47 protein-coding genes and 1 riboswitch (1 of these 48 only partly in view) are annotated in these 57,671 nt (G+C 42.3%); of the genes, 13 read left to right on the top strand and 34 right to left on the bottom strand.

Annotation, left to right across the window (positions count from 1 at the left end):
- Positions 1–42 precede the first annotated feature (42 nt).
- From QR40_RS25040 to QR40_RS25020, 5 genes are all read right to left on the bottom strand, one after another.
- Positions 43–708, bottom strand: coding sequence for an HD domain-containing protein (locus tag QR40_RS25040; protein WP_044297283.1), 666 nt, complete (start codon positions 706–708; stop codon positions 43–45).
- Positions 709–1,088: 380 nt separating this feature from the next.
- Positions 1,089–3,158: a beta-galactosidase gene (locus QR40_RS25035; protein ID WP_044297282.1), complete on the bottom strand. Its 2,070-nt coding sequence runs from the start codon at positions 3,156–3,158 to the stop codon at positions 1,089–1,091.
- A gap of 113 nt (positions 3,159–3,271) precedes the next feature.
- Positions 3,272–4,483 (bottom strand): helix-turn-helix domain-containing protein, encoded by a 1,212-nt coding sequence (locus QR40_RS25030; protein WP_044297281.1) that lies wholly within the window; start codon positions 4,481–4,483, stop codon positions 3,272–3,274.
- 36 nt (positions 4,484–4,519) lie between these two features.
- On the bottom strand, positions 4,520–5,281 hold the full coding sequence (locus QR40_RS25025) for an N-acetyltransferase (protein ID WP_044297280.1): 762 nt from the start codon (positions 5,279–5,281) through the stop codon (positions 4,520–4,522).
- Between the two features lie 131 nt (positions 5,282–5,412).
- Positions 5,413–6,663, bottom strand: coding sequence for a competence protein CoiA family protein (locus QR40_RS25020; RefSeq protein WP_044297279.1), 1,251 nt, complete (start codon positions 6,661–6,663; stop codon positions 5,413–5,415).
- Between the two features lie 348 nt (positions 6,664–7,011).
- On the opposite strand from QR40_RS25020, the gene QR40_RS25015 reads away from it, so the two are divergent.
- Positions 7,012–7,602: a TetR/AcrR family transcriptional regulator gene (locus tag QR40_RS25015; protein WP_044297278.1), complete on the top strand. Its 591-nt coding sequence runs from the start codon at positions 7,012–7,014 to the stop codon at positions 7,600–7,602.
- 72 nt (positions 7,603–7,674) lie between these two features.
- Positions 7,675–8,442 (top strand): nucleoside phosphorylase, encoded by a 768-nt coding sequence (locus QR40_RS25010; protein WP_044297277.1) that lies wholly within the window; start codon positions 7,675–7,677, stop codon positions 8,440–8,442.
- A gap of 59 nt (positions 8,443–8,501) precedes the next feature.
- Here QR40_RS25010 and QR40_RS25005 read toward each other — a convergent pair whose 3' ends face one another.
- Complete coding sequence (locus QR40_RS25005; protein ID WP_044297276.1) at positions 8,502–9,404, bottom strand: GNAT family N-acetyltransferase; 903 nt, start codon at positions 9,402–9,404, stop codon at positions 8,502–8,504.
- 162 nt (positions 9,405–9,566) lie between these two features.
- Here QR40_RS25005 and QR40_RS25000 point away from each other — a divergent pair, with 162 nt between their 5' ends.
- Entirely contained in the window at positions 9,567–10,079 is a 513-nt protein-coding gene (locus QR40_RS25000; RefSeq protein WP_052431049.1) for a GNAT family N-acetyltransferase, read from the top strand.
- 49 nt (positions 10,080–10,128) lie between these two features.
- Here QR40_RS25000 and QR40_RS24995 read toward each other — a convergent pair whose 3' ends face one another.
- Entirely contained in the window at positions 10,129–12,171 is a 2,043-nt protein-coding gene (locus QR40_RS24995) for a HelD family protein (RefSeq protein WP_044297275.1), read from the bottom strand.
- 175 nt (positions 12,172–12,346) lie between these two features.
- On the opposite strand from QR40_RS24995, the gene QR40_RS24990 reads away from it, so the two are divergent.
- Positions 12,347–12,982, top strand: a complete 636-nt coding sequence (locus tag QR40_RS24990) for a superoxide dismutase (protein ID WP_027294911.1) — start codon at positions 12,347–12,349, stop codon at positions 12,980–12,982.
- A gap of 85 nt (positions 12,983–13,067) precedes the next feature.
- On the opposite strand, the gene QR40_RS24985 is transcribed toward QR40_RS24990, so the two are convergent.
- From QR40_RS24985 to QR40_RS24955, 9 genes are all read right to left on the bottom strand, one after another.
- Positions 13,068–15,719 (bottom strand): calcium-translocating P-type ATPase, PMCA-type, encoded by a 2,652-nt coding sequence (locus tag QR40_RS24985; protein ID WP_044297274.1) that lies wholly within the window; start codon positions 15,717–15,719, stop codon positions 13,068–13,070.
- A gap of 279 nt (positions 15,720–15,998) precedes the next feature.
- Entirely contained in the window at positions 15,999–16,124 is a 126-nt protein-coding gene (locus QR40_RS32715; protein WP_274595934.1) for a hypothetical protein, read from the bottom strand.
- Positions 16,125–16,154: 30 nt separating this feature from the next.
- Positions 16,155–17,519: an MFS transporter gene (locus QR40_RS24980; protein ID WP_044297272.1), complete on the bottom strand. Its 1,365-nt coding sequence runs from the start codon at positions 17,517–17,519 to the stop codon at positions 16,155–16,157.
- 39 nt (positions 17,520–17,558) lie between these two features.
- Positions 17,559–18,728 (bottom strand): iron-containing alcohol dehydrogenase, encoded by a 1,170-nt coding sequence (locus tag QR40_RS24975; protein WP_044297270.1) that lies wholly within the window; start codon positions 18,726–18,728, stop codon positions 17,559–17,561.
- Positions 18,729–18,761: 33 nt separating this feature from the next.
- On the bottom strand, positions 18,762–18,845 hold the full coding sequence (locus QR40_RS33870) for a DUF6783 domain-containing protein (protein WP_465231374.1): 84 nt from the start codon (positions 18,843–18,845) through the stop codon (positions 18,762–18,764).
- A 7-nt stretch (positions 18,846–18,852) separates the two neighbouring features.
- Positions 18,853–19,041, bottom strand: a complete 189-nt coding sequence (locus QR40_RS24970) for a hypothetical protein (protein ID WP_044297267.1) — start codon at positions 19,039–19,041, stop codon at positions 18,853–18,855.
- 15 nt (positions 19,042–19,056) lie between these two features.
- On the bottom strand, positions 19,057–20,232 hold the full coding sequence (locus QR40_RS24965; RefSeq protein WP_044297266.1) for a uroporphyrinogen decarboxylase family protein: 1,176 nt from the start codon (positions 20,230–20,232) through the stop codon (positions 19,057–19,059).
- 17 nt (positions 20,233–20,249) lie between these two features.
- Positions 20,250–20,894, bottom strand: a complete 645-nt coding sequence (locus tag QR40_RS24960) for a cobalamin B12-binding domain-containing protein (protein WP_027294917.1) — start codon at positions 20,892–20,894, stop codon at positions 20,250–20,252.
- 220 nt (positions 20,895–21,114) lie between these two features.
- Positions 21,115–22,170 carry a threonine aldolase family protein gene (locus tag QR40_RS24955; protein WP_052377867.1) on the bottom strand — a complete coding sequence of 352 codons (1,056 nt, stop codon included), beginning with the start codon at positions 22,168–22,170 and terminating at the stop codon, positions 21,115–21,117.
- A 235-nt stretch (positions 22,171–22,405) separates the two neighbouring features.
- Between QR40_RS24955 and QR40_RS24950 the strand changes: the two genes are divergently transcribed.
- Positions 22,406–23,779, top strand: coding sequence for an MFS transporter (locus QR40_RS24950; RefSeq protein WP_044297265.1), 1,374 nt, complete (start codon positions 22,406–22,408; stop codon positions 23,777–23,779).
- 12 nt (positions 23,780–23,791) lie between these two features.
- On the top strand, positions 23,792–24,598 hold the full coding sequence (locus QR40_RS24945) for a methyltetrahydrofolate cobalamin methyltransferase (protein WP_044297264.1): 807 nt from the start codon (positions 23,792–23,794) through the stop codon (positions 24,596–24,598).
- Between the two features lie 38 nt (positions 24,599–24,636).
- On the opposite strand, the gene QR40_RS24940 is transcribed toward QR40_RS24945, so the two are convergent.
- Together QR40_RS24940 and QR40_RS24935 are read right to left on the bottom strand one after the other, a co-directional pair.
- Positions 24,637–25,335 carry a GntR family transcriptional regulator gene (locus tag QR40_RS24940; protein WP_044297263.1) on the bottom strand — a complete coding sequence of 233 codons (699 nt, stop codon included), beginning with the start codon at positions 25,333–25,335 and terminating at the stop codon, positions 24,637–24,639.
- A gap of 3 nt (positions 25,336–25,338) precedes the next feature.
- Positions 25,339–25,995 (bottom strand): cobalamin B12-binding domain-containing protein, encoded by a 657-nt coding sequence (locus QR40_RS24935; RefSeq protein WP_160295872.1) that lies wholly within the window; start codon positions 25,993–25,995, stop codon positions 25,339–25,341.
- A 282-nt stretch (positions 25,996–26,277) separates the two neighbouring features.
- Here QR40_RS24935 and QR40_RS24930 point away from each other — a divergent pair, with 282 nt between their 5' ends.
- The gene (locus tag QR40_RS24930) at positions 26,278–28,005 is read left to right on the top strand and encodes an IS1634 family transposase (RefSeq protein WP_044297261.1); all 1,728 of its coding nucleotides are present in this window, start codon (positions 26,278–26,280) and stop codon (positions 28,003–28,005) included.
- A gap of 231 nt (positions 28,006–28,236) precedes the next feature.
- Entirely contained in the window at positions 28,237–28,905 is a 669-nt protein-coding gene (locus tag QR40_RS24925; protein ID WP_027294923.1) for a DUF1638 domain-containing protein, read from the top strand.
- Here the strand turns inward: QR40_RS24925 and lpdA are convergent, their stop codons facing one another.
- The 10 genes from lpdA to QR40_RS24875 form a co-directional block, all read right to left on the bottom strand.
- Positions 28,906–30,267, bottom strand: coding sequence for a dihydrolipoyl dehydrogenase (gene lpdA, locus QR40_RS24920; RefSeq protein WP_044297310.1), 1,362 nt, complete (start codon positions 30,265–30,267; stop codon positions 28,906–28,908).
- Between the two features lie 44 nt (positions 30,268–30,311).
- Positions 30,312–31,811: an aminomethyl-transferring glycine dehydrogenase subunit GcvPB gene (gcvPB, locus tag QR40_RS24915; protein WP_044297260.1), complete on the bottom strand. Its 1,500-nt coding sequence runs from the start codon at positions 31,809–31,811 to the stop codon at positions 30,312–30,314.
- Complete coding sequence (gcvPA, locus tag QR40_RS24910; RefSeq protein ID WP_044297259.1) at positions 31,811–33,127, bottom strand: aminomethyl-transferring glycine dehydrogenase subunit GcvPA; 1,317 nt, start codon at positions 33,125–33,127, stop codon at positions 31,811–31,813. Before gcvPA ends, gcvPB begins: the two co-directional genes overlap by 1 nt.
- 26 nt (positions 33,128–33,153) lie before the next feature.
- A complete protein-coding gene (gene gcvH, locus QR40_RS24905; RefSeq protein WP_027294927.1) occupies positions 33,154–33,531 on the bottom strand; it encodes a glycine cleavage system protein GcvH in 378 nt (125 codons plus the stop codon).
- A 48-nt stretch (positions 33,532–33,579) separates the two neighbouring features.
- Positions 33,580–34,686 (bottom strand): glycine cleavage system aminomethyltransferase GcvT, encoded by a 1,107-nt coding sequence (gcvT, locus tag QR40_RS24900; RefSeq protein WP_044297258.1) that lies wholly within the window; start codon positions 34,684–34,686, stop codon positions 33,580–33,582.
- Positions 34,687–34,887: 201 nt separating this feature from the next.
- Positions 34,888–34,970: riboswitch (glycine riboswitch) on the bottom strand.
- A gap of 119 nt (positions 34,971–35,089) precedes the next feature.
- A complete protein-coding gene (locus tag QR40_RS24895) occupies positions 35,090–36,157 on the bottom strand; it encodes a uroporphyrinogen decarboxylase family protein (protein ID WP_044297257.1) in 1,068 nt (355 codons plus the stop codon).
- 30 nt (positions 36,158–36,187) lie between these two features.
- Positions 36,188–37,285, bottom strand: coding sequence for a uroporphyrinogen decarboxylase family protein (locus QR40_RS24890; protein WP_044297256.1), 1,098 nt, complete (start codon positions 37,283–37,285; stop codon positions 36,188–36,190).
- A 71-nt stretch (positions 37,286–37,356) separates the two neighbouring features.
- Positions 37,357–38,208: a carbohydrate ABC transporter permease gene (locus QR40_RS24885; protein ID WP_027294931.1), complete on the bottom strand. Its 852-nt coding sequence runs from the start codon at positions 38,206–38,208 to the stop codon at positions 37,357–37,359.
- A gap of 2 nt (positions 38,209–38,210) precedes the next feature.
- Positions 38,211–39,092, bottom strand: a complete 882-nt coding sequence (locus tag QR40_RS24880; RefSeq protein WP_027294932.1) for a carbohydrate ABC transporter permease — start codon at positions 39,090–39,092, stop codon at positions 38,211–38,213.
- Positions 39,093–39,177: 85 nt separating this feature from the next.
- Entirely contained in the window at positions 39,178–40,548 is a 1,371-nt protein-coding gene (locus QR40_RS24875) for an ABC transporter substrate-binding protein (protein WP_044297255.1), read from the bottom strand.
- A 464-nt stretch (positions 40,549–41,012) separates the two neighbouring features.
- On the opposite strand from QR40_RS24875, the gene QR40_RS24870 reads away from it, so the two are divergent.
- Positions 41,013–42,746 carry a sensor histidine kinase gene (locus tag QR40_RS24870; RefSeq protein WP_044297254.1) on the top strand — a complete coding sequence of 578 codons (1,734 nt, stop codon included), beginning with the start codon at positions 41,013–41,015 and terminating at the stop codon, positions 42,744–42,746.
- 1 nt (position 42,747) lies between these two features.
- Entirely contained in the window at positions 42,748–44,271 is a 1,524-nt protein-coding gene (locus QR40_RS24865; RefSeq protein WP_044297252.1) for a response regulator transcription factor, read from the top strand.
- Between the two features lie 252 nt (positions 44,272–44,523).
- Here the strand turns inward: QR40_RS24865 and QR40_RS24860 are convergent, their stop codons facing one another.
- The 3 genes from QR40_RS24860 to QR40_RS32710 form a co-directional block, all read right to left on the bottom strand.
- Positions 44,524–45,561 carry a uroporphyrinogen decarboxylase family protein gene (locus tag QR40_RS24860; protein WP_081999045.1) on the bottom strand — a complete coding sequence of 346 codons (1,038 nt, stop codon included), beginning with the start codon at positions 45,559–45,561 and terminating at the stop codon, positions 44,524–44,526.
- Positions 45,558–46,691 (bottom strand): uroporphyrinogen decarboxylase family protein, encoded by a 1,134-nt coding sequence (locus QR40_RS24855; protein ID WP_044297249.1) that lies wholly within the window; start codon positions 46,689–46,691, stop codon positions 45,558–45,560. The genes QR40_RS24860 and QR40_RS24855 overlap by 4 nt, the downstream gene beginning before the upstream one ends.
- Positions 46,692–47,748: 1,057 nt before the next feature.
- Positions 47,749–47,871 (bottom strand): hypothetical protein, encoded by a 123-nt coding sequence (locus QR40_RS32710; protein ID WP_255348098.1) that lies wholly within the window; start codon positions 47,869–47,871, stop codon positions 47,749–47,751.
- 163 nt (positions 47,872–48,034) lie between these two features.
- On the opposite strand from QR40_RS32710, the gene QR40_RS24850 reads away from it, so the two are divergent.
- Positions 48,035–49,033: a LacI family DNA-binding transcriptional regulator gene (locus QR40_RS24850; RefSeq protein ID WP_044297248.1), complete on the top strand. Its 999-nt coding sequence runs from the start codon at positions 48,035–48,037 to the stop codon at positions 49,031–49,033.
- A 137-nt stretch (positions 49,034–49,170) separates the two neighbouring features.
- On the opposite strand, the gene QR40_RS24845 is transcribed toward QR40_RS24850, so the two are convergent.
- A complete protein-coding gene (locus QR40_RS24845) occupies positions 49,171–50,958 on the bottom strand; it encodes an extracellular solute-binding protein (RefSeq protein WP_044297247.1) in 1,788 nt (595 codons plus the stop codon).
- Positions 50,959–51,082: 124 nt separating this feature from the next.
- On the opposite strand from QR40_RS24845, the gene QR40_RS24840 reads away from it, so the two are divergent.
- On the top strand, positions 51,083–52,891 hold the full coding sequence (locus QR40_RS24840; protein ID WP_044297246.1) for a sensor histidine kinase: 1,809 nt from the start codon (positions 51,083–51,085) through the stop codon (positions 52,889–52,891).
- Positions 52,892–53,213: 322 nt separating this feature from the next.
- Positions 53,214–53,300: a putative holin-like toxin gene (locus QR40_RS32360; RefSeq protein WP_255348127.1), complete on the top strand. Its 87-nt coding sequence runs from the start codon at positions 53,214–53,216 to the stop codon at positions 53,298–53,300.
- Between the two features lie 133 nt (positions 53,301–53,433).
- On the opposite strand, the gene QR40_RS24835 is transcribed toward QR40_RS32360, so the two are convergent.
- Positions 53,434–55,860: a glycoside hydrolase family 31 protein gene (locus QR40_RS24835; protein WP_152614279.1), complete on the bottom strand. Its 2,427-nt coding sequence runs from the start codon at positions 55,858–55,860 to the stop codon at positions 53,434–53,436.
- An 87-nt stretch (positions 55,861–55,947) separates the two neighbouring features.
- Positions 55,948–57,671 carry the 3' portion of a beta-galactosidase gene (locus QR40_RS24830; protein WP_044297245.1) on the bottom strand. The gene runs 292 nt beyond the window's last position, so the window shows 1,724 of its 2,016 coding nt (coding positions 293–2,016); its start codon lies beyond the right edge, outside the window — the gene reads right to left on this strand; it ends in the stop codon at positions 55,948–55,950.

Raw genomic sequence — 57,671 nt, 5'->3', positions numbered from 1 at the left:
TCATTTTCTTATCTCTTGTATATGACCTCTCACATTTGCTGTTTAACAGACTTTATGACCATTCGCTGTCAGCTTAAACTTCGACCCCAGCATTTCGGCTGCACGCTTGCACATCAGCATCCGCTGCAAAAAGATTTCAAAATAATCCATAATTGAACAAATACTTTCATCCAGTTCCACACTTAGCTGGATTGTCTTTGTCTCAGTCTGAATGGTCAGTTCTGAAGTAACTGCTGCATAGTTTACCCGGTCGTGTTTATCAAAACTTTCTTTCACTGCATTTCTCACACGGTTCCTTCTAACATCTGTCTTATCAGCCAATATGACAGCAGCTGATACTGCATCTACTGCCGTTCCTGTCTTCTCATCATGCTGCCCTATGGCACTGACAATCGTAGCTGCATCTTCCGGCGGAATATCGTACTGGCGAAGCAGTGTAAATGCCATAATTGCACCGCTGTGGGCATGGTCATTCCGATTGATACTGTTGCCGATATCATGCATATAACCGGCAATCTTAGCAAGTTCAATGTCCTTTTTGCTATAACCCAGTTCTTTTAAAATTCTTCCGGCGATCTGCGCTACCTTTACTGCATGACTCAGAGAATGCTCCGTATATCCCAGCACACCCAGATTGTCATTTCCCTTTTTTATATATGCTCCTATTTCTTCTGATTCCTTGATTTTCTTATAGGTAATCTGCTCCATATATCTCCTTTGTTAATAGTACAGTATTGCGTAAATAACTGCGGATACCTGATATCCGCACATGTTATCTGCAGGATCCTGCACCCATTTCACTGCAGCCGCTTCCAGTATCTGCCGTTAACTGTGCTTTCGGGATAACACGCTGCACTATGTATCATAGCAGTACAGATTTTCTTTCTCTATCCGGGCTTGGTTAAGAATATGTAAAATATATGTAATGTTACTGATTCTTTTATTACTTAACATTATCTCCAGTTTTCTCTTCGGCAAACCATCAAATACCTGATAAGTTTGTATATTCTTAGCCTTCTGCCCTGCCTTAACGCAAAAAAATATGCTATGCATATTATCGTTGATAATAGCAAAGCATATTTTAGAATTTAGTCTTTGGAGCCCTCTTCTACAATTGCTGCCCCCCAGGGTTTCAGATTAATTATCTCTCCCGGTTCCACAGAATTATGATTTAACAATTCTACCCCCTTGGGATGACTGTATTCTACCGTTCTTTCTTCCGGTGAATAATTAAAATAATAACGGATTTCTTTTCCCTGCTGGTTTATCCCGCTTCGGATTATAATAGGAAATGCTACTTGTTGATCCGCTGTCCACAGGCCTGCATTTTGATACGTATATTTAATAATATTTTTCAATACTTCCGCTGATGTCATACATCCAATATAAACTGCAGTCCCTTTTCCGTATCCATTAACCGTAACAGCTGCGTATTCATTCCATGCCGCATGCTCGTAAGATGCAAGCACTTTTGCGGTATCCGTTTTTAATAATTCCATAAACCCATTCACTTCCAGATTGGTTTGCTGATTTAATTTGTCTTCCGACATTACGTTCTCCAGCATGTCATTATCCGGCATATTATTTTTCAACCGCACATTTTTCGGAAAGGTAAATTGACTGTAATTTACGCCCAGACATTTACTGAGAATCCCAGGCTGCTGTTCAGTGCGTACTTTTACGTTCTCATCTGTAAAACCGCTCTTAAACGTAGTGACCAGATGGCCGCCCTGGTCCACAAAGGAATTGATCCTCTCTAAAAGAACTGACGGTGCACTGTAAAGTGCCGGAACGATCAGTACCTGATACTGCTCCAGATTATCGGATTCCGGAAATATGAAGTCACACTCTATATTGCTTTGATACAGTACATCATAGATCCAGCGAACCACATCATTATAATAAAGCTTTGGCGCCGTGGATGCTCCCATATCAATCGGGAACCATTTCAGTGCTGTCAGGGATTCATTACTTACCAGTATTGCCGTCTTATTCCGCTTCTTTAAATTTACCAGCTTTGTCCCAATCCTTTTTAGCTCATTGCCTATAATTCCCGCTTCCTGATAGGTTGCATTTTCCTTAAAATCATGACTGAGCAACCCTTTCCAGTAAGTCTCCATTGAATTATGAATGGAGTGCCAATGCCAGTACATCACTGCATTTGCACCGCTGGCGAGGTGGCTGTAAGCCTGGAGCCTCAGCTGCCCGGGATAGGGCACCCAGCATGGAAATCCCTGAGCTTCGGTCTCCAGCACCAGATAATTATCCTGTTTAAGAGATCTGGTAGAATCCCCGCCAAAAGCAATTTCTGCACCGGTCAGATCGTCCTGGGTAGGATGGTAAATATCGGTTCCTGCCACGCTCAGGCATTTCGCTGCCTGATAATGATTTACATCGGGCTGTACCCCATAGGAATACCCTCTCCATTCAAAATCAAAGTTTTGTGTAACAAACTGATTTTCTCTTTTATACTCTGCAACAATTTGCGACTGCCATTCCAGAAATTCCACCACAAGAGACCTCTGGAATTTCTCAAACTCCGCTCCCAGGCTTCCATTAATTGTGCCTCTGACATCCGGAAAGTCTTCCCAGGCATTAATACGGTTACTCCAATAATCCAGACCAAATGCCTGGTTCATAGCTTTCAGATCATTGTGAAATTTATTTCTTAAATACTTTACAAACCGCTCCTGTACATTTTTTCCGGCAGTTCCATAATACTTGGTTTCATTGTCCAATTGATAGCCAATCACGCATTTGCGCTTTGCAGTACACTCCATCAGCTTACGGATAATACGTTCGGAATAAAAGAGATAGACCGGGTTGGTAATATCCATAATCTGTCGTGGTCCATACATTCCTTTACCTTTAACAGTAGTTGCCAGTACATCCGGATAAGCTTTTACCATCCAGGTCGGCACTGCATAGGTGGGGGTGCCAATGATTACAGATATGCCGGCTGCTTCCATAGCATCCATCACCCGCTCCACATGGGTAAAATCAAAAACGCCGTCCTGGGGTTCACAAGTACTCCAGGTAGATTCGGCAATCCTGACCACATTAATTCCCGCCTGCTTCATCATTTTAATATCCTGATCCAGCCGTTCCACGGGCATATACTCATCATAATAAGCCGCTCCATAAAGTATCTGATCCATAAAGAAAACCTCCTGTATAATATCATTTTCTGATATTTTACCAGACTGCATTTACAATATATATCACAAATCTTGTATAAATACTATTAATCTTATATTTACACGCCTGAAATCTACTTTTGCAAGCAAATGTCATTCCCCATAACTGCAAATCTCTTTCGATACTCCCCCGGAGTCATCCCGGTAACTTCCTTAAAAACCTTCCCGAAATGGCTTTGGGAATGAAATGCAAAGTAATACCCGATTTCTTTGGCTGAATAATCGGTATAACGCAGCAGATTTTCACTTAGTTGAATCCGATTCTGCATAATATAACGCTGCAGGGTGATTCCCTCCGTCCGGTGAAATAAATCCGAGAGGTAATCTGCATGAATTCCCAATTCCATTGCCATATCCTGCACACTGATTTTCACATGCATATTTCTAAAAATGTAATCTTTTGCACGTTCTACCAAAGGATTGATGTCTCCTTTTTGCTTCACTTCCCACACCTGGAAGGCAAAATTGTACTCTGCCTTTCGCATCAGGGCACCTATTTCCATTACGCTCCCCATATCTTCTATTTTCTGAATGTAACCATCAACCATGGTAAATGCAAGCTCCGGAAGTATGCCCCCCTCAATTGCAGCTCTGGATGCAAGTGTAATGACACAGATTGCCAGATTTTTTGCCTGTCGCAGCTCGCTTCTGGCAAGTTTGCCCACTTTGCCGGGATAAGTTTCCGACAGGCTCTTTTCCAGCATCATGCAGTCTCCCTTTCGAATGCTGTCCATTTCCCGTACTTCCTGACTGTATGGGTTATGGGCAACTGCCCTCTCCTGCCGGTCAAATATTTCATCTGATATTTGTTTTGTGGAACCAGCCAGGCTTTCTTCTTTTAATCCATTCCTCTGCCAAAGCTCATAACGGGAAATTTCCTGATTATTTAATAAACCGTTTAACATTAAAATGCCCGCACCAAATGTCTCCATATCCACTTCACCCACACGATAAGCTTCTTCGTGATTCATTTTGTGCTTTCTTGCCAGGCTGCGGCTCACATCTCTTCCGGCACGGCCTGTGCAGACCGGTCCTGCCACGTAGGCATTATCACGGGAATCCCAGACGATTCCATATAAAATCTGACACGGCTCCTGAATAATTAAGGGTATGCCTGTCTGCTCTCTCTTCCGTAATTCCATCCGAAATGAGCTATCGCTGACCAGAGGATCCTCATGATCCTCCATGCCGCCATAGCTCATTATTATCATACCATTTTTATCCATAACACGAATCGGTGCATGTATCATAGTTACCAGCTGACTGCAGGTATATTCTACTGACATTCCTTTTCCTCCTGTGATGCAGCAGTTGCTCTGTTATTATAACATACCGTGGTCTTCTAAAAATTTCAAAAACTTTTTTTCACTCAGTATCTCGTTTGTGACAAATTTTCCCTCATGGAAAAAGCTGTATGTCGTAAATGGAGAGGGTGCATTTTGAGCCTGCTGTGTTGTTTCTATTTTACACAGTTTGACATCGGTACCGTGCTCTCTTGCTATTTTCTGAATGAAAGGTGCATATTTATCCGTATGAGGACATTGATTGGTATAGTAGAGCACCATGCCCTTTTCATCTGTCTCTCCTGCCTTTGCGCATTCCTTAAACCCGGGAACCGGTACATTTTCTTTTAATGGTAAATATAAAAGCTCATAATACGGTGCTGCAGTATCGGCAGTCAAAAACCCTTTGTACTTTAAATACTTGGGGTCGGATAAAAAAGGCATTTTCTTCTTTGCTGATAATACCGTTACACCATTCATTTTCTTTTCCCGTGCTTCTTGGATACAGGATTCCAACAGTTGATCAGCATACCCCTGTCCTTTGAACTGACCGGATACCCAAAAGCAGTTAATATGCAGATAATTGGGAGCTTCCATCGGTAACCACGCTTTTTCAGCCGGAATATATTCTATAAAGACTTTTCCTCTTTCATTTAGTTTACGAAATACCAAACCATCTGCAAATCGTTCCTTCATCCATGCTTTCTTAGATGATACGCAGGTTTCCCCTTTTTTATCTGAAATTGCACAGCAGATATGCTCCTTATCAATATTTTCTATATTTACCGTTATTAATCCCATCGCCCTGTCTCCTTTACCTGATACATTTATTTGTGGTGTCTTGTCGTTTTCTTGTTTTATAACTATAGTTTACGACACAGAATATGACAACTGTGTGTCATATTATAAATTATCACCACAGACTTTTAAACTCAGCCTCTCTTATAGCAATGCCAGGAATATATTTTCAATTCGGAATTTATTTTTTCTATGGCTTTTGATATGAGCAGCTCCTGTTTTTTTCTATCCTGGATATTCTGCAGTTTCAAATTCAGACTTTCCAGATAGGACTTCCGGTTTGTACTTGCTTTTGGCAGCATGGCTTCGTTCCCTTTTAACTGGGGCAGATCCCAGGATTCTCCAATCGCCGTCATTCTTACTGTCAAAGGTCCTTCTTTAGAAGTCAGACTGCGCCTGTGGAGCTTATCATCCAGCGTACCCTGTCTGGGCGTTCCATCCTTTTCAAAGTTTTTTCCGCCGTCCCTTCTGATTTCTCTTTCCTTCACCGCTTCCATATGCAGCCTTTTATATTCCCGATTGACTTCAATTACTTCTCCTGATTTTTGAACTATTTTCTGTACGCTCTCTTTTTCTGCTTCCCGCTCCCGGTAAGGATTTTTATCAAATATTCCGGAGTCAGCATTATACTGATACGCCCTTTTCTTACTTTTTAAAATTTCTTCCACATCTTCTATAAATTGGTTTTTACAGGTTTCAAATGGGCAGTTTATTTTACCCGACGGATCTATGGTTATCTCTTCCAGTTTAAAAGATTTTGTAAATACCCTTTCTGACTGATTAAAAGGTATGGTACAACGCTGCTTCAGCCGAATCTCCTGATCTTCCATATCCAGCAGCAAAATAATTCCCTGATTAGAATAGATCAGATATTCAAACGTTGCCAGCACATCATCTGCATATTTTTTCCCATTTAAAAACCAGAGATCCATAATTCCCTCTTCTTTATAATACGCATGTTTCTTTTCCCACAATTCCAGTTTTACATCCTGTCCTGCATATTCCAATACCATTTTCATATTCCCATCTTTTATAAATATATCCGATATATATTTACCGCCCTGACGGCTGCATGTAATCTCTGCATTGGGAAAACTTCTCTTCGCTGCCTGAAACAGCAGCCGCCTAGCCAGCAGATGCCGGCTCCCCTGCCCATTGGTGCGGACGGGACAATTCGCATTTTCATGGTGCCGGAAATAAGGTTCCACTTTATTCCCCGCACATAAAACCAGGTATTCTCCGCAGTCCGGACATACAAACTCATTGTTCTGGCTTGCTTTTCTCATTTTCAGCCTGGTTTCTTCATAATAATTTCCCTGGGCATCTTTTAACTCATAGACACACCACAGCTCGTTTTTATAGCAGGCATTTTCCTGTGTTATCATAACGTTCCTCCTCACAAACAATCTCCGGTAATAAATGCTGCGGTTTTGAAAATATATAAAAATATTCTTACTTTCTAATTTAGCACACCACTCCCGCAATATCAATAAACCTGAATATTTTTATGACTTATTTTTTATATATTTTGTGTCGTATATCTCCCTATATTTTATTTCTGATATTCCTCTTGACATTGCGACACACGTGTCTTATAATTCTTTTAAGAGACACATGTGTCGCATTATTAAATTCATAATAACCAAAGATTGATCTAATGATAAAGAAAATCGCTTTTACACTACTAATTTAGGAACAGCACAAGCCGGCTTGCGCTATTCAGGGGGTAAAAAATGAATAGAAGAGGAACCGAAACCCGCAGACTAATTCTCAAGAAATCATATCCGCTTTTTGCGGAAAAGGGTTTTAAAGAGGTCACCATGAAAGATATCTGTGAATGTACAGGACTCAGCCGCGGCGGGCTATACCGCCACTACGACAGTACGTCCCAGATATTTGCTGAAATATTGGAAGAACTATTAAAACGCCAGGAAGATGAATTTTCAGAAAAAATCAAGAAGAAGGAATCTGCAATCTGTATTCTTAACGACGTTCTGGAACGTTACCGCCTGGAAATGTTGGATTCCGGTAATTCGCTAAGTGTAGCCATCTACGAATTTTACAGCCTTCCCCAGTCAGAACATATTCCAAATGCCCTGTTGGAACAATATCTGCTGTCTAAAGAAATGTGGAGCAGATTAATCCAATATGGGATAGAGCAGCAGGAATTCAAACAGGTGGATATTCCGGCTGTATTTGATCTGATTGTATTTTCTTATCAGGGTGTACGAATGTACAGCCGTCTTATGCCCCTTGACAAAGATATTCCGGACCGCATTGTAAGACAGATCAAAGAATTGCTTCTGCCGCCTGAAGGCGCATGATACAAAACAAATTCAAAACAACTTTAAAACAACCTAAAAACTATTTCATTTCACTGAATAAGGAGGATTATTATGGCAGCAATTTTGGAAAAATTTGATTCATCCAGGACCGCATTTATCAATCCCTGTGATTTTATAAAACCCATAGAGCATTTTCCCGGGATCTGTATCTCCACTTTTTCTAATGATATTATCGAGAAGTTTGCCTCAAGAGATGGGGTGGAGGTAATTGCCCATCTGTACTCAGCTAACGGAACACTGCCCGTATATAAGACCAGTTATGGCGGCGTGGATATTGCGTTCTATCTTTCCAGAGTTGGTGCTCCCGCCTGCGTTGCAGGCTTTGAAGAAATAGTCGCCATGGGTGCGCAGAAATTTGTATTATTCGGGTGCTGCGGTGTCCTGGATGATACTGCCGTAGGATCTAAACTCATCGTTCCTACTTCTGCTGTCCGTGACGAAGGCACCAGCTATCACTATGCTCCGGCTTCCTTTGAGCTGTCTGCTGAACGATGGACAACTGATGTACTGACCTCTTGTCTGGATAGATTCGGATGCTCCTATGTAAAAGGAAAAATCTGGACCACAGATGCCATATACAGAGAAACACCGGACCGCATTGCCCAGAGAAGAAAAAATGGCTGCATCGGTGTGGAAATGGAATATGCCTCCATGCTGGCTGTTTCACAATTCCGAAATATCCCTTTCATTCAATTTTTATATGGGGCGGATAACCTGGATTCCGATTGCTGGGAACCGCGGGATCTGGAACTCTATGGCCTGTCAAATGCTGAAAAATACATGGCACTTGCATTTGAATGCGGCCTTGCACTTGTCTGAAAATTGCTTTCTGACACGCTCTTGCACTGTAACACTGCCGATACAGCTTCTATACACTCTCAGGTATGTGATAATACCGGAAACATACATTTTTTCTCCCGGAAAAATTCCGCATCTTTTCCTTTACCGAATAATAAGGTCTCTTCCTCCTTTACTTCATCAATCCTAAATCCCTCTTTGTCCTCTGGCGTAAACATTAGCTTAACCTGTGTAATGGTTTCATTCGCCAGCATCTCTATAACCTGTGATAATGATACTTTTTTCTGACAAAATACTTCCGCCAGAATCAGCGTATCATCCTGATACTCTGCAAAGACAAGCGTATCCGCCTCTTCTATATAGTAAAGCTGCTCTCCATAAAACATCATTGCATAAAACATGTACAGTTCTACGTTGTTAACCATTGTCAGGCTGGAGAATGGATTTTCCAACTCCATATATTTCATTGCCAGCACTTTGTCTTTAGCCCTGTTCAGATCCAGCTTCCTTATATTTATCGGATTCTTATTTTGCTGACCTCTCATGATTTCTTTTGAATAATAGTACTGTGTTATTTTCTCAAATCCATATTTGGGATAAAAATCTAAAACGGTATCATTTGCAAATAGATAGATCAGATCAAATCTGTCCCTGTACTCTTTTAGTACTTTTTCCATTATTAGCTTTGCAAATCCCTGTCCTCTGTATTTCTTTGCCGTCATTACCGTTCCCAGCTGGAGGTAAGTCTTACGCTGGCCAAATACATTCAATTCCATAATATTTGCCGAGATATTAGCTGCTATTTCCCCCTCACACATAACCACATACGGCACATGCTGTTTCTTCCAGAAGCCCTCCTGATACCATTTTTCAAACTGAAATCCAAAAACAGATTCGGTCAGGCTGTTATAGGCACTGCGCATATTAGCATCCTGAGGGTCGACAATTTTTATTTCCCATCTCTTTTCTATTGGTATACTCACTTTATACTCCTCCTGTTATCCATACGAATTCTATATTTGTAATAATTTTGTTTTATTATACCTTATAATCATCGCCGGGACATCCATTATTGTATAAATTGTTCTTTTTCTTTTATGCATTCATTGTTATAATAAGCAAAAAAGAACTGTTAAGGAGATAACATGGAGATACGAAATACTGCAACTGATATCAGGCCCGACAAGGGGCTATCAATCGAATGGGATCATATTAAATTGCTGGAATATAACCGGAATCTGCAAAAAGATCTTCTCCAATTCCTGGAGAATTGTATGCCCGAATCAGGAAGAACTTTTGAACCCCTGGGAAGGCACCAGGCAGTAAATGATATTCCAAATTCTTATGATGCTTTCTGGTATATGACAGATGGAAGTCAGATTATAGGCACCGTTGCTGTTAAAAGTCTTTCTCCCGATACCTGCGAACTGAAAATGATGTATTTGTACAGCGCCTGCCAGGGAAAGGGCTTAGGCCAGAAGCTTTTAACTCACGCGATCCGCTATTCTGCTGCGCAGGGGTATAGGAAGATGTTTCTGGATACAACACAGGAAAGCCGATCTGCTATATCCCTATACCAAAAAAACGGATTCCATGAAATTTCCCGTTATAATAATAATCCTTATGCTGATGTATTTATGTTGAAAGATCTGTGCTAATCAGTTCACATTAACCAGTACTACAGTGAACAATTCCAGCTTGAATTGTTCACTGTAGCACTAATTTTGTAAATGAACCCTGGCATGTAAAATCCAGCTTATGCATCGCTCTTGTACATGCCACATACAAGAGGTTTCGATCCCACTCCATTCTGTAGTTCTCCCAATTGGCAAAGGGTACTGTCACCTGGTCGAATTCTAATCCTTTTGATACGGGAATAGTGGTGACGGTTACTCCGTTTTCAAACTTCGTACTGTTCAAATCTAAATAATGCACTTCACAGTCAGAAGCAAGTTCTTCATATAATAAGGCTGCCTGTGTCTGTGTTTTGCATAATATTCCCATAGAGCCATAACCTTTTTTATAAAACTCATCAATCTTCGTTTTTATAATGGCTATTTCTTCCTCCAGGTTCTGACAGCAGCTAATCGTCGGCTGATCTCCGTGTCTCTCAAATGCCTCTATCTTCTGATTATTTTTAATCCGTCTGGAAAATGCAATAATTTCATAAGTAGAACGATAGCTTTTATTCAGCTCTATAAAATCTGCATTTTTATACAATCTGCAGAAAATCTCACGGGAACACATATTGGAAGGCACCAGTGACTGTCCAAAATCACCCAGTATTGTTTTTTTACAACGAAACAACCGATTGATCACTGCATATTGTACCGGGGTATAGTCCTGCATTTCATCAATTACCACATGCTGAACAAACGAGTATTCACCAATCCCTTCTATTGATGATTTCAAATACAGATAAGGATAAACATCCTCCCATTCCAGAGTATCTTTCTGCTTCATCGAAAACCAGCTTTCTTTTTGAATATATTTATAAAAATCTGCATAAAGAGAAAGTGTACTGTCGGCCAAAAACATAGATCTGAGCTTTTTCCCAATCTCATTCTGACTGGGCAAATTATCCCACCCTAAGTTTTTCGATTTAAATACCTCCCATATATCCTCTGCTATCTGCTTAAACCGTTCCATTACCGGAAGATAGCTGCAGGCATGACAGCGGTCAGCAATGTATTCTCTGGAAATAAAAAATTCCCCAAATCTGCAGTCTTTTATTTCAAAATACCTGTCAACGGCGTAGCGCAGATATTTATCCAGAAGAGCCAGCATTTCCTCTGAACCCTTAAAATTCAGTCTCTTTACATCCTCTGCGTTCTCATTCTCTATCTCTATCCACGATATATTTTTCGTAAAATTGATCTTCCCGTTTAATTCCTCTGCAGCTATCTCTGCAAAACTTAGTTCCATGATAGGTTCTTCCCCTAACTCCGGAAGAACATTAGAGATATAATCTGCAAATACTTTGTTTGGAGAAATAATCACAACATTTGAAGCAGACAGTCTTTCCTTATTTCGATAAAGCAAATACGCTACACGATGCAGGGCAATTGAAGTTTTCCCACAGCCTGCAACTCCCTGGATAATTAATACTTCCGCCTTTTCATTACGAATAATCCGGTTTTGTTCTTTTTGAATTGTTGCGATGATATTTTTCATTTTTTCATCAGAGGTACTGCTTAACTCTCTTTGCAAAATATCATCGTCTATATTCATCGTGCTTTCCAGGACATATTCCATTTCTCCTTTTCGAATCTTAAACTGGCGCCTACAGGTAATTTCTCCTTCTATGTTACCTATGGGCGCCTCGTAAGATGCTTTTCCCAGCTCATATTCATAATACATATTTGAAATGGGGGCACGCCAGTCAAAAATAAGCATCTGATTCCTATCATCGGTAAACGCATATTTTCCAATATAGATCTGCTCCGGTTCATCATCCCCCTGGTAAAGAAAATTTATTTTGGCAAAATACGGTGAATCCATCAGCTGTCCAATTCTCCTTCTTTTATCCAGTGATAAATTACCTGCCCCTTCTATCTGGTTGATAGACCGCTGATTTGAGAACTTTTCCATAGAATCCAGTTCGTTCCAATATTCCGCCAGATATCGTTTTGATTTCCGGTAATCGTCTTCACATTTAGTGACATCCTCATTGGCTTTATCAAAGGCACTTTTCAATTGTTTTTGTGTAAATTCAAGATGGCTTTGTTCTTGTGGAAAAGGTTCATTCATATTGATTCCTCCTTAGGTGTAATCATTTACTGGGAGACCATATTATACCGCTGATCAAATGTCTGGTGGTATAGTGGAGGGTTTCAGGGCATCTGTATTACTTAGAGCGTGTTTTCTTGTTATGTATTTTATCCTGCAACATATAATAGAAGAAAAAGAAAAGGAACAGATACCTTTGAGTGAACACTATCCTTTTGTAAATTACCCACTGCCATACAGCTATAATGCACTGGAGCCTTATATTGATGAAAAAACCATGCACCTTCACCATGACCGCCATCTTCAGACTTACGTGGACAATCTGAATGCTATTTTAAAGGCTAATCCCCAGCTGCAAAATATGACATTGGAACAGCTTATTCTGTATGCCCCTACTCTTCCGGCTAATATCAGAACTCCTCTGCTTAACAACGCAGGAGGTGTCTATAATCATCGTTTTTATTTTGATAATATGACCAGCCCCGGCATCGACAGGCCTTTAGGGATATTTGCTTTTTATATCAACCAGGCTTTTGGAAGCTTTCAGAATTTTGAAGACCAGATGGCTGCGGCTGCCCTGTCGGTCTTTGGATCCGGATATGCCTGGCTGGTTGCAGATCATGATGGAACACTAAAGATTATTACTACTTCCAATCAGGATACCCCCCTCTCCATGAATCTGCATCCTCTGCTCAACCTGGATGTATGGGAACATGCCTACTATCTAAAGCACTATAACAACCGGCCTGCCTATATCCACAACTGGTTTCATGTAGTGAACTGGAAAACAGTAAGCCAGAATTATCTTGCTTTTATTAATGGTTATACCTGATTAAGAAACAAATGGGATAATGCAGGAAATACATTTTCCGTCATTATCCCAGCTCTTAAGGCCCTTTTATATCTTTTTCTTCTGACTATCTATTTCTCATCAACACTCTTTTCATTAATTTTGCAATTTCCGATACCAGGATTACACTGAACGCCACTACAATAATTTTGCACCACATCAGAAAATCTAACGGAACCGTACCAAAGAAGGCACCTCCAATCTGTGTGATGATTACCTGAAGTGCAAAGGTCAATGCAAAAACTCCAAGCATCAGCCTGTTAGATGCCAGATTACAGAAGATACTGGTATCGGAAAGCTCACGGCTGTTGAATGCATTGAACAGTTGAAAAACAACAAACAGCGTAAACAGTATGGTAGGCAGTTCTCTTTCCGCACCTCCCATAAAATTAAACCAGTGCTGAGCCATAAATACAATTGAAATATATAGCCCGTTTATAACAATTCTTGACATCATACTTTTGGTAACTATGCTGCTATTCCGCCTGGTTGGCTGTTGTTTCATCAAATCTCCCCGGATGGGTTCCAATCCCAGGGTAAGCGCCGGCGGTCCATCCATGATTATATTAATCCATAACAGCTGCAGTGCTGAAAACGGAGCGGCAAAACCTGCAATAATAGAAGCCAGAACTACAACTACACTGGATAAGTTAACGGTAAGCTGAAATTGAATAAAACGCTGGAAATTCTCATATATCCCTCTTCCCCACTGAACAGCTTTTACAATCGTTGAAAAGCTGTCATCCAGGAGTACAATATCACTTGCTTCTTTCGATACTTCTGTTCCCGATATTCCCATTGCAATTCCAACATCGGCATTTTTAATCGCAGGTGCGTCATTAATCCCGTCTCCGGTAACCGCCACCACATCACCTCTGGATTTTAAAGCTTTTACTACACGCATTTTAATCGTTGGCGTACTTCTGGCTATCACCCGTATTCTGGGCAGTGTTTCTGCCAGCTGCTCTTCGGTCAGACTCTCTAACACTTTCGCTTCTACGGCTATATGGTCATCATCCAACAACTGCAGTTCCTTCGCAATGGCAGATGCTGTAATAATATTGTCACCTGTCAGCATTTTTACATCAATTCCCGCTTTACGGCATTTGTCCACCGCATTACAGACATCCTTTCTGAGCGGATCCGTAATTGCCGAAAATCCATCGAAATGCAGTCCATCTTCCAGAGACTTGCGCTCCTTTTCAAAATCCACAATCAGATCCCCATGACTTTTATGGGCAAAAGCAATTACCCGAAAAGCCTTGCTTTCATACTCAAACATCTTTTCTTGTGCTTTTTCTTTTTCCTCCTTCGATAATGCGCACATTTCCAGGATCTTCTCCGGGCTTCCTTTGGAATAAATATGATATCCCTTGGCATTATGAAGAACAGTCGTCATATTCTTTGTTTCTGAAGAAAAGGGAAATACATAAGCTGCCTGAAAACTGTTTCGTATATTTTTGTAATTGCCTACTGCCTTATTTGCAGCAACCAGCAGGGCACACTCTGTGGGATTTCCAATAAAGTGGTTCTCTCCATCTGCATACCGGATATCCGCCGTACTGTTCATGCAGAAATTGCGGATCAGATGAACATCCTTTACCTGATCCGGATACACCATATTCATATCCTGACAGACTTTTGTGACTGTCATACGGTTCTCCGTCAGCGTTCCTGTTTTATCAGAACAGATTACATTGATGCAGCCAACGGTCTCGCAGGCTATCATTTTTTTTACCAATGCATTCTGTTTGGACATTTTTATAATGTTTATGGAAAGGGATACCGCAACAATGGTAGGCAGTCCTTCCGGCACTGCGGCAACAATCAGTACAATACTTGTAATAAAAGCTTCGGAAATGGTCTCCCATGATGCCGTCCCATGAAAAGTAAATAATAAAACCTGGAGTAAAAATACCACTGCTGCTGCCGCAGCTCCCAAAATCGTAATTTTTTTACCAAGTACCGCTAATTTTTCCTGTAACGGAGTACTTGTTTTATCCTCAGAAGAAAGTTCCGCGGCAATCTTACCAAATTCAGTATGGTCGCCAACTCCGGTCGCTACCATCTTACCGGTACCGCTGGTAATAAAGCAGCCTGAATAAACCATATTCACCCTTTCCGCCACTGGAGTCTTTTCATCCTCAATTATTGCGGTCTCATCCTTTTGTGCCGGAAGGCTCTCTCCGGTAAGCGCAGATTCATCCGCCTGAAGAGAATTGCACTCCAGTAAACGTCCATCTGCCGGAATCCTGTCACCCGTTGCCAGACATATGATGTCACCAGCTGCAATCTCCTTCTGACAGACCATCGCCACTTCCCCATTTCGGATAACCTTTACCATGGTATCGTCTGTTATTTTACTCAGCTCTTCAAATGCCCTGGCACTTCGTCCTTCCATAATCACTGTGATTACTACCGATAAAGCAATTGCTGCAAAAATACCAACGCACTCCAGATAATCCGCCTCTCCCCCGGTCACAGCTCTTGAAATATTCACGCCCAGCGTAATAAATCCAGCCAGAATCAGCATGATAATCATTGGTTCTCTTGCCGCTTCCCAGATTCTCCTTCCTAAAGAAACCGGTTTTTCTTTCTTCAGGATATTGGCACCGTTTTTTCTCCGGCTTTCTTCTGCCTGTTTTGATGTGAGTCCTTTGTCAACATCACTTTGAAAATACTGCACCACTTTGTCTTTCGGCTCCAGATAATATTTCATATCCTTTTTCCTCCTTTTTGTTTTGCAATCAAAAAGACCCAGGTACAGCACTTAAGCTATACATGGGTCAAAAAAAGGCGCATGTATAGTATAAGTCCTATACATGAGTCTCATTATTTAAGGCAAGCCAGACCAAATGGTCAGTATGTTGACTTGACACGTACCTTGCGATACGCCAACTACTCCCTCACGGGTATTTTCAATTGATGCTATTCTATCATTAAGGTTTTGGGTTGTCAATTACTTTTTGTAATGGACAACCTCTCAATTTATGTCCGTTTATGAATAAAAACCATTTGGACTTACAGAATGAAGGGTGATGCTCCTGATCTGGAAGTATACAGCCAGAGTGATGATCTGGAAATCCGGGTTGCCGTACAGGTTAAATAAAAAATGCCGATCCATGGAATATTCTCCTGCGGATCGGCATTTTCATTACATATTACTTCCCAGTTTACCGTGTATTTCTTCCATCTTCTTCTCCGATAATGGATAAGCTATCACGAGAATTGCTGCAGCCAGCAGCATTAGTCCGGGTATCAGAAGAATTATATTCTGAAGGCTCACCAGCTGTGATCCCTCCAGCGCAGCCCCGGCAACGTATCCCATACTGGACAACAGCCAGTTGACCATACCGCTTGATATGGCAATACCAAGTTGAATGGGGAATACATACAGAGACATAATAAATCCGGTTGCATTCAGACCTGTTTTCGCCTGATAATACAGGGAGGAATTTACAAACTGAATCGGACCTGCACATGCATTTAATGACATACCAAAATAAATAAGTACAAAGCCGACACCAAACATAGTGACGCTCGGCGGCATAAAGCGCGGCAGCAGTGCTCCCACTGTATAAAATACCAGTGCCACGATACCAGCGTTCTTAGAACCTGCCTTTTTAATAATAACCGGTGCGATAAGGCTGGACCCAAGCGCTACGACAGAAGCGATAGTCATGGTAACTGTAATTGCACTGAAATCATTTAATATGTACTGATAATAATAAGCAAATGTAGATATGAAAATCATAAATGCCGTAAACTTTAACGTTTCAGATAAAAGCATAAATATTAACGGTGGATTTTTAATAACACAATCCAGCATCTGTTTTGCAGACATTTTAGATTTTTTCACTTCATCGGGAACTTTTCCTTTTACATCATAGATGTCATGTTTTTTTCCTGACCATGCCGTTGCCAGATAGCCAAGTGCCGCCAGTATGGCAATCAGAATCGCTGTATACTGATATCCTTTTGCCTGATTCTCTCCGCCGATCAATAATACGAGGGGCAAAAATGTGGCTGAAAATAATATTTTGGCAATATCCTGGTACTGGGACCGGCGTGTAGACAGCCTCCTTTGCTGGGACGGATCTTTACTGATCACATTCATCAGGGACATCTGTGCATTTCCGCACAAACTGCTTGCTCCTGAAGAAATCGTATATGCCAGCGAGTAAAATATCGCCAGGAATATTCCAGACCCGGAAAATTTAGTGAACGACAAAATTGTAAATACCAGTGATAATGGAACTCCGATAAAGATCCACATCCGGTACTTTCCAAATCTGGAATGCCCGTTTTGAACCATCGCACCCAGAAGCGGTACAATAATTACAAACAACAGACGTACGACGAAGCTGGCCGTTCCAAATACATCGGTTGGAACCAGGGCTATATCCGTCACATAATAATTAAAATAGCTGTTTACCAGGCTATAATACAGACTGGCGGTCAGAGTACCAACGGCAAATGCGCTGACGGTCAATTCGGGTAATCGTTTTTCATTACTCATCTTGAGATCCTCCTCTCAATTCTACAGAACGTATACGTTCTACAAAGCCAATTTTAAAATCTGGTAAATATCCTCTTCCTGTAAAGGAAATGCCATTCCTACTGCCGAAGTTCCTATCATTGCTTTCTCCGCCATGGTTCGCAGGTTTTCATCCCCGATTCCCGCTTCGCTTAAACGGGTCGGCAGATTCATTTCCCTATAAAACTCTTCTAACTTTTTAATCCCTCTTTTTATGGTCCACTCTTTTCTAGGAGCGGCATATGCTACGTCAAAAACCCGTTGTGCAAACTGTACAAACCTGTCCGGATCTCTTTTCCAGACATACTTTATCCATGCGGGGAATATGATGGCAAGTCCTGCACCGTGGGCAATATCATAGATACCGCTGATTTCATGTTCAATATTATGGCTGCCCCAGTCTCCCAGCCGGCCTGCCATAAGCATTCCATTGTTCGTAATATTAGCCGCCTGGTAAAGCTCTGCACGAATATCATAATTATCCGGATATTCCAGTGACAGCGGTCCAAAGTGGATAACCGTTTTCATGGCAGCCTCTAAAAGCCGGTCTGTTAAATCCACATTATCTGTATTTGTAAAATAAGCCTCCATCAGATGTGCAAGTATATCTACCGTTCCACAAGCAGTCTGATATGGAGGAAGGGAATAGCTCATTTCCGGATTCAGCATGGCAAACCTGGGAATGATGTAGTCAGAAAACAGACTGCGCTTCAAACCTGTTTCTTCATTTGTTAAAACAGCACAATTAGATGATTCTGAGCCGGTTGCCGGCAGAGTCAGCAACACTCCGCACGGCAGTGCATCTGTGATAAATCTGGTAAACGTGCCAAAATACTCCCAGATATCACCTTCACATTTAACGCCTGCTGCTATACTTTTCGCCGTATCAATTGCAGACCCCCCTCCAATTGCCAGCACAAAACCAATGTCATGCTTCCTGCACATTTCAATCCCCTCACAGACCTGCTTTAGTCTTGGGTTAGGAACAATGTGATCCAGATCGTAATAAGTGATTCCGGCCTCCGACAAGGATGATGCAACACGGTCATACAGTCCGTTTTCCTTTATAAACGGACCGCCCAATACAATGAGAACACGCTTTGCATACCCTGCAACTTCTTCTCCGATCTCCAGTTCGCAATCTTTTCCAAATATAATTTTACCCGGATTGTGGTAAACATAATTTATCATGACAAATCCTCCTTCCCGTTCCTATCGTCATGATTATTTCAGCCAGGCTACGTAACCTGAATTCGGGGCAAATATGCCGCAAAGTAGGGCGTGCAGCTGGCGGGAATGAATTTTCAAACACGCTTTATCGTCTGCCCAGATTATCAAGCAGCCCCATCATGAACCTGCGCCTGGCTGCCGTATCCTCCGGCAGAAAGTCCAGATGCTTTAACAGTTCATCAAAACCTTCCGGATATGTAGTATAGTCAACCTTTTTTTCTTCGCTACTGTTTTCATTTCTGTTTTCATTTCTGTTTTCATTTTCTGCTGCCATCTTTATTCCTCCTCATCATGGGCGGTATTCGCGAACAAAGTCGCAAACAGCCAAAAGATTTTCGGGATCTGCATCTTTGCGGTACGACATCATCTTATCCTGGCTCATGATAAATCCACCTTCACTTCCCAGCTCATCACACAGACGTTTTGCATAGTCAAGACATTGCTGTTTCGTTCCGCTGCCCAGCAGACTTGCTTTCATCCCTCCAATCACACAGACGTTCGGCAGTGCCTTACGCAGTTCAAAAATGTCATCCTGCTCTACCAGCATACAGATATGTCCCTTGGGATAATCCTGAAAATACTCAGCAAACCTTAATATACCGCCCTCCACAAAGAGGTAAATCGTCTTGTCCTTTGCCACAATTCCATCCAAAAGTCTCTTAAGCGGCGGCCAGTAAAACATTTCCCATTGTTTTCGGTTCAGGATAGTATGTGCCAGCAAAGCTGTTAAAGCATCAAAGCAGAAATCAGGGTGGCTGCCCGGCGCATCGTTCAGCACATTTTCAATAACCGGATCGGCGCTGATTCGGTCAAGCGCTTCACATGCCTCTTTTACTCTGATGGGATCCTTCCTCATGTCGATGGATAACCCTTTAATTCCTCTGAGTCCCGTAAACAGATATTCGATTCCAAGAGACATAAAACCATTAAACGGACAGATTAAATTTGGAACGCCGTAAACATTTGCCAGTTCATCATTCCTCTTTAAGGATTCATCAAAAAAGATTTTCTGCTCCCATGCACATTGACGCATCAGTGCAGGATCCATATCCGGCCTGAATTTTTCAAACTTTCTGGGCAGTACCTTTTCCCAGATAAACTTGGTGGGATCGGCAATCAGCTCTGGATATTCTTCCGTGTAAAACAGGGTAAAATCCTTAATGGCAAAAATTTCACGCTCATCGTCTATGGTATACAAAGACGTACCCAGGGTTTCCACTACTCTTTGAGGATTTCGTATTCCGGTTTCCTGATAGCCGTCAAATCCGTATTTTTCATGGAATTTCATAACAACATCACGCATGATATCATAGTCATGCGTTGCTTGCGTAAAGGTATACCCTGCATCCAGGATCTGCCATGTCCAGAAATTCGCTATATGCGGAACCCTGTCCGGCTTCTGCTCCATGCGGATCGCATCATGAAACAATTTAATTCGGTATTTTTTTAACTCATCTTGCGTCATGCCAATTCCTCCTCACCTTATTGGTAGACTTCCTCTGCCCACTTCCGGCAGATTTCAACAGATTCTGCTGCATTAATGCTCCAGGCATCCGCACCTACCAGTTCACAGTATTCAGCAGTAACCGGTGCTCCTCCTATAATCACTTTTATATCATCACGCATTCCCTCGGCATTAAGCGCTTCTACGGTCTTTTTCATTGACTCGATGGCAAGCGTAAGAACACCGGATAACCCGAGGATCTTTGCCTTTGATTCTTTTAATGCCGCAATAATTGTCTCCGGGGCTACGTCGATCCCAAGGTCAATGACTTCAAATCCTGCCGTTTCAAACATACATTTCACAATATTTTTTCCAATATCATGAAGGTCATCTTTAACCGTACAGAATACAAGTTTGCCCAATTTCCCGCTGATATCACCTGCTATAAAAGGTTTTAGCCGGGCAAATGCATCCGACATCAGATCACCGGAATAAATCAGGTCACCCACAAAATATTCGTTGCTTTCAAACCTCTTACCTACAATAGCCAGACCATCCTGGCACGCTTTTACTGCCGCTTCTGAATCCACATTTTCTTCCTTCGTGATCAGATCCAGCTGCTCAAATACCGCATCTTCATCCAGATCTCCCAAAGCCTGCGTAAGTTTTGCATAATCGATCATTTGCCTTTATCCTCCTAACATCGTATTGACGAAAAACAAAGCTAACTTGTGTTTACAAGTTAGCTTTATCATAATGGACTCTCGTCATATTGTCAATGATATATGTGATATAGAAATACGATTTATGAGTATTGCACAAAAATTGACATCTCTTTTTTAGCTTATTTCTGATTTTTCAAATATGCATTCAAATATGTGTTCCAATATGCGCTGAAACCTTCTAGACATTTCCGTAGGAATGCGTCAAATCTTCCGCACACGCAATTAATGCATTCAGATCCTCTTCTGTTGTATCAAATGAAGTTACAAACCTGGAAATTCCAGGCTCCGGTCCGAAATGCTGAAACGGAAACGCATCACATAGCTGCCATTTGATCCTCTCATCCACATGGGCGAACAATTCATTTGCCTGTGGTACAAAGGGCGTCCGAAAGACAGGTAATCCACTCATTTTTTCATACAGCATCATTGCCATCCGGTTGGCATGTCCAGCCATCTCAAGCCACAGGCCGTCTTTTAATATTTCTATGAACTGAGCTGCTATATAACGCATTTTACTTGGCAGCTGTCCGCAGCTCTTCCTGGTGTACTTAAAATTTTCAGCCAGTTTATGATCAAAAAAAACGACTGCTTCTCCGAACATCAGACCATTCTTCGTCCCGCCAAAGGATAGTACATCCACGCCTGCTCCCCAGGTTGTTCCGGTCAGGTCATTTTGGTTTGCGGCAACGGCATTTGCCAGCCTGGCTCCATCCATATGTACAATCATATTGTGATCATGGGCAATTTTACAAAGGTTCTTTAACTCTCCCGGCGTATATACCGTTCCATCATCCGTCACCTGTGTCAGACTCAATACCCGCGGCTTGGGAACATGTTCGCTCTGCCATCCTCCTACTGCATCCTCCAGACTCCGGGGACTGATTTTGCCGTCTATAGAAGGAACAGGAACAAGCTTTGCATTTGCAATGCGTTCCGGGGCTCCTGTTTCAGCAGAATTAATATGTGCACTGTCTGCACACAGGATACTCTGCCAGGGCGTAACCAGATGCGCAAGGGCCGCACAGTTCGTTCCCGTTCCATTAAAGGTAAAAAATACATCTGTTTCTCTGTCAAACAGATGATTAAAAATGCGATCTGCTTCAGCAGTCACCGGATCATAACCATATCCCGGCACATGCCCGCAGTTGACATCCATCAGCGCCTGCATTACACGTGGATGCACCGAAGAACAGTTATCACTTTCAAATCCCCGCTTTCCATTCATCTCCAACATAAAATACCTCCTATAAATTTATAAGGTTTATTGCTACAAATTTATCTGCAAAATTTGTGCAATTATACTAATTTTATATTTATAAGTAGTGTTTATCTATTTCTATTTGACAATTTTCGACTTACATGCTAACATCAGATTTAGACAAAGCAACTTATAAATACAAGTTATACTGAATTATACTTTACTAATTAACAGACGTCAACTAATGAAAATCTGAAAGGGGAGTTCCTTCATGTCCAACTCACAGCAACCAAGCCGTAAGCTGTCACAATTACTGGTCTTTCAATTTGCTGCAGGTTCTTTTGGAGTCGGCCTGCTGTTCAGCCTTGCAAACACCTATTTTATCTATTTTGTAACTGATGTAGCTCTTGTACCTGCCGGTATTATGGCGACAGTTTTCACCTGTACCAGGATCTTTGACTTCTGCTGCACCCCGATCATTGCGGGATTTGTCCAGAATGGAAGATTTAAACTGGGAAAGTACCGCTCCTGGATTCTTTATATTGTACCTGTTACATCATTTTTTACGATACTTTGTTTTTCCAGGATCACCGGTAATCCCATTGTTGTGGCCATCTATTACGGCATTATGTATCTGCTGGCTTATGGACTGTTGGATAAACCGGGCGGCGCTCAGAGAGCTTTGATGACAAGAATGGCGCAAAATGATAAAGAACGTATGATGCTCACCGCCCGTTCTGCACAATTTGAGCAGGTTGGGAACATTGTTTTCTCCCTTATCTGCCTTCCGTTGATTGCCTTAATCGGTCAGGGAAATGAAGCAAAAGGGTATTTTGGTGTAGCGGTTCTGTTTGGATTGACCGGACTTGTTTGCTATTACACTACAGCTCATGCCGGAAAAGACTATGACGTTTATTATGACGAAAATTCGAAAGATGATCATTCGGACCGGCTCACGGTAAGGCAGATGATTGACACGGTCATTAAAAATCCCCCACTGATCTGCTGTATGTTAATTGAAGTCTTCCGATATCTCGGATTTATGATTTACGTTTCTACCATGGCATATTATTTCAAATGGTTTCTGGGCGATATGTCAGCAATCACCACCGTGGCTACTGCTGCAACTGTTGTGTGTTTTATCAGCAGCATACTCTCTCCACACATCAGCAGCCTGATTGGGAGGAAAAATTCTTCTATTCTGGCAATGTGCATGTATGCTGTGGGTATGCTGGTTCCCCGCTTTTTTGCAGAGGGCAATCTGGTAGTTTACACCGCCTGCATCTGCCTGGCATATTTTGGCGCCGCCCTTCAGGTCTGTGTCGGAATCGTAATGTATTCCAAAGCGGCTGACTATCACCAGTGGAAAACAGGACTTTCCGCTCATGGATTCGTGATGTCTATCTATGTGCTTCCTGTGGAGATTGGAATTGCATTCAGTGTTATCATTATCGGAATTGCATTAAACGCCATTGGATACGATCCGGCAGCTGCCAGTCTGACTGCTTCCCAGTTATCCGGGCTGAAAAACCTCGTCTTGCTCATACCCGGCATTTTATTCATCATTGCCGCTGTTATTGCCGCGCTTATGCCGCTGAGTGAAAAGAAAATTGCTGAAATGGAATCAGGCTTAAAAGCCAGCTAAGGAGGATATAAGATGATTATTATTGGAGAAAAAATAAATGGAGCTATCCCCTCTTCTGCCGCGGCTATTACAAACCGCGACGAAGATTTTATACGGAATCTTGCAGTCCGCCAGACAGAAGCCGGTGCGGACTATCTGGATATCTGCGCGGGAACCGATCCTTCCTGTGAACTTGAAGTGATGGAATGGCTGATAGAAATCGTCCAGGATACTGTGGAGACCCCTCTTTGTATTGACAGCCCCAATCCGGAAATTTTAAAAGCAGTCATGCCAAAGGTGAAAAAACCGGGCATTATAAATTCTGTATCCGGCGAAGGAAATAAATGCGGGATCCTCTATCCGCTTCTGACTGATAATGAATGGAAAGTAGTGGCTCTGACCTGCGACGACAACGGTATACCATATGATGCGGAAAGTAAAGCATCCATCGCAGATCAGCTAATTGAAAAAGCAGGCACTTACGGCATTACCCCGGACCGTATCTTTATCGACCCGCTGGTTATGGCTTTAAGCGCTGTTAATGATTCCCTTCTTGTATTTACGGATGCCATACACCGGATTAAAACAAAGTACCCCGATGTTAAGACCACATCTGGACTGTCCAATATTTCCTTTGGTATGCCACACCGTAAAGCGATCAATCTGAATTTCCTCACCCTTGCCATGAATGCCGGGATGGATTCCGCTATCATTGATCCTACAAACCGGGATACCTATACCACTCTTCTGGCAGCAGAAGCTCTGTTATGCAGGGATAAATACTGCCGTAATTACAATACAGCATACCGCAAGGGACGTATCGGACCGATAAAAAAATAGCAAAAAGTGCGCCCGCATATGGAGCGCACTTTTCTATATTAACCAGGGAAAAATCCCGAATGAGCTGTCAAATGGCCACAGTCCGGATGAAGGTAACGTTTTCCAAAGGCAACCGGCCGTTCCATTTCATCATACAGATAACGGTAGATGACCAGTACCGAAGTTCCTTCTTCTAACATCAGCCTTTTTGCAACTTCTCCGGTTACGGCTGCTATGCCAATTTCCATTTTTGTATGAATTGCAAATGTTGATACTTTATTTTTTACCAGATCAGGGAAGTCCGCATACTGAATTTCCATTTCGATTAAAGGCATACCTTTTTGATATGGGAGATACATCAAATCACAAAGCATATTTTTCTTAGTATTAAAGAGAATCCGCATGATGGACACTACGCGCTGACTTGGATCAATGTGCAGTGCTGACTGAACTTCTGCTTCCGGGTGGAGCAGACGTATATATTGCAGTTTGCTTTCCAGTGCTTTGTTATGCTCTTCGTAAACAAACGTGAACTTCGCATGTTCCGGTTCAATTACAAAATATCCTTTTCCGTGCCATGATTTTACAATACGCTCATTTTCCAGCATTCCAAGACTTTTGCGGATGGTAACTCTGCTGGTATTATATTTTGCGGCTAATTCATTCTCTGAGGGAAGCATATCGCCGGGCTTGTATTCCCCTTCAAAGATAGCGCGCTTTACGTCACTAAAAACATGTTTATATAATGCTTCGGCCATAGACTAATCTGCCTCCGTTTCAAATATCCATTTTTTACAGAGTGCAGAACCATCCAGTAAATCACCGGAATAAGCGTCTGCCCCTATATTTTCTGCCATTTCTGCCGTAATACAGCAGCCGCCGACGATAATTTTAATCTGATCCCTCAGACCTTCCTGGCAGATCAGGTCTATGGTTCTCTTCATAGAGGAAACTGCAAAGTTCATGATGCCGCTCATCCCCACAACTTTAGGAGCATAGGTGCGGATGCTGTCTGCAAATACTTTGGGAGATGTATCCGTACCAAGGTCAATGACACGGATTCCCTGCGCTGCAAGCAGACTGATAAAAATATCCTTTCCAATATCATGAACATCCCCTTCTACAGTACCCATTACCATACAGGGTGTATCACTGGAAAGTGAGATGTCCAGAATTCCGGGAACGATTACACCGTAATGTTCAATTACACTGCGAAAGATAATTCCTGACATAATCAGGTCTGCAATAAAGTATTCTCCTTCTTCATACCGGTTCCCTACCAGCTTTACGCCGGTCTGCAAAAGATCCAGAATAACCATCCAGTTTACACCATTTTGCATGAGCTGATCGGTGAGCTCCAAAGCCTTGTCCTCATCCAGATCCTCAATTGCTTTCACAAATTGTTCATTCAGTGTCATAATCATCACCCCGCCTTGCCTGTATAATAATTTGAATTTTCTTCCAGAGAATATATGTATAATATTATATAGGATTATTTTGCATTTGTCATATGAATTTTCTTAATTTTGGGTCAAACTTATAAAGTTATAAAAGGCGGATAGTATTCGGGCGTTTGACACATCCATCAATCCAAAAGTACTTCAAAGCCTTATTGTAGGCTTATTTTTTTGTCAACTTTTTTGTTTTACTATCTAGTAATATTTAGTGATTTGTGCTATACTGGTATAGAGGTGATTATTATGCGAATTACAACATCTAAATCAAAAAATTCAGAATCCTTTTACATTACCAAATCCTATACCAATGACCAGGGAAAAAGTACTTCGAAGACCATTCGAAAATTGGGCACTCTGGCAGAACTTTCAAAACGTCTTGGTACCGACCGGGACGGTGTAATGGCATGGGCTAATGAACAGGCACGTCTCGAAACACTGAAATATAAAAGTGAAACCGAAGATGCTGTTATTCTGATCCCTTTCCATTCCAATCGGCTCATGGATTATAACAGAAAAAAACTTTTTACCGGTGGCTATCTTTTCCTCCAGTCTGTTTACTATGGGCTTAAGATGGATTCTATCTGCCGTAAAATCAAAAGCCGCCATAAGTTTGAGTATGATTTAAATGCCATTCTCTCTGATTTGATTTATACCAGAATCCTGGATCCTTCCAGTAAAAGTTCTTCTTTCCGGGCGGCAAAGCACTTCCTTGAAACACCGACTTATGAACTCCATGACATATATCGTGCACTTTCCATTCTGGCAAAAGAAATGGATTTTATTCAGGGGGAAGTATACAAGAACAGTTTTTTCCTGGAAAACAGAAATGACAGAATCCTTTATTATGACTGTTCAAACTACTATTTCGAAATTGAGCAGGAAGATGGGGATAAAAAATACGGGAAAAGCAAGGAACACAGACCAAACCCGATTATCCAGATGGGACTCTTTACGGATGGTGACGGATTACCGCTGGCTTTTTCTCTGTTTCCGGGTAACCAGAATGAGCAGAAATCACTAAAACCTCTGGAGTCTAAAATCCTACAGCAGTTCGGATGTGAAAAGTTTATTTACTGCAGTGATGCAGGTCTCGCTTCGGAAGATAACAGAGTGTTTAACCATTTGGGCCAGCGCTCCTTTATTGTTACACAATCCATCAAAAAACTTCCAGCGGAGGAGCGCAAATGGGCGTTGAACCGGAGTGGTTTTAAACACTTATCCGATGACACGCCTGTCGACTTCTCCCTGCTGGCAGATGCTGATCAACAAAGCCTCTTTTATAAAGATGAACCCTATACAACCAAAAAGCTCCATCAGAGACTGATCATAACTTACTCTCCAAAGTATGCGGCCTATCAGAAAGCAGTTCGCGCAGAACAGGTTGCAAGAGCAGAAAAAATGGTTGCCAATGGCTCTTTAAAACGGCAGCGTAAAAATCCAAATGATCCGGCAAGATTTGTAAACAAGCTGGCCGTAACCACGGAAGGGGAAAAAGCAAAAGTACACTATTTTTTAGATTTGGATAAGATTGCAGAAGAAGAAAAATATGATGGTCTCTATGCCATCTGTACCGACCTGCTGGATGATGACGTGACAGATATCCTGAACGTCAGTGAAGGCAGGTGGCAGATTGAAGACTGCTTCAGAACCATGAAAACAGATTTTGAGGCAAGACCGGTTTACCTTGCACGTGATGACCGCATAAAGGCCCATTTTCTCACATGCTTCCTTGCATTATTACATTTCAGGCTGCTGAAACGCACCTTAAAGGGTACCTATACCACAGAGCAGCTGCTTCAGGTGTTAAGGAGCATCAATTTTGCTGATATAGAAGAACAAGGCTTTATGCCTGTATATGAACGGCAGGAAATAACAGACGATCTGCACAAGGTCTGTGGTTTCCGAACAGACTATCAATTTTTAACGAAACGTAAGATGAAAGAAATTCAGAAAAAAAGTAAAAACAGATAGAACATTACTATATTTCATGTATGGGGCATAAAGTGCCACAAACCCATTATTTTCAAGGGGTTGTGGCACCTATAAATCCCTACATGTGTCAAAGATGGGATTATATAGGATTATTTTGCATTTGTCATATGAATTTTCTTAATTTTGGGTCAAACTTATAAAGTTATAAAAGGCGGATAGTATTCGACCGGCTCCCATCGGATACCACACAGATAGTACGGAGGTGTTACCATGAAAACTATATTGATCGCATGCAGAACCATTGAAAGAGAATTAAAAAAAGCAATTCAGGATACCGGCATTTCCTATCCCTGCACCTGGCTGGAATCCGGGCTTCATAATTATCCTGAAAAGCTAAGAGAATCACTGCAAAAATCCCTGGATGAAGTATCTGCAGACACAGACCGTGTCATCCTTGCATTTGGCTACTGCGGCAATGCAGTAAACGGGCTGAAAACCGGAAACTTTCAGCTGATCCTTCCAAGAGTAGACGACTGTATTACCCTGATGCTCGGATCATTTAAGAAACGCCAGGAAATATCCTCAGAAGCTGCATCCTATTTTCTTACGAAAGGCTGGCTGGACGGCGAACGCAATATCTGGGCTGAATATGTATATACACGTGAAAAATACGGAGAGCGGAAAGCAAAACTCATTTTCCGCTCCCTGCTGTCAAATTATAAACGGCTGGCAGTAATTGACACTAAGGCATATCATTTACCGGCCATTCTCCCGGAAACAAGGCATATCGCAGATGAATTAAATCTCACCCATGAAATCATTGAAGGGAATGACAGTTTTATAAAACAGCTTCTTACCGGACCTTGGACAGATGACCGTTTTCTGGTCATCGAGCCACACCATGCCATAACTAACCAGGATTTGATGGTTTTTGGCTGATTACAAAAGCTCCGCAGCCTCCCATATCCCTTCAGAGAAAGTAGGATGTGGGTGGATGACCGATCTGATATTGTTCTTTGTCAGTCCCCCTGCAATCGCAAGTCCGATCTCCCCGATCATGTCAGTAGCTCTTGCACACATCATCTGCGCTCCCAGTATTTGTCCGGTATCCTTTACTGCCACTAATTTGATAAATCCCCTATCCTGGCCGGTAAGCAGGGACTTTCCATTTGCAGACATCAAATATTTCGACGTAATTACTTCAATTCTGCTGTCTTTCGCTTCCTGTGCCGTCATTCCCACACAGGCTATTTCCGGATTTGTGTATACACAGGCGGGAACGGTGCCCAGATTCATCACAGCCTCTTCCCCATTCATGTGGCAGACAGCATTGATTGCTTCCGCACTTGCCATATGGGCCAGGGAAATCCCGCCAATGACGTCTCCTGCCGCATAAATATTATCGTAATTCGTCTGGAAATTTTCGTTTACCTTTATCTTGTCCCGTTCCATTTCCACAGACATCTGATCTCCAAAAAGTCCTTTGGTACATGCTTTTCTGCCGGCAGCCATTAAAACGGCCTCTGTCTCAATCTCCTGTCTCTCTCCTTTTACTTGAAAGGAACAGTGAAGACCGTTGTCATCCCATATTTTTTCCAGGTTCGCCTGGGTATAAATGATGACGCCGCGCTTTTTCATAATCATTTTCAGATTCTGCCCGATTTCCTTATCCATATTGGAAAGTATGCGATCCATTGCCTCTATCACCACCACCTCAGTACCAAGTGCCTGGTAAATGGATGCAAATTCCATGCCAATCACACCACCACCTATAATCACAAGCTTTTTACAGGGTTTCTTCCTTTCTAATAGCTGATCGCTGTTAAAGACACCTTCCAGGCTGGCACCTTCTACCGGAAGATCTGCCGGAACCGATCCGGTTGCAATCAGAATGTATTTGGAAGTAAGCAGTTCTTCTCCCGTCCATACCGTATGCGCATCCCTGATCTGTCCCGATCCCTGATAAAAACTAATTCGGTTTTTGTTAAAAAGCATATGGATTCCACTGCCAAGCTGTTCAACTACTTCATCTTTTTTCGACTGGATTTCCTCCATATTATAGGAAATGGATTCCGCGTGAATTCCAAATGCCCCGCTGCTTTGCAGTTCCCGGAAAATCTCTGCACTGTGTACAATTGTCTTTGTCGGAATACATCCTCTGTTCAGACAGGTTCCCCCTGCCTCTTTATTTTCTATGACTGCAGTCCGCATTCCTGTTTTAGCAGCTTTTATCGCTGCCACATACCCTCCCGGGCCAGATCCGATCACTGCCAGATCATAATCATATTGATTTTCTGCCATCTTCCTGAACTCCTTTTCATTAGGTGCTTTGCATTGTATGCCCTTTAATTTTGCCATCCCGATTCATTTTCCGGAATATACCGCAGCTTTGGCTTCCTTGCGGCTTTTACTTCATCCGGACGCCCGATTATTGTACTGCCCGGAGACTGATGGAGCTTTTGTGGATTTTCATAAGCCTCACGGTAGATTTTCAGCAATATATCCACGGCATCGTCCAGGGTTTCTCTGGATTCCGTCTCCGTAGGCTCAACCATAAGTGCTTCCGGAACAATTAAGGGAAAATACATAGTTGGTGGATGAAGCCTGTAGTCCAGCATAGATTTGGCAGCATCCATTGCAGTAACGCCCGTCTCCTGCTTCATTTTAGCCAGAGACATTACGAATTCATGCATACATGGACCGCCGTAAGCCATCTCATAGTGACCTTTTAACCGGTGCATCATATAATTGGCATTCAGTACTGCCGCCTGGGACGCTTCTTTGATCCCTTCCCTTCCCAATGTAAGAATATACGAAAGGGCTCTCACGACCACCAGAAAGTTTCCGTAAAATTCTTTTACCATGCCTATGGATTCGGGTGATTCCATTAAATGAAGTTCGAATCCTGAATCGTCCATGCCGGAAATCAGGGTGTTCTGGTCGGTGGAATGACTATTCTGACACACTCTGGGCCCCGGAAGATAGGGCATCAGAAATTCCATGCAACCACAAGGTCCGCTTCCCGGTCCGCCTCCGCCATGTGGCGTAGCAAACGTCTTATGAAGATTCAGGTGGACAATGTCAAATCCCATGTCTCCGGGTCTTACAATCCCCATTACCGCATTTAAGTTGGCACCGTCATAATAATTCAGCCCTCCTGCTTCATGCACAATCCTGGTTATCTCCAGGATATTTTTATCAAACAATCCCGCTGTATTCGGATTCGTAAGCATTAATCCTGCCGTATCTTCTCCCACTGCAGCTTTAAGCTGTTTTAAATCGACGCATCCATCTTCCATGGAAGGGATATTCACGATCGTATATCCCGCCATGGCGGCACTTGCTGGATTTGTCCCGTGTGCCGAATCCGGAACAATCATCTTCGTTCTTTTTATATCCCCACGTTTTTCATGGTATGCTTTTATAAGCAGCAGCCCCGTAAATTCGCCATGTGCTCCTGCCGCCGGCTGAAAAGACATACCATCCATTCCGGTAATTTCACAGAAGATTTCCTCAGCCAGTTTCAGAACTTTCAGACATCCCTGGATGGTTTCCACAGGCTGTAGTGGATGGATCTCTGTAAATCCGGGCAATGCTGCTATATCTTCATTTACTTTGGGATTATACTTCATGGTACAGGAGCCTAACGGATAGAAGCCTGTATTCACACCGTAAGTATTCTCTGCCAGTTTTGTATAATGCCTGCTGATATCAATTTCTGACATCTGGGGCAAATTCAGTTTTTTCTCCCGTTCCATCCCCTTATGCTGCACTGCCGGGACATCACATTTCCAGAGGATATCACATCCCCTGCCGCAGACGCTTTGTTCAAAAAGCAGTTTCATTATTCCCGCACCTCCTTTAAGAATGCCGTCAATTTATCCATCTCAGCTCTGGTATTCATTTCCGTGGTACACCACAGGATCTCTCTGTCAGACAGCGGCAATCCCCCCAGAATCCCCTGTTGTTCCAAATAATTTAAGGCCTTTTCTGCCGGCACCGGAGTCCGCGTGACAAATTCATGAAAGAACGGTTTCTGATATTTTAATTCATATCCAGTCTTTTCTAATTCCTGCTGCAGGTAATGGGCTTTCGCTGTACACTGCCTTGCCGCTTCCTCCATTCCTCTGCTCCCCATAACTGCCATATAGATAGCCGCCCGGAGGGTACAAAGTGCCTGATTGGAACAAATATTGCTTCCTGCCTTTTCTCTTCTGATATGCTGTTCCCTTGCCTGCAGGGTCAGGACAAATGCACGGTTTCCCTTTTCATCGGTGGTCTCTCCCACGATTCTGCCCGGAAGTTTTCTCGCCATGGAAGACCTCACTGTCATAAATCCCTGATAGGGACCTCCAAATCCAAGCGGCAGACCAAGGGGCTGCCCGTCACCAACCGCCACGTCCGCACCATACTCACCCGGTGTTTTCAGGACTGCCAGCGCAATCGGATTGCATCCCATAATCAGCATTGCCCCGCTCTTATGTACAATCTTTTCTATATCCCCATAATTTTCAAGTATACCATAATAATTGGGCTGCTGAACATAAAAACAGCAGGCATCCTCTGTCATTGCCGCTTCCAGCGCCTGAAGGTCTGTTTCACCTGACTTTTCGGGCACGATCAGAACTTCTGAACCATTTCCAAAACAATAAGTCTGAATCGTGCGAATCACCTGGGGGTTTACAGCGGCAGATACTACTATCTTGGTTCGTTTCCTGTCACGGCACATGGCTGCTGCCTCAGCAGCTGCGGTAGCCCCGTCATAAACGGAAGCATTGGATACGTCCATCCCGGTCAGTTCGCAGATCATGGTCTGATATTCAAAAATAGACTGCAGAATTCCCTGGCTGATCTCTGCCTGATAGGGTGTGTATGCAGTGAGAAATTCCTCCTTTTGTGAAATCTGATTCACCGCAGATGGTATATAATGATGATACGCACCTGCCCCCCGGAAAATATGCCGGAATACCTTATTCTCATTTGCCAGCTCCTCCATCCTGCGCAACACTTCCATTTCTGAACAGCCGGGCGGAATATTCAGATCTCTATTTAATTTAATTTCCTCCGGTATCCCGGAAAATAAATCCTGGAAACCTGTATAACCCATAGTTTTTAACATCTGCTCCTGTTCTTCCCTCGTGGAAACAACATATGATCCCATACAGCGACCCCCTTTCTTATCATTTTTTAAAGCTGCTCTGTATATTCTTCGTAACTTTGAGCATCCATATATTCTTCTTCCTCTGTGACCTCCTCTACTTTAATAAACCATGCACCGTAAGGATCATCATTTATCAGTTCCGGACTGTCCAGCAGCTCCTCATTAATCTCTGCTACCCGTCCGGTGACCGGAGAGAATATTTCCGATACTGCCTTCACAGACTCCACATCCGCAAAAGGATTTCCAACAGAGATTTCGTCCCCTGTCTCCGGAAGATTTACAAATACCAGATCTCCTAATGCGTCCTGGGCATAGTCTGTAATACCAATTACCACGATTCCGTCTGCTTCTTTTCTAATCCACTCATGGGATTTCACATAATTTAATTCCTTTGGATAATTCATAGATTCCTCCTATCACGTGTCTGCCGCTTGCTGCGGCTCCGGATTTATTTACCTGTTTCCTGCTGCTTCCTGCTTTTTTCTGTAAAAAGGTAATTCCACTACCTGAGCTAAAACCTTCCTGCCCCTTACAACTGCTTCTACTTCGTCACCAGCTTTTACTCTATCCCGATCCAAAAGCGCCATAGCAATGGAATACTGTAATAGTGGAGAATACGTTCCCGAAGTAGTCTTCCCAATCAGACTTCCCTCCCAGTAAATATCAGCCTGTTCTCTTATAATTCCCCGTCCTGTTACTTTCAGTCCCATTCTGTGCCTGGGATAACCAGCCCCTTCCTCCAAAGCTTTCTTTCCGATAAAATCTTCTTTTTTCATTTTTATAAAGTTTTCCAGCCCCGCTTCGCACGGTGTGATCTGTTCATCCATTTCATGACCATAAAGGGGCATAGCAGCTTCCAGTCTGAGTGTATCCCTGGCACCAAGTCCGCAGGGCAAAATCCCTTCTGCCTCTCCAAGTTCCATGAGAAGATCCCAGATTATAACTGCATCTTCCGGTTTACAGTAAAATTCAAATCCCTCTTCCCCGGTATACCCTGTTTTTGAAATAGTACAGGGGATTCCTTTTATCTGACCTTTAAAATTCGCACTGTAATACTTTTTCGGAATATCCTTTTCGGATACCGCATTTTTAATTACCGCTTCTGCTCCAGGACCCTGAAGTGCAATCTGCGCCGTGAAGTCTGAGATGTCCATCAACTGCACATCTCCAAAACGATGCTGATTCATCCAGGCAAAATCTTTTTCCCTATTAGCCGCATTTACCACAATAAAGTAATCTTCTTCTTTGATCTTATAAACGATCAGATCATCCAGAATTCCTCCCCCTTCGTTACACATGGGACTGTACCTTGCCTCCCCGTCATACATATTAGTAAAATCATTTGTCAGAAGATAATTTAAATTTCTCAAAGCATCCTTTCCCCTGCAAATAAATTCACCCATGTGGGAAACATCAAACAATCCGCAGTTCTTCCGCACTGCCATATGTTCTGCAATCACTCCCGCATCATATTGAACCGGAAGCTGATAACCTGCAAAATCCACCATTTTTCCTTTCTGACTTACATGTCTTTCGTAAAGCGGCGTCTTACGCTCCATAGTTTTCCTCCTTTTTTACTGACTCCACCCACACCGAAACACACAAAAAAAGACGGGCTGAATAAATGAAGATATACTTCATTCATTCAATCCGTCTCTGTCCTTTTACCTGAAAGATTAGTCCATTCCTGCATACGTCAGAAAATGACCTGTACCGGGAACAGATTTACTTCGTTGGTGCTGCTGCGCTCTCCAGAGATTCGTCCAGATCTGGTTCTTTTGCCTGAGAGTTTCCATACTTTCCCCTTCGGCGCTATCTGCATAGTCTCTCCCAAATCCTTCTACCGAATATGCTATTTTAATTCCGTCACTTGTGTATACCAGTGCCTGCTTCTATAGATTCATCCTATCATAGAGCATATGGTACGTCAACCATATTTTTCCCGGAGCGTACTATTTCAGCTTAAATCTGTGTTTCGCTGAGAAGGACGCTTTCTTCCTTTGCTCCTGCACTCATCGCCATCACATTTTCAAATGGCACATTTGGAAGCAGCGCCTCATGGCTTGGGGATACGATAAACTTACCTTTAAAGATATCGCGAAGTCTTAATACTTCTTCTTTTACCTGACTGCCGTTCCCAAAGGGCAGCAGTTCCTGAGTATCCACACCTCCCATAAATACCAGCTTTCCTCCATATTTTGCCGCCAGATTTTCTGCATCCATTCCTGCTGCTTTTGCCTGAAGGGGATGAAGGATATCAATGCCCGCATCGATCAGTTTTGGAATAATCAGATCTATGGCCCCGCAGGAATGCATGGCTGTTTTCAGCCCCTCTGCCTTTATTCCCTGAACGATTTCCGTGAGATAGGGCAGTACAAATTCATCAAAACTCTCCGGACTGATCAGAAGACTTAACTGAGTGCCCAGATCATTTCCAAAAAACGCTGCGCTCAAATATGGTTTTGCCTGCCACAGGTAACGCCGGTTGGCTTCCAGATAAAAATCTACAATATGGCGTGTTGCAGCATGTACTACCTCCGGATCGGTATACATCTTAACAAAATAATTTTCCATTCCAAAAAAATCACATAATACATGAAAAAACGGACACCACATCCCGCCAAATACTGCCATACCTTTTTCATATGCGTATCTGCTATCTTCCAGACAATTTGTAAAATCCAGACATGCAGGATCTGGCCAGGGAAACGCTTCTATTTCTGCAATACTTTCACAATCAGCAAATATCCCGCCGCTTCCAAGACTTTTCCTCTCCTCGTTAAAACAGTTCCACATAGGTGATCCATCCGGACTTTTCCAGCACTCCGGATCCAGTTCGGGACTCAGCCATATCATATCGGAATTAATTTTCAGGTTAAAATCAGCTTCTGACTTCCCGTTATTTCCAGTAATACCTGTTTCCTGATAATAGATCTTTTTCGCTTCATCCGAAGGGTGCCCTACCCAGAATCCATTTACTTCACAGCTGTTTCCTGCAATCGCTGCTTCAATCAGTTCTCTTCCCCACATAGTTTCTTCCTCCATGACCCGTTCGTTATATTATTCGTAGATACAACAGGCAGCTTCCTGCGCAAAAGCACGGATTAACTCAGGATCCGCATCAAAGAAATGATCGGAAGGTGCCAGGATAAAACCACCATTTTCTCCCGCCGCCTCAAAACATTCTCTAACCCTGCTTCTGGTTGCCTCCCGGGAACAGCCATTGAAAAAATGAAACTGATCGAATCCCCCGATCATACAGACCTTTTTCCCAACTCTGCGTTTTGCCTCTTTTAAATCTGCGTCCCCTCCCATATCCACAGGCGTAAAAGTTTCCATTGCATTGGGACCCATTGCTGCAATGTCCTCTAAGATCGGCATCATTCCACCGCAGGTATGATATACTACCCGTATGTTCTTCTGCTGGATACCATGAATAATCGGCGTGTCAAACGGAGCAACAAACTCCTGAAATATGCCTGGGGATATCACCGTGGTAGATGCATCCCCACCGCCCATTTCTAATATATCATACTTACATCCATCCAGCGTATCTACATAATCCAGTTTGCGCCTCTGTAAAATTCCCAGCACTTCCTTCACCCACTGTGGATCGTCATATGTTTCCATGATCAGATCCTGTATTCCGAAAATGCATGCCAGATCCTGCCAGCAGCCCGGCTGTCCCGAAATATCAAAACATGGTATAAAACCACGGATCAGGCAGTCCTGATGTTCTTTTGCTTCTTCATTGATTTTACCCACGTCCGCCCTGGGACTTGGAAGGTACCTCGCCAATATTTCAATATCTCCTTTCTCTTTGAGCAGGTGTTCCGTCACCCAGGATGTATATTGATTATACTGAACAACCATCGTAAAGGTTTTCTTAGGCGTGTGAATCTTATAGCGAACAGTCCGGTAACCCGTGGTATTTACGGGTTCTTCTTCTATTCTCCAGTTTTCTTCCTGTTCCCTGGTATAAAACGAGTGATTGACCCAGTGTATGGGATCCAGTCCCATCTCCCGGAAAAATTCCCGGTCATTGCATCCCCCCATATAAGTATCCCGGAAATATTTCATAATATGATGGGTCGTTGCCGGAAGCCTGTCGGGACAGCCCCCGTCCAGTGCTATTAATAATCTTTCTTTACTTGTCATAATTTCCTCCTTCAAAGCAGTCCATTAAGCATTTACTGGGATTCTAAACTTTGTGGGCTGCCAGAATATATTTACCCCTTAATCGCGCCATCTATCATTGAGTTAATAAATTGCTTTCTGAAAATAAGAAAAATAATCAATACCGGAACAATACTGACAAAAGATACTGCACAGACTGCACCGTAATTTACATTATTTTTACTCATCATATAATACATGCCCATGGTGAGCGTCCTGAGATTTCCACCTGTGGTAAAGATTAAAGTAATAATAAACTCATTCCAGATGGTAACAAAAGAGATCATGGCAACAGCAATCACTCCCGGCAGAATTACCGGCAGAATAATTTTGGTCAAAAGCTGGAATCTGCTGCATCCGTCAATCATTGCAGCTTCCTCCAGCGTAAAGGGAATTGCTTTTAAATAATTCTGCAGAACCATAATGGAAAATGGCATTACCGACGGCAGATACAGTAGAATTAATCCAAAGAAATTATCAACCAGTCCCAGTTTTGTATAAACGGTAAACAGGGGAATCAGGTTTACAAGTCCCGGAATTAACATAGGACATACCACAAAGCCTATAAAAAAGCCCTTTCCCCGGAATTTATATCTGGAGAATATATAAGCTGCAAAGGTCGCAAACAATATCCCGATCACAGTAGAGATACAGGCAAGCCCCAGCGTAGAAAGAATATTCTGTCCCAGATTCTGGGTTTCAAAGACATGCTTGTAATTCTCAAGGGTAAGCCCGGAAAAAAACTTAGGGGGATATGTAAAAATCAGGTTCTGCGGCTTTAAAGACGTAAGAAATCCCCATAATAACGGCACAAGCATATATGCTGAAACCAGGATCATGATCACATGTTTGATCACTGCAAATATTTTTTTCTTCATATTTTTATTTTTCATGCCCACTGCCATACTTAATCCACCCACTCTCTGCTTTTTTTATTGATATAGAAATAGACAAATACAATCAAGATGTTGATCACTGCCAATACCATGGAAATTGCAGATGCATTTGTCAGATGGAAATTCGTAAACGCCTCTTTAAACATATAAAGTGCCAGCGTTTCCGTACTGCGAAGAGGGCCTCCATTTGTCAGCACCAGTAGCATTCCGGACTGGCTGATGAAATTAATAATATCCAGCAGCGTGGTTACCAGCAGGATGGGGCTAAATATAGGAAAGGTAATATACCAGAATGCCTGAAGACCGGAACAGCCATCCAGCTTCGCCGCCTCCAGAAGTTCTTTGGATACATTTTGCAGACCAGCCAGAAGCAGAATGGTGGAATAAGCCAGCTGCTTCCACATAGTCACCATGATTACTGCAATCATGGCATATTCCGGTTTCGTAATCAGATTGCTTACCCTTAGATGTAAGGGTTCAAACAGGTAATTCAGGACACCAAAATCCGCATTCAGCATCCATTTCCAGGAAAAACCGGCAACTACATCCGATACAATCCAGGGAATGAATAAAATTGTCATATAGACACCCATTCCCTTAATCTTGCTGTTTAAAATCAGCGCCACGATAACCCCTAATACAATTACAACAATTGTTGCCACAATTACAAAGTACCCTGTATTTCTCATGCTCTCCCAGAAATTTGGATCTTTTAGTATCATCTTGTAATTCTTAAGTCCTACAAATTCCATTTCTCCGGTTCCCGGCATGACGTTCTGGGACGACAGATACACCGTATATGGAAAGGGCAGGTAGGAAAACAACAAGAGAATGCAAAAGACCGGAGCTACCAGAAAATAGGGCAGATAGGATTTCTTTTTTGTATGGAACATATACCTTCCTCCTGACATTGCTAATATGTTTCAATAGAAAAGTCTGCATGTGTCTGCATTTATATTGCAGACACATGCTTACAAATTATTCTGCATAGTATTTTTGGTTAAATGCTTCCTGGGATTCTTTCAGTACTGCCCTCAGATCGCTGCTGGGATCCAGGCAGTAAGTTGCCCCCGCTACGGCTAACTCCTCCAGACCTTCCTGGTAATAAACGAAAGGATCCATGCTATGTGCATTGTTATTCAGGTTATCAATAAATTTCTTCTCCAGCCCTTCCTGATACATCTTGTCCTGCTGCGCCTCAATAGTAATTGGAAGTCCTCCCTCTGCCTTGGAATGTGCCAGCTGCTGTTCTTTCTGCGAGAACCATTTTATGAATTCCCAGGCCAGTTCCGGCTGTTTCGATTTACTTGGAATTCCCCATGCCCAGCCATTGGAGAAATGAGGCTGGGGCCCCCCTTCTGTCTTGGCTGGAACAGGAGCAAAATCAAATTTCCCTTCTTTTCCCAGATCAGAAGCTTCCAGTGTTGGTTTTGCATAAGATCCATCAAAGATCATTGCTATATTACCGGCTGCAAACTGCTGGGTAACATCATTATAATCACTGACTGACAAACAGGTCTCCGGCGTAATCTTATATTCATTTACGCAGTCAGACATAAACTTTATGGCATCTGCTGCAGCATCATTATCCCATGCCGCACTTCCGTCATCATTGGTAAGTTTTCCGTCTCCTGCCCAGGTCAAAGGACCTATCGCAGTTTCACCGGAAGCATAATGTTTTCCACCCCAGAATCCGAAGCCATAAATGCCTTCATGCTCTGACATAGCTTTTTGTCCTGCCGCTACAATTTCATCCCAGGTCTTAGGTGCTTCTTTTACATAATCCGTATTGTACCAGATTCCTCTGGTATGTACGGACTGCAGCATACAATAAACCTTGTTGTCTCCGCTGTAAGTGCCTGCTGCCCAGACAGCATTTGAAAAATCATCCCGGTTATAGCTTTGGTCAATCATATCATCCAGAGGCATCAGCGCACCGCTGTTTACCAGGGATGCCAGCTTTTGTGAACTGACTGCAACCAGATCACTGGGTGCCCCTGCCCGGTTAGTAATAACGATTTTGGATTCCAGCTGATCCCAGGGAACCACATTGAATTCAATCTTGATCCCCGTTTCTTCCGTAAACTGTTCATACAGTTTGATCACTACAGACTGCATTGGATCGTCTGTGTTTGCAGGATCAATATAGTTCATCATAGTCAGTACTTTTTCTTCCTGTCCGCCGGATGCTTCTTTCGTCTCATTATCGGAAGCTTCCTTTGTTTCTTCTTTTGTTTCTCCTTTAGTTTCCTGCGAACCGGAAGTTTCTTTTCCACCCCCGCATCCCGCTGCCATGGAACACACCATTGCCGAAACCAGTAACAAAGACATCAGTTTTTTCTTTTTCATACCATTCATCCTCTCTTTCACTTTTCATACATCTTGCAGGCTTACATTCGTTTGCAGTTCTATTTTATGCCTAACCCCATGAATACCACTGCTCTGCTTATGATATCCCAATCACAATTCACCTGTTGTTAAGGTATCTTTATTATATCGAACTGCATCCTGTTATGAAATAGAGAGACCAACGGTGTTGTTTACCAAATTCATCCATTTCTTTTATACCGGATTACAGATATAAATGATTTCCTTTGCCATGATTTATAAAAATCAACACACTTGTATAAATATCTAATGTCATTATTTCCCACGTCTTGTTTCCCGTCTTTTCTTATGCTATGATTTCCATAAAGTTACCCCCCCAACTGCAAGCGGAGATGTTTACTAACCTCGCCGCAGGCGACAAATGAGCCCGCAGGCGCATCCAATTGGGTCCTTGATCGCGGGAATAAAATGATAGGTGGCATAATATGCATAAGAAGACTTATTCCCTTATGAAGATTTTATTTACATCGGCATCCGGCATTATTATCTTAATTTTAGTTACGGTCAGCATTAGTATTACAACCTACTTTACCGACATCTTCCATCAGATGTCCACCACAAAATACGAGGAAGTTTTTGAACAGGCAAATGAACAGCTGTCTATGATTTTTTATGATGTGGCAACCCTCGGTTCTATTCTGGAAAATAACTCTGAGCTTACAGGAGCGGTAAATCTGGCTACCAGTCATCCAAACCAGTTTATCCGACTGCAAAATGAATCCAAAGTACAGCAGCTCCTTGCCACCTCATCCAATTATTACAAATACATTCGAAATATTTATCTTTATAAAAATGACAAAGTTTATTTTATTCATGACAGCTTCTCGCCGATCAATTATTCCGCAATTATGGAGCAGAACTGGTTCCAGGATGTGCAGGAAGGTAAAAAAGACCAGGTTATACTCACATATGATGAAAATTATTTTATCTATGCCCAGTCATTTTGCCGTACACTTATTTCAAAATCACCCGGTGTGATGCTAGTGCTTCTGGACGCTAATCTTCTTCAGAACTGCCTGAAAAATATCAACAGTAATAATGGTGTTATTATCTCGGCATTTGATGCGGAAAACAACCTGCTCTACATACAGAATACCAGCAAACAGGATCTGCTGGAAAACCACCTGACTAATTTAAATGCCTATAATACCGGCGCACATATCAAACTTAAAAATACTACTTATATATTAGCAAAACAAATTAATCCCTTCACCAACTGGACCCTGGTTTCCCTGACTCCGAAAGATGCGACCAAAAAAGACCTTTATCCCATTTATCATCAGATCGTGATGATCGTTTTGCTGGCTTTATTAATCAGTATGGTTTTGACGTTCTTCCTGAGCCGGGTAATTACCAGATCCTTTAAGCCCCTGATGCGTTCCATGGAGCGCAGCGCCAAAGGGGATTTTACATTTGACCCATGCACTTCCCAGGTGGCGGAAATTAATGTTTTAATTGAGGGTTATGACGATATGCTGCACAGAATCTCCAACCTGATCAGCCAGATAAAAAATATAGAAGAGGAAAAAAGAAAAACGGAACTTGAAATACTGCAGGCTCAGATCAACCCGCACTTTACCTACAATACCCTGAATTCCATCCGGTGGCTGGCACTTATGCAGGACTCCCCCCAGATTGCAGAGATGATATCTTCCTTTTCTACTTTGCTTCAGATTACCAGCAGCCATCCCAATGAATTTATTCTGGTGGAACAGGAACTGCAGGAAGTCACCTGCTATGTAGATATTATGAAGTTCCGGTATAACTCTGCCATCGATATACTCTTTGAGGTTCAGGAGAAAACAAAAAAATGCAAGACTTTAAAGCTTCTGATTCAGCCTTTGGTGGAAAACTGCTTTTATCATGCTTTTTCAGATGCATCCGATTATGGTAGAATTGTAATACGCGCTTATCTGTCAGAGGATGCACTGGTTTATGAAGTAGAAGATAATGGGGAGGGAATTTCTTTTGACGGCTGCCAACTGCCCCACTCTTCAGAAGACGGGGTACATAATATTGGTCTTACCAATATTAACAAACGCATCCAGATCTGGTTTGGTGAGAAATATGGGATTTCATTTCATTCCGAATTGCATATCGGAACAAAAGTAATCGTAACTCAGCCAATTCTAACAGAAACAGCCAAGGAGGTTGATTAATATGATTCCTGTAATGATCGTAGAAGATGAATTTCTGGTCCGGGTTGGACTGAAATCATTAATAGACTGGAATGCCTATGGATTTTATATTGCAGCAGATGCATCAAACGGCCAGGAAGGGCTGGCCTTATATGAAAAACACCATCCCTACCTGATCATTACTGACATTCGCATGTCCCCGGTAAGCGGACTGGAAATGATGAATGAAATCCGAAAACTGGATAGTGAAGTGAAATTTATCATCATATCTGCCTATAATGATTTTGAATATGCTCAGCAGGCAATCCGCTACGGCGTGGAACTGTATCTGTGTAAATCCACTTTTAAAAATGAGGACCTGACTGCGGCACTGCCGAAAATCAAAGCCTCTTACCCGGATTCCAGGCAGGCGGACCCATCTGATTCAGAACCTTCTATTCAGAATTTCTCAGAAGTTTTTACCGATGCTTCCGATATCCGCAGCCTGGAGAAATATCTGGAGCAGCACCATCTGTCCGACTGTCCAAAGATGGTCATTGCCGCACGCCATGACCGTCATACTAATAACAGCACCAACCAAAACTTATACCACAATATCATCCAGAATATTCTTAAACGTTGTCAGATATCATACCAGTTATACAGTAAAGATGATTTTATCCTCTGTCTTCTGGATGCCTCCGATACAGAAAAAATACGTACCATCGCACAGGAACTAAACAAAACACTGCTCAATTATACAAAACAGCCCTGCTATTTCGGAATTTCCTCTACATTTGCCAATCCTGCGCTGAAACTTTACCGGGCAGTAAATGAAGCCTGCCTCACCTGCAATGAATTTATTTTTGATAAATCCGTAAACATAAGGAATTTTTCCGGCAGCAGTTCATCGAACTGTTACAGCGGCCAGTGTGCCGGAAGTACTGCGAATCCTGCTAATATTGAAATAAACGTGGAACGATTAATGTCTTCTGTTTTTTCATTCCGCAAGCAGGATTCGGAAATGATTATCCGGGAAATAATATTTTCCTGTAAAAATTACAGATCCCTGGAAAAAAGTGTCTTCACGATTTTACTATCCTTTATTGAATACGATAACAGCAGCATGGTATCTGCCCTATTAGAGCGGGAATTGAAAAAAGATGATCTGGACAGGATTGCTACATCTTTGCTGGATTGGATTTATGCCCTTCCATTTAATACAATGGCAGTCAGTAACTCCAATGAATATGTGGAGACCGTGATATCCTATATAAAGTCACATCTGAGCGAGAATCTGTCAATTCAAAGCCTTGCCGATATGATCCACCTGTCTCCAAACTATCTTGGAAAAGTATTTTATCAGAAGACCGGGGCATTTCTGAACAACTATATTACCGGATGCCGTATGAACAAGGCATGTGAATTGCTTCGCGGCACCGACCTGCCGGTAAATACCATCGGAATCATGATCGGCATCAGCAATCCCCATTATTTTTCCAAGCTGTTCCGGGATACGGTAGGTTCTTCTCCCAGTAAATACCGGCTTACGCCGCCTGCTACGTAAGCGCATACACCAGAATCACATGTTTTAAACAGATCTGATTTATGAATTACAAATTTCTTACGGTCTCGAATAAAAAAGGAACGTGGAAATAAATGATGTTTTTCATCCTCATTTATTTACGGCGTTCCTCTGTTATTCGGTAAGGTATTCTTCCAGGAATAAGCTGTTTTCTATCTCCTTACAAATCGGTGTCATTTCATCCTTCTATCTTTAAATATCACCACGTTTTATAGCTATTTTTTTAAGATCTGTTCACATTTCTTTGCAGGCCTTCAGAAAATACTTTATTTTTTCATCGGAAACATTTTTATCAATTCCAACACAGGAAACTGAAATTAATCCACCATTTTCCTGTCCTGTTACCGCCAATTCCTGCACTTCCCGCGTAATTTCCTCTTCTGATGCTTCCAAAAGCCGCGCAGGACTATACCTGGCATTTAAAAACACCCGCGGAAACTTACTTCTTACCAAGGCTAAGTCTGAAAAAGCTCCAACTTCCGCAAAGTCCAGATTAGGAATCTTCCGGTATCCGTCCACCACATGTTCCATCGTCGCACCACAGTGATGCACACCAAAGCTGCCAAATGTTTCCGCCAATATCTGATCACAGGGTAAAAGAAATTTTTCGTATAAGTCATTGGAAATCATCTCCACCGAGCAATTGGATGTCAGATAAACCTTCGGCCGTACCTTTCTTACAATTGCCGTAACACCGCCGGAAATATCATCTGACAGCATCTTCAGACGTCTCCCCACTGAAATGGAAAGTTTTGTTATTTCATACAGAACATGCTCTGCTTCTTCCGGTGCCGTATAAAACACCACCATGGCTTCCTGCCCCATCAAATCCATGGAAATGTTTTGTACCCCCTGAAGATTGATATATGGCTCCACATAACCAAACTTACCCAGCAGGTAATCGATTTGCCTCTGTGTTCGCTTCCAGACTTCGCTTTTTTCAAGTTCGGGAGCAAAAATCTCACCTATCTCATCTTCATCCAAATCCCTGCAAATAATCTGCGGAGAATTATCTGCCTGGTATTTTACTTCACAGCCCATCAGTTCCGAATAAAGATATCCTGCGGCTAAAAGGTCAGTCCCAAGCAGAGGGCGCATCAATGGAGCCTTTTCACCCAGACCATACTCACCAAAATGATCGTAAAGTGCACGGCGCATTTTCATATCGCATTCCATTCGATACTGCGGTTCATCAAAAAAGTCCCTGGTAAAATCTATTCCTGCATGGGCATGCCACCAGGACGGATGAAAGGTTATATCATATTTCATCATTTCTCCTCCAAACTATGTAACTTTTCATATAGTTTCTTCTGTTCATCCGGTGTCTTACAGTAAGTTACACAGATAAGCTTCTGTTTTGGTTTCCACAACTTTTCAAAAACCGAGTATGCATGTTCTGCATCTCCAACAGCCCGGGCATTTAACACAATACCACTGCCTGAAAATCCTTCTGCAAAAATCTCCGGGCAATTTGGAGAAGGATCTGTCTCAATGGAAAAAGCACCGTCAGCCATGAAAATATTTTGATAGCGTTTCACCATTTCAATTTTCGACTCCCAAACTCCGCAGGAATGGTATACAACACCTCCAAATGCCGCTCCCAGCCTCTCATCCGAGCTTTTAAAAATGTCCTCATAATCCTCGTTCTGAACCATAATTGACATATCATTACTTAGTCCGATTCCTCTGAAAGCCCGGCTGGATGCGAATCCATGTCCCGGTCCTGCCAATGCACTGCCCAACAATTTTTTCTGCTCCATTAGAAAATCTAATAAAAGTCCTGTAACCAGTTCAGACACTTTTTTTACCTGTTCCGGTTCATCCACCACATCATAAAAAAGATTGGTCACAGGCAGCAGGTAGGTAAGCATATTAATGGGGGATTGAACATCGGTCAGGGAAACAGGCACTTTTCCTCTGGTTTTTTCTATGAAATATTCCGTCATCTCTAAAATATGCCTGCCAATCTCAGTCCTGGCTATCGGAACAAAATCACTGTTCAAAATATCTGCTGTTGATTCAAACTTAGGATCTACACTGGGCGCCTGCCCCGGTTTCCATACATATTCCCCCCCAAAACAGGAGGCAATATATCCAATTCCGTACCAGGGTTCCAGAAAGTTCGCAATGTCTGCCTCATAGTTCATGCTGAGTTTCAAAGCCCCCAGCTGCAGCGCCAAAGATTCTTTATGATCTTTGCATCTGTCATAGAAGACTCCGTCTGCCCGTACTCTGCGGTAAACTAAAAGCCCTTCTTCTTTTTGCAGAAAATTACGATTTTTTTCCAACTGTTTTTCCTCATAGTCTGCATATGCTTCCAGGTCAAACCTTTCCGGGCTCACCGGCTCCACTGCTGTTCCCTGTGAATCCCTCAGAGTAGTGTCAAATTTTCTATCCATCATTACCTTTCCTCCATATATAATCAATTTTTGCATTTTTCTTTTTTCTAAACTCTTATGCTAAACATATTCTGACTGCCGGAAACACCGCCCCGTCCAACATTGTAAGCGCTTACAAAGATCCTATATTCTTTTTTTCTATTTGTCAATGGAATGAGATTATGAATGTTGAATTTTTATAGTTTTCTTGAGATTTTATAAATGCGGGAGCATTTAAAAATGGTGAGGGTTAAACTTATGAAGTTACAAATTATATTGGGGTTTAGCTGAGGAAGGGGACGCTTTGTAGATGGAAGTAGTGCGTGAAAAGAGAAGGGGGCGGACCATGGCAGGCGTTTGGAAGGCTTAACGCAGAACTGGCATTTTCTAACCTTCCCAGAGCGCTTTTTGGCGGCACGCGGGCATTCGCTCCGAAATCCTGATGCATTTCGCAGCTCACTGCCCGCTTAGTATCCGATGGGAGCCAGTCGAATACTATCCGCCAAAAAACACTCCGGCAAGGTAAGTAAATGCTCAGATCTGCTATACGCCTTCCAAACGCCTGCCATGATCCGCCCCCTTCTCTTTCCGAGATCCAGGTTCTCGCCACAAAGCTGGTTTTCTCAGCTCGGTGGGACCCCGGGGTTGTGGCATGCTGAACGCTATTGGCATAGAACACTTAAAAACCAATAAACCAGCTGGATGTTATCACACTGAACTGTCTCTAAATTCTACTAAAGTATATTTGTGGTCATAGTATCTACATCCAGTTAAGTCTGTGATCAGGAAAACAAGTGAAATTTCGTGTTATCATCCCCCTTTCACACTGAACTGCCATAACACACTCTGCTGCATCCAAAAACAAACAGACCGTCACTACCCAGGGGTCTCCACCAGGCTGAGAAAACCAGCTTTGTATCAACGAATGCTATCTCGGAAAGATGGGTGTGGGAAACTGGCATGGGCGGAGGAAGCGTAGAGCAGAGCTGAGTATTTACTTACCTTTCCGGAGTGTTTTTTGGCGGATAGTATTCGACTGGCTCCCATCGGATACTAAGCGGGTACTGAACCGAGAAATGCATCAGGATTTCTCGGTGAATACCCGCGTGCCGCCAAAAAGCGCTTCGGAAAGGTTAGAAAATACCAGTTCTGCGGCCAGCTGACGGAGCCCATGCCAGTTTTCCACACCCATCTTTCCGTACACTACCTACATCTACAAAGCGTCCCCTTACTCAGCTAAACCCAAATTTATTAATTAAGCCCCCCCTAATAATATTGAATTCTAATTGCATTTTACCATACAAGGCCTTATAATAATCTATTAATAATATAAGACCTTACTCTACTAAAGAAAGGGCAGGTGCGTTATGAATATCTATGATATCTCAGAAAAGGCAGGCGTATCCATCGCCACTGTTTCCAGAGTCTTAAACGGAAGTGGAAATGTGAGTGATAAAACAAGGGACAAAGTATTGTCTGTCATACAGGAAACAGGATATACACCCAATATATTTGCAAGGGGACTGGGTTTAAATACAATGAATACCATTGGCATTTTATGTGCTGATTCTTCCGATAGCTTTTTGGCAAACGCCATTTACTTTCTGGAACGGGAACTGCGCAGACACGATTATGATTCCATCCTCTGCTGTACGGGCTATGATCTGGAAATAAAAGAAAAATATCTGAATCTGCTCCTGTCAAAGCGGGTAGATGCTATTATTCTGGCCGGTTCCAGTTATATAGAAAAGAATGCAAAGCAAAACAAATATCTTCTCAACGCAGCAAAAGCAGCACCACTGATCATTGTAAATGGCTACTTGCAGGGAGACAACATCTATTGTTCCCTCTGTGACGACAGCCAGGCGATTTACCAATTGACAACAAAACTTTTAGAAAGCGGACGAAAATCTCCCTGTTATTTATATCGCTCCCTCTCTTACAGCGGCCGTCAAAAATTGAACGGGTTTTTAAAAGCCTGTTTAGACTTTGGTATAGAAAACGCAAAAAATATCTGCTGTAACAGTGATATACTGTCTACCAGAGACTTTCTGTTATCAGACCGTTCATTTGAGATGCATGACGCTTTTATCACCTCTGATGATGATATGGCGATCGGCGTTTTAAAATACGAACAAAGTCTGGGGCGCAGAATCCCGGAAGATGTATGCATTACCGGCTATAATAATTCCAAGATGGGTATCTGTTGTGAACCGGAACTAACTACCCTGGATAACCGGCTAGAGTTTTCCTGTATCAACGCTGTCTCTATGTTAATGCAGGTTCTGTCAGGTAAGAAGGTTCCTTCTAAGGCGATCATCACTGGAGAAATTGTGGAACGGGGGACTACGAATATTCGGTTTTAGGCTTTTCCTATCATCTAAAGCAGGACAGTATATCCTGGGTTTAGAAAAATTTCAAATTAAAAATAGGATTGAAAAGGAAATAAACCACCCTTCAATCCTATTTAAAATTTCACATATATTTTTTCTATACTCTGTTTTTATTTATCTGTATTTTCAAACTCTGCCGCTTTTTTAAGTGCCTCTTTCCAAGCCTTCTTATAATACTTCTCCACATCATCCATTCCCAGATCCTTCGCTTTCTTCACCATATTCTGCCAAAGATCTTCAAATGTATTCTCGTCTTTTGCATAAACCAGGTCCCAGGAATCGCCGCGCACTACTTCTCCGATTTCCGCAATTTTATTCTCCATAACATCGGATACAGGAGGTATCATATTGACCGCTATGGTAGACTTTGCCACCATATCATTTTCATAAAGGTATTCCGCAAGGACGTCTTTCCCCAGCATCTCATTAACCTCTTTCTGCATTAATGTTTCATCCACATTCAGGCTGGAAGGCCAGTAACGGTAACTGATGGTATACCCGTCATCCATCAGAGTAGATGCCTGTAAACCCAATCCATTAAAATGATATACCCCGTTTTGGAAAGAGCCGCCGCCTTCAACCGGCATGAGATCTTCGCTTTTCTCATTAATCACATCCCAGCCCTTTTCCGTTACATAAGGCTCGCCATCCGATTTGCGTTCCCAGACGCCGCCCTTTGGACCATTATACAGATATTGTTCCACCTCCGGATCATAAAGCCAGTTTAAGAACTCACATGCTTTTTTTACATTTTTACAATTCTTACTTATGGCAAAATACCAGTTACGCCCGATTACCTGATCCGGGGCTTCATAAATTTTCATATCCGAGGCCAGAATATTAGCATAACCGTCTGGTCTCTCCCCATTATTTACATGTCCGGAGGAGACATTGTTATAGTTTCCCCAAAGCCAGGAGAACCAGGAAAACATGACTCTTCCTTCGCTGTACTTCTTCTCCAGGTTGCTGTAACTCTGTGTAGCAGAATCGGGATCCAGCAGCCCTCTCTGATTGGCCTCAAAATAGAACTTTAATGCACGCTTATAAAAGCTGTCCTCTTTTAATATAGAGTTTGTCTCCTTTGTTAAAATATTGGTTTCCATCAGTGTAGACACATATTCAGAATCAATCCCATAAAAGTAGGACAGAGATGCAATTTCCAGGGCTGAATATTTGTCCCAGTCAGAAAAAAGAGAAAATCCATAAACTTTCTCACCGGATTCAGTAACCGGCTTTATTTCCACCATTTTTTCTACAACATCCAGATAATCTTCCAGAGTATCTAGCTTTGGAGCTCCTGCCATCTTATAAGCATCCCATTGCAGAAGCGGCACCCAGTTATAAGCATTATAGGACACCGGCCCAATTGAAGTGGGCATGAAGAACAGTTTTCCAGTGCCATTACTGGTATTTTCCATGGTATAGGCAATAGCACTTTGATACTCCTCTGTTTTAAATATAGCCGGCAGCAGATTTTCATATTCTTCCAGGGGAAGCAATAAATCAGCATCCATGAGAAGCTGCGCCTCATCCAGATCTCGAAATCCAATGATATCGGGTAGATTCCCCGCTGCCATGTATTGCTTTAATTTCTGCTCTACCTCATTGCCGCTTGCATAGAAATCTACTTTGATGTTGGTGTCTTCATACAGCTTCTGGGCTCCCCAGCCTTCCCATATTCCATCATCCGAGGCTACTGATTGCTGAACAAATGCTGTCAGTATCGTCTCGGCACTATTATTTTCTGTTTTTCCCGCTCCAGACAAATCCTTCGATGTATTACATCCGCACAAAATCATCAGAGAAGCGCCGGTGATCAACACTCCTGTTATGACTTCGGTGATTTTCTTCCCGAGTATTTTCTTCCATTTTATTTTCTTGCACTTCATTTTTTTCATTTCCCTGATCCTCTTTAAATCCCTTACTTTCGCCTGTTTTCTTGCTTTTTATTCTATCGGCTGTTATAATCTCAGTATATCAGATTCGTCTGAATTTTCATAGAATAGATTTCAAGGAGCTATTATGCTGAAAAAAATCACAAGCGGTTATTATTCAAAAATGATGTTAATTTGTATTACCGCAGTCTGTACCATTACAGCTGTGCTTCTTTCTTTATGCAGTTTTTTAATACGGGATCAGGAGAAATCGGAATATTTGAAAAACTATGATATTGCAGTGAATACCCTCTCTTCCATTCTCGCAACCAAGCAAAACTCTTTTGCCAATACTCTTTCTCCTGTATTTTCCAGTACCTCCCGTTACCAGGCACTTTGCAGCCTCTACCAGAAAGATTATGACAATGATTATAATACATCCCAATCGGTAATCCGTATGCTGTCTGAGATCTGCCGATATGACCAGTTCTGCCGCGGTATTCTGCTGATTACGAATTCCGGAAAGCTTTATCAGTATAATGTCAGCTACGATACTCTGGTTCCATTGCAGTTTGACGGCACAGCGCCAGGTTTCACATCCTATGATCTGCAAATTGTTTCTGACTCCCAGATCGATGCGTTAAGCAGTAACTACTATAAACCGGCGGAACATGTCTATGGACTTAGCAGCACAATTTTTGATTACTCCAATAAAAATCTGGTCACATTAGGTCAGATGATAATATTGTACTCTACCGCTGAATTTACCAATGCGATCGCCGATGCACATCTGGATGAAAATGGCCTGTTTACAATTACTGATCTGAAGAAAAATATTGTTTATGCTTCCGACGGAGAATACGGGAATTCTTCAAAACTGCTTCTGACAAATGAACATCCTGACACAACAAATAGTGTCCAGCTTCCAATAGCAGAACATATGAAAAATAATACCAAATATTTCAGTTCCTCAATATTTAATGGAAAGTATGATTTTTATACCAATTACCAACTGCCGGCTTCTGCTGTTGCCGGAAGTTTTACCCTGGTCATCCTTGCTATTCTGGCACTTGTTATCTGTCTGGCATCCATTCTGCTCTACGTTATAACCATGAGGATATCCAATAAGAAAATCAAGACGATACAGGAAGGAATGAGCCGTGTAGGACAGAATAATCTGGATTATCGCCTGCCTCTGCCAAACAGTAACGATGAGTTTAAACAGATCACCGTAAGCTTCAATAAAATGTGCGATGAACTGCAGCGAAACGTGGAGAAAGCATATGTATATGAAATTTCCCAGAAAAAAGCGGAACTTTATGCAATGCAGACAAGTATCAACCCTCATTTTCTCTACAATGCACTGGAACAGATCCGCGTTCAGATCGTCAAAGGCCTTTATAACGATGCTTCCCAGATGCTGCTGCTGCTTTCGAAGATGTATCGAAATCAGACCCGCAGAAATCTCTACGTCTCCATCGGTGAAGAACTGAATCTCTGTGAGAACCTGATTAACCTGTATATGTACCGTTTTGGTAATTTCGAATATGAATTTATTATCGATAATTCACTGAAGATCTATGGTATTCCCAAGAATACCCTTCAGCCTCTGATCGAAAATTATTTTGTACATGGTCTGATTCTGGACCGGGATGACAATATGCTGACCATAACGGTCACCTCAGTTACAAGAGATTCAAAAGACATGTTAGAACTTGCTGTAGAAGATAACGGTTCATCCATAACACCGGAGGAACTGGAATTATTAAACGAAAAACTCAGCCAGCCGGTTATGAAACGCAACGAAGATAATGGTTTTGCACTTTCCAATGTCAACACCCGTTTGAAACTGGTATTTGGTGAAGGATCCTGTCTCATTCCCCAGGCCGGCAGTGACGGATGCGGATTCCGCATTGCATTTTATATACCACCGGTATTGCCGGAGGATATCAAATAGTATCCACGTTATGCAGTGGTATCAACCTGAACAGCGCAAAAGTCTGTCCGGAATGCAGTTTGCCGGAATGCTTAATAGTGGCGGAACAGGAATTGATTATTAAAGAAATATAGGTATTTCTACCGGATGAGCAAGAACCTTAAAGGAAACGATAAGTAATACAAAACTTCACTTATTGTGTTTATTATCATCCATATGAATTATTTATGCTATTTAAAATACTTTTTAATAGACAATATATTTGTATAATGTTATACTGTGATTATGGAATAACCGTTACAGGGTAGTTGACCTCCTACTTTAAAGGATAGGGGGTGGTGCTATGACTACATACCAGGTATTGACACTTATGTTATTATTTGGCGGGTTTTTATTGACACTCCTTGGCTATATAGACAAGCGAAAATAAAAAACTACCCTGTTCTCGCAAAACAGGGTAGTTTTTCTTATCAAATTAACTAGAGGAAAACTGCCTAACCCGAGCGGTTATTCCTTTTATACTCACATGATACCACCTGACGTAAAAAAAGTCAAATCAAACGTTATTCGTTTATCTCATGAAAATCTATACGCATACCTTTGCCTTCATAACATATATGTTTTACCAATACCATTCCATCCAACCGGAAAAATTTCACATCGAATTCCTGTGGATAAGAATAGTTACCCTCCACATCATTTAACATCACACATTTTTGCTTTTCTTCGTAGCGTATTGGAATTAAGGCATAATTTCCTTCTTCGTATTGATAATCCACACCATTATCAAGATAGTAGTCAAAGCTGCCATCCTGTCCTTCATAGACTTCTATCGTATCGGCCGTGCCATCCTTCATACATTTTTTACTCAGCGGTAGAATGGAACCTGCCTTGATAAATACAGGCTGCCAGTTTATGGGGGCTTCTACTTCCAAATTCTGTCCGCCGTTTAATACTTCTTTCGTCTTCTGATGGTACCAGCAGGCCCCTTCCGGAAGGTAGACTTTCCAGGTGGTTTTTCCATCCAGCTTTGAATTTTCCGGACCGTATTCCATCGCCCGGGTTACCGGGCAGACAAGATAAGAAGGACCATACATAAATTCTCCGGATATTTCCCGAACATTAATATCCTTATTGAAATCAAACATCAGGCTGCGCAATATGGTATAATCATCTGCTTCTACCTTGTGTGCCAAGGAATATGTATAAGGCAGCATTTCATAACGCAGCTTAATATAATCCACAATGGTATCGTAATATTCTGTCCCCGGCTCTCCAAAATACCATGGTTCCCGATAGGTATCTGTTCCATGTGAACGCATAACCGGAAGAAAGGTTCCAAACTGCAGCCACCTGGTATACAATTCACGATAACCAAAATCATCTGTTCCTTTTTCGAAAAGACCATGCCAGAACCATGGGGCTTCTCCTTCCTCCACGCCGCAGAAGCGTCTGAATCCTTGCGTAGAGCCTGCAAAGAATGCTCCGATATCCAAGGTCCAGTAAGGAATCCCTGACATACACATGCTTAATCCTTCTGCAATCTGATTGCGGAAAACTTCCCAGGTCGCCATGATGTCTCCTGACCATAGAATTGTGCCGTACTGCTGTATTGAAAGGGAACCGGAGCGAGTCAGGTTTGCAACCCGCTTTTTATTGTCTGACGCTCTTTGATGCTCGTAGATTCCTTTCGCGTGTACAAGTGCATAATTATTTGCTTTTCTTGCATCAAAATATCTTGTCAGATTCTCCCTTGCAAGCTCATAACGCTCCTCCTCGGATCTCTTTTCCAAACCGTTCCAGTCAGGAGTGAAGGGTTCTGTGGAATCACACCACCAGGCATCTGCTCCGCTTTTGAATAATTCTCTCTCACACTGCTTCCAGTACAGATCTCTTGCTTCAGGATCAAATGCATCATAAGTAGATAGGTTTGCCAATAACTTGCCCGCATCCATCATTTCCTGATTGTTATCACATCCTTTATTCATATTTGGCCATATGGAAATCATAAAGGCGGTATCTTTTTCATGAAGTTTATCCGTCATTTCCTTTAAATTCGGGAAGCGCTCTTTATCAACGAATTTATTCCCCCACTGCCCTTCTGCCCAGGATTTCCAGTCTAATACCATACAGGACACCGGAATGTCACGTTTTTCAAATTCCTCCCGGGTAGCCAATATATCTTCCTGGGTAATATAGCGCTCCCGGGACTGTATATAACCAAATGCCCAGCGCGGAAGCATCACTGCTGTTCCTGTTAGTTCCCGGATACCTGCAATCAGAGCATCAAAACCATCTCCGGTAATTACGTAATAAGACATCTGGTCTACCGCATCAAAATTCAGGGTAATCATATTATCTGCCTCTTCATAAGCCATAAGACAGTCAGCATCCAAAAGTATAGCATATCCCTTTGAGGACAGGAAAACAGGCATGGGGATCTGCATATTGTTCTGATAAAGATATTCTTTAACCCCGCGGTAATTATAAGTTCCCTGCTCCTGCTGACCCAATCCGTAGATTGCTTCATCTTCGTCTATTGTAAATTTAAGAGTTCCTGAAAATGCATCACCTGTCTTAATACTGGCTGCATTCTCAATAAAAGAACGCTCCCCGTCAATCGTCTTCTTTGTAACAATCTTTGCTTTTTTTCCTTCAATCACATACTGGAAAATCTCACGGTTCTGGAATTCAAAGCTTTTCTGTGCAATGAGCGGAACTCCCCTGCGGGTAAATGCCACATCCTCATTTGTATCCTGATCCAGTACCAATGTTTCATATTCTTTCTTGCTCACAATTGCCATTCCCGGCTCTCTTAACTTTCCATCCGGCGTCAGCACGACCCTGGTAATATGGCTAACTTCTCTGTTCATACTTATACCCATTGCATATTGCGGACTTGTGTTCATACTTATACCCATTGCATATTGCGGACTTGTGTTTATACTTATGCCCATTGCATATTGGGGACTTGTCTGCAATACTGCCACAATTAAAACAGGTTGAAAGAATCCATGCGTGGCTGCCTTTCTTATTCTTATTTTTCTTTCAACTTATCAATAGTGCAAGCTGCATCATTACAGCCTTTTTAAAAGTGCAAATCCATTCCTCTCCAAATGCACTTCTTTTTGACACGTACAATTTTTCAGAACATCTTCCATAGGCTTCTCTAATACCAGGCTGGTATCCTTAGCCGTAAAGTTGATCACATAATAATAATCAGCTCCATCCAGTTGTCTATGAATTACTTCCACTTTTTTCTGCGGGCATATAGGATTCTTTTCAATTCCGGCTTTTTCGCAGAAATAGGTAAATAAATGCATCATGGATTCATCGTCCACATCTGTTCCAAGATAACATGCCGTACCCTTACCATATGTATGTTCACTGATTGCCATAGCACCCGTTTTATAATCTTCCATATATATTCCGATTGCCCTCGCATCGCCTTTCAGTAAATCACTCCACATACCATCCAGACTCTCCTGCACAGTATCACCCAGATTTAACCTGAGCTTTGTTCTGTTGGATGCAAACACCGGCTCCACTTCTTCAACGTTCACACCAAAGACATCATTCAATCCTGCCGGAAGTGAGTCCGTATATCCAACATTGTCTTCATTCTTGGCTGAAGTCAAGAAGGTAGCTATCAATATTCCGCCGTTTTTTACAAAATTGCGCAGCTTCTCCTGGAATTTTCGGTCTGCTATAAACGCAGTAGGCACCACTAGGAATTTATATCTGGAAAAATCTGCTGCAAACCCAATTACATCGGCATTATATCCCGCATCTTCCAATAAATTGTACATTCTGCCGGCATAATCCAGATAATTGAAATCCGGATCATTCACAGGTTTTATGCGAAGTGACCAGTGCACATCATAATCTACGCAGACCGCGATCTCATTTACAAACTCTGCATTCCCGTAAGCTTTTAACTGCTGCAGAACCCTTGCTGTTTCCTGCATTTCATAATATCTTCTTCTTGGTACTCCATCCATGTCCACGATAGCATAATTCAGCTGCTCTGCTCCAAATGGGAAGGTACGGAATTGGAAATGTAACATCATATCCGCACCATGGGCATAAGACTGGATTACTGCCTGCTTCAGTGCACCCGGATTCGGCTGGACTCTACCGGATCCTCCAAAACGGTGTCCGCCGCCCGACATAAATTCCATTACCCAGAATGCCTTCCCATCCTTAACCCCTCTTGCAAATGCATAAGGAAAGGAATCCACGGCGGCATCCCGAAGTCCGGGATAAAAATCAAATCCGTATACATCCAGGTTCTTCGTACTCTTATAATAGTCAATGCTGTTGGTAGCAAGACCGGTACCATTCGTGGTAACCGGATAATCACTGTACCTATGGAGAATATCCGCCTGAAGATTCTGATACTCTATCTGTGAGTCGCTGGCAAACCGTTCGAATTCCAGGCGCAGAGTAGGATTTTCAAAGTACACCGGCAGGGTCTGCTCTGCACTTACTTCAATTGTATTTACCGGTGGCTTTATCTGATCAAAATTCTCATAATCCTGTCCCCAGAAAATATTTCCGCTTCGCCTGTTGTATTCTTCAATCGTTTTATATTTTACTTTCAGATAATCTGAAAATTTACTTTTACATACCGGACAATGACAGCGTCCGGATGCTTCCTGCGCTGGTTCATTGTCGATCTGAAATCCGGAAACATATGGATTTTTCCCAAAACGTCTGCCGATTTCCTCTGTGATTTTCACGGAATACTCCCGATAGACCGGATTATTGTAACAATAGAATCTCCGTCCACCAAAAGGCC

The sequence above is a fragment of the Robinsoniella peoriensis genome (genome assembly GCF_000797495.1).
GTDB lineage: Bacteria > Bacillota > Clostridia > Lachnospirales > Lachnospiraceae > Robinsoniella > Robinsoniella peoriensis.
The sequence above is the reverse complement of the archived record's forward strand: the minus strand, read 5'-3'. Positions and strand labels throughout refer to the sequence as shown.

Coding starts and splice junctions, on each gene's coding strand:
- QR40_RS25040 (WP_044297283.1), bottom strand. CDS start 708: ATGGAGCAGATTACCTATAAGAAAATCAAGGAATCAGAAGAAATAGGA.
- QR40_RS25035 (WP_044297282.1), bottom strand. CDS start 3,158: ATGGATCAGATACTTTATGGAGCGGCTTATTATGATGAGTATATGCCC.
- QR40_RS25030 (WP_044297281.1), bottom strand. CDS start 4,483: ATGTCAGTAGAATATACCTGCAGTCAGCTGGTAACTATGATACATGCA.
- QR40_RS25025 (WP_044297280.1), bottom strand. CDS start 5,281: ATGGGATTAATAACGGTAAATATAGAAAATATTGATAAGGAGCATATC.
- QR40_RS25020 (WP_044297279.1), bottom strand. CDS start 6,663: ATGATAACACAGGAAAATGCCTGCTATAAAAACGAGCTGTGGTGTGTC.
- QR40_RS25015 (WP_044297278.1), top strand. CDS start 7,012: ATGAATAGAAGAGGAACCGAAACCCGCAGACTAATTCTCAAGAAATCA.
- QR40_RS25010 (WP_044297277.1), top strand. CDS start 7,675: ATGGCAGCAATTTTGGAAAAATTTGATTCATCCAGGACCGCATTTATC.
- QR40_RS25000 (WP_052431049.1), top strand. CDS start 9,567: ATGGAGATACGAAATACTGCAACTGATATCAGGCCCGACAAGGGGCTA.
- QR40_RS24995 (WP_044297275.1), bottom strand. CDS start 12,171: ATGAATGAACCTTTTCCACAAGAACAAAGCCATCTTGAATTTACACAA.
- QR40_RS24985 (WP_044297274.1), bottom strand. CDS start 15,719: ATGAAATATTATCTGGAGCCGAAAGACAAAGTGGTGCAGTATTTTCAA.
- QR40_RS32715 (WP_274595934.1), bottom strand. CDS start 16,124: ATGGATCGGCATTTTTTATTTAACCTGTACGGCAACCCGGATTTCCAG.
- QR40_RS24980 (WP_044297272.1), bottom strand. CDS start 17,519: ATGAGTAATGAAAAACGATTACCCGAATTGACCGTCAGCGCATTTGCC.
- QR40_RS24975 (WP_044297270.1), bottom strand. CDS start 18,728: ATGATAAATTATGTTTACCACAATCCGGGTAAAATTATATTTGGAAAA.
- QR40_RS24970 (WP_044297267.1), bottom strand. CDS start 19,041: ATGGCAGCAGAAAATGAAAACAGAAATGAAAACAGAAATGAAAACAGT.
- QR40_RS24965 (WP_044297266.1), bottom strand. CDS start 20,232: ATGACGCAAGATGAGTTAAAAAAATACCGAATTAAATTGTTTCATGAT.
- QR40_RS24960 (WP_027294917.1), bottom strand. CDS start 20,894: ATGATCGATTATGCAAAACTTACGCAGGCTTTGGGAGATCTGGATGAA.
- QR40_RS24955 (WP_052377867.1), bottom strand. CDS start 22,170: ATGTTGGAGATGAATGGAAAGCGGGGATTTGAAAGTGATAACTGTTCT.
- QR40_RS24950 (WP_044297265.1), top strand. CDS start 22,406: ATGTCCAACTCACAGCAACCAAGCCGTAAGCTGTCACAATTACTGGTC.
- QR40_RS24945 (WP_044297264.1), top strand. CDS start 23,792: ATGATTATTATTGGAGAAAAAATAAATGGAGCTATCCCCTCTTCTGCC.
- QR40_RS24940 (WP_044297263.1), bottom strand. CDS start 25,335: ATGGCCGAAGCATTATATAAACATGTTTTTAGTGACGTAAAGCGCGCT.
- QR40_RS24935 (WP_160295872.1), bottom strand. CDS start 25,995: ATGACACTGAATGAACAATTTGTGAAAGCAATTGAGGATCTGGATGAG.
- QR40_RS24930 (WP_044297261.1), top strand. CDS start 26,278: ATGCGAATTACAACATCTAAATCAAAAAATTCAGAATCCTTTTACATT.
- QR40_RS24925 (WP_027294923.1), top strand. CDS start 28,237: ATGAAAACTATATTGATCGCATGCAGAACCATTGAAAGAGAATTAAAA.
- lpdA (WP_044297310.1), bottom strand. CDS start 30,267: ATGGCAGAAAATCAATATGATTATGATCTGGCAGTGATCGGATCTGGC.
- gcvPB (WP_044297260.1), bottom strand. CDS start 31,811: ATGAAACTGCTTTTTGAACAAAGCGTCTGCGGCAGGGGATGTGATATC.
- gcvPA (WP_044297259.1), bottom strand. CDS start 33,127: ATGGGATCATATGTTGTTTCCACGAGGGAAGAACAGGAGCAGATGTTA.
- gcvH (WP_027294927.1), bottom strand. CDS start 33,531: ATGAATTATCCAAAGGAATTAAATTATGTGAAATCCCATGAGTGGATT.
- gcvT (WP_044297258.1), bottom strand. CDS start 34,686: ATGGAGCGTAAGACGCCGCTTTACGAAAGACATGTAAGTCAGAAAGGA.
- QR40_RS24895 (WP_044297257.1), bottom strand. CDS start 36,157: ATGTGGGGAAGAGAACTGATTGAAGCAGCGATTGCAGGAAACAGCTGT.
- QR40_RS24890 (WP_044297256.1), bottom strand. CDS start 37,285: ATGACAAGTAAAGAAAGATTATTAATAGCACTGGACGGGGGCTGTCCC.
- QR40_RS24885 (WP_027294931.1), bottom strand. CDS start 38,208: ATGGCAGTGGGCATGAAAAATAAAAATATGAAGAAAAAAATATTTGCA.
- QR40_RS24880 (WP_027294932.1), bottom strand. CDS start 39,092: ATGTTCCATACAAAAAAGAAATCCTATCTGCCCTATTTTCTGGTAGCT.
- QR40_RS24875 (WP_044297255.1), bottom strand. CDS start 40,548: ATGAAAAAGAAAAAACTGATGTCTTTGTTACTGGTTTCGGCAATGGTG.
- QR40_RS24870 (WP_044297254.1), top strand. CDS start 41,013: ATGCATAAGAAGACTTATTCCCTTATGAAGATTTTATTTACATCGGCA.
- QR40_RS24865 (WP_044297252.1), top strand. CDS start 42,748: ATGATTCCTGTAATGATCGTAGAAGATGAATTTCTGGTCCGGGTTGGA.
- QR40_RS24860 (WP_081999045.1), bottom strand. CDS start 45,561: ATGATGAAATATGATATAACCTTTCATCCGTCCTGGTGGCATGCCCAT.
- QR40_RS24855 (WP_044297249.1), bottom strand. CDS start 46,691: ATGATGGATAGAAAATTTGACACTACTCTGAGGGATTCACAGGGAACA.
- QR40_RS24850 (WP_044297248.1), top strand. CDS start 48,035: ATGAATATCTATGATATCTCAGAAAAGGCAGGCGTATCCATCGCCACT.
- QR40_RS24845 (WP_044297247.1), bottom strand. CDS start 50,958: ATGAAAAAAATGAAGTGCAAGAAAATAAAATGGAAGAAAATACTCGGG.
- QR40_RS24840 (WP_044297246.1), top strand. CDS start 51,083: ATGCTGAAAAAAATCACAAGCGGTTATTATTCAAAAATGATGTTAATT.
- QR40_RS32360 (WP_255348127.1), top strand. CDS start 53,214: ATGACTACATACCAGGTATTGACACTTATGTTATTATTTGGCGGGTTT.